48 protein-coding genes and 1 riboswitch (2 of these 49 only partly in view) are annotated in these 57,291 nt (G+C 64.9%); of the genes, 21 read left to right on the top strand and 27 right to left on the bottom strand.

Translation table 11 applies throughout. From position 1 onward, the window contains the following. Both AB3G31_RS21790 and AB3G31_RS21795 read left to right on the top strand, forming a co-directional pair. Positions 1-736 carry the 3' end of a cadherin domain-containing protein gene (locus AB3G31_RS21790; RefSeq protein ID WP_367848130.1) on the top strand. It extends 12,149 nt beyond the left edge of the window, so the window shows 736 of its 12,885 coding nt (coding positions 12,150-12,885); its start codon lies off the left edge, out of view; it ends in the stop codon at positions 734-736. Between the two features lie 17 nt (positions 737-753). Then, a complete protein-coding gene (locus AB3G31_RS21795) occupies positions 754-2,301 on the top strand; it encodes a diguanylate cyclase (RefSeq protein ID WP_367848131.1) in 1,548 nt (515 codons plus the stop codon). 80 nt (positions 2,302-2,381) lie between these two features. On the opposite strand, the gene AB3G31_RS21800 is transcribed toward AB3G31_RS21795, so the two are convergent. The 3 genes from AB3G31_RS21800 to glnK all read right to left on the bottom strand — a co-directional run bounded on the left by AB3G31_RS21800 (position 2,382) and on the right by glnK (position 5,361). Continuing rightward, on the bottom strand, positions 2,382-3,281 hold the full coding sequence (locus AB3G31_RS21800; protein WP_367848132.1) for an SMP-30/gluconolactonase/LRE family protein: 900 nt from the start codon (positions 3,279-3,281) through the stop codon (positions 2,382-2,384). 142 nt (positions 3,282-3,423) lie between these two features. Next, on the bottom strand, positions 3,424-4,989 hold the full coding sequence (locus AB3G31_RS21805; RefSeq protein ID WP_367848133.1) for an ammonium transporter: 1,566 nt from the start codon (positions 4,987-4,989) through the stop codon (positions 3,424-3,426). Positions 4,990-5,022: 33 nt separating this feature from the next. Continuing rightward, on the bottom strand, positions 5,023-5,361 hold the full coding sequence (gene glnK, locus AB3G31_RS21810) for a P-II family nitrogen regulator (RefSeq protein ID WP_315227029.1): 339 nt from the start codon (positions 5,359-5,361) through the stop codon (positions 5,023-5,025). A gap of 277 nt (positions 5,362-5,638) precedes the next feature. On the opposite strand from glnK, the gene AB3G31_RS21815 reads away from it, so the two are divergent. Then, positions 5,639-7,198: a YifB family Mg chelatase-like AAA ATPase gene (locus AB3G31_RS21815; protein ID WP_367848134.1), complete on the top strand. Its 1,560-nt coding sequence runs from the start codon at positions 5,639-5,641 to the stop codon at positions 7,196-7,198. Between the two features lie 144 nt (positions 7,199-7,342). Here the strand turns inward: AB3G31_RS21815 and AB3G31_RS21820 are convergent, their stop codons facing one another. The 12 genes from AB3G31_RS21820 to metH all read right to left on the bottom strand — a co-directional run bounded on the left by AB3G31_RS21820 (position 7,343) and on the right by metH (position 26,902). Beyond that, the gene (locus tag AB3G31_RS21820; RefSeq protein ID WP_367848135.1) at positions 7,343-9,481 is read right to left on the bottom strand and encodes a hypothetical protein; all 2,139 of its coding nucleotides are present in this window, start codon (positions 9,479-9,481) and stop codon (positions 7,343-7,345) included. A gap of 51 nt (positions 9,482-9,532) precedes the next feature. Next, on the bottom strand, positions 9,533-10,753 hold the full coding sequence (locus AB3G31_RS21825) for a hypothetical protein (protein WP_367848136.1): 1,221 nt from the start codon (positions 10,751-10,753) through the stop codon (positions 9,533-9,535). Beyond that, positions 10,740-11,540: a hypothetical protein gene (locus AB3G31_RS21830; protein ID WP_367848137.1), complete on the bottom strand. Its 801-nt coding sequence runs from the start codon at positions 11,538-11,540 to the stop codon at positions 10,740-10,742. Before AB3G31_RS21830 ends, AB3G31_RS21825 begins: the two co-directional genes overlap by 14 nt. Positions 11,541-11,569: 29 nt before the next feature. Continuing rightward, positions 11,570-12,367, bottom strand: a complete 798-nt coding sequence (locus AB3G31_RS21835; protein WP_367848138.1) for a YaiO family outer membrane beta-barrel protein — start codon at positions 12,365-12,367, stop codon at positions 11,570-11,572. Continuing rightward, positions 12,358-13,542 carry a non-hydrolyzing UDP-N-acetylglucosamine 2-epimerase gene (wecB, locus tag AB3G31_RS21840; protein ID WP_367848139.1) on the bottom strand — a complete coding sequence of 395 codons (1,185 nt, stop codon included), beginning with the start codon at positions 13,540-13,542 and terminating at the stop codon, positions 12,358-12,360. The genes AB3G31_RS21835 and wecB overlap by 10 nt, the downstream gene beginning before the upstream one ends. Continuing rightward, entirely contained in the window at positions 13,539-15,455 is a 1,917-nt protein-coding gene (locus tag AB3G31_RS21845; RefSeq protein ID WP_367848140.1) for a hypothetical protein, read from the bottom strand. Before AB3G31_RS21845 ends, wecB begins: the two co-directional genes overlap by 4 nt. Continuing rightward, complete coding sequence (locus AB3G31_RS21850; protein WP_367848141.1) at positions 15,452-16,573, bottom strand: hypothetical protein; 1,122 nt, start codon at positions 16,571-16,573, stop codon at positions 15,452-15,454. Before AB3G31_RS21850 ends, AB3G31_RS21845 begins: the two co-directional genes overlap by 4 nt. Next, the gene (locus AB3G31_RS21855; protein ID WP_367850401.1) at positions 16,570-17,877 is read right to left on the bottom strand and encodes a glycosyltransferase; all 1,308 of its coding nucleotides are present in this window, start codon (positions 17,875-17,877) and stop codon (positions 16,570-16,572) included. The genes AB3G31_RS21850 and AB3G31_RS21855 overlap by 4 nt, the downstream gene beginning before the upstream one ends. 550 nt (positions 17,878-18,427) lie before the next feature. Beyond that, positions 18,428-20,734 (bottom strand): ATP-binding protein, encoded by a 2,307-nt coding sequence (locus tag AB3G31_RS21860; RefSeq protein ID WP_367848142.1) that lies wholly within the window; start codon positions 20,732-20,734, stop codon positions 18,428-18,430. Next, positions 20,731-21,831 carry an ABC transporter substrate-binding protein gene (locus AB3G31_RS21865; protein WP_367848143.1) on the bottom strand — a complete coding sequence of 367 codons (1,101 nt, stop codon included), beginning with the start codon at positions 21,829-21,831 and terminating at the stop codon, positions 20,731-20,733. The genes AB3G31_RS21860 and AB3G31_RS21865 overlap by 4 nt, the downstream gene beginning before the upstream one ends. After that, positions 21,828-24,062 carry an EAL domain-containing protein gene (locus tag AB3G31_RS21870; RefSeq protein ID WP_367848144.1) on the bottom strand — a complete coding sequence of 745 codons (2,235 nt, stop codon included), beginning with the start codon at positions 24,060-24,062 and terminating at the stop codon, positions 21,828-21,830. Before AB3G31_RS21870 ends, AB3G31_RS21865 begins: the two co-directional genes overlap by 4 nt. 125 nt (positions 24,063-24,187) lie before the next feature. Continuing rightward, the gene (gene metH / locus AB3G31_RS21875) at positions 24,188-26,902 is read right to left on the bottom strand and encodes a methionine synthase (RefSeq protein ID WP_367850402.1); all 2,715 of its coding nucleotides are present in this window, start codon (positions 26,900-26,902) and stop codon (positions 24,188-24,190) included. A 58-nt stretch (positions 26,903-26,960) separates the two neighbouring features. Beyond that, a riboswitch (S-adenosyl-L-homocysteine riboswitch) is annotated at positions 26,961-27,030 on the bottom strand. Positions 27,031-27,192: 162 nt separating this feature from the next. On the opposite strand from metH, the gene AB3G31_RS21880 reads away from it, so the two are divergent. Next, a complete protein-coding gene (locus AB3G31_RS21880; protein WP_367848145.1) occupies positions 27,193-27,801 on the top strand; it encodes a cyclic nucleotide-binding domain-containing protein in 609 nt (202 codons plus the stop codon). A 10-nt stretch (positions 27,802-27,811) separates the two neighbouring features. Here the strand turns inward: AB3G31_RS21880 and AB3G31_RS21885 are convergent, their stop codons facing one another. Further along, positions 27,812-28,240 (bottom strand): PACE efflux transporter, encoded by a 429-nt coding sequence (locus AB3G31_RS21885; protein ID WP_367848146.1) that lies wholly within the window; start codon positions 28,238-28,240, stop codon positions 27,812-27,814. A gap of 93 nt (positions 28,241-28,333) precedes the next feature. Here AB3G31_RS21885 and AB3G31_RS21890 point away from each other — a divergent pair, with 93 nt between their 5' ends. Continuing rightward, on the top strand, positions 28,334-29,248 hold the full coding sequence (locus AB3G31_RS21890) for a LysR family transcriptional regulator (protein ID WP_367848147.1): 915 nt from the start codon (positions 28,334-28,336) through the stop codon (positions 29,246-29,248). 57 nt (positions 29,249-29,305) lie between these two features. Here AB3G31_RS21890 and AB3G31_RS21895 read toward each other — a convergent pair whose 3' ends face one another. The 3 genes from AB3G31_RS21895 to AB3G31_RS21905 are packed head-to-tail and all read right to left on the bottom strand — an operon-like array spanning position 29,306 to position 32,318. Next, the gene (locus AB3G31_RS21895) at positions 29,306-30,304 is read right to left on the bottom strand and encodes a Gfo/Idh/MocA family protein (protein ID WP_367848148.1); all 999 of its coding nucleotides are present in this window, start codon (positions 30,302-30,304) and stop codon (positions 29,306-29,308) included. Between the two features lies 1 nt (position 30,305). Continuing rightward, entirely contained in the window at positions 30,306-31,373 is a 1,068-nt protein-coding gene (locus AB3G31_RS21900; RefSeq protein ID WP_367848149.1) for a homocysteine S-methyltransferase family protein, read from the bottom strand. Between the two features lie 36 nt (positions 31,374-31,409). After that, positions 31,410-32,318: an AraC family transcriptional regulator N-terminal domain-containing protein gene (locus AB3G31_RS21905; RefSeq protein ID WP_367848150.1), complete on the bottom strand. Its 909-nt coding sequence runs from the start codon at positions 32,316-32,318 to the stop codon at positions 31,410-31,412. A gap of 91 nt (positions 32,319-32,409) precedes the next feature. Here AB3G31_RS21905 and AB3G31_RS21910 point away from each other — a divergent pair, with 91 nt between their 5' ends. Continuing rightward, positions 32,410-33,255 (top strand): SDR family NAD(P)-dependent oxidoreductase, encoded by an 846-nt coding sequence (locus AB3G31_RS21910; protein WP_367848151.1) that lies wholly within the window; start codon positions 32,410-32,412, stop codon positions 33,253-33,255. Positions 33,256-33,516: 261 nt separating this feature from the next. Further along, positions 33,517-35,388, top strand: coding sequence for a DNA helicase RecQ (gene recQ, locus AB3G31_RS21915; protein WP_367848152.1), 1,872 nt, complete (start codon positions 33,517-33,519; stop codon positions 35,386-35,388). Here the strand turns inward: recQ and AB3G31_RS21920 are convergent. Together AB3G31_RS21920 and AB3G31_RS21925 are read right to left on the bottom strand one after the other, a co-directional pair. After that, positions 35,349-36,722 carry a putative bifunctional diguanylate cyclase/phosphodiesterase gene (locus AB3G31_RS21920; protein ID WP_367848153.1) on the bottom strand — a complete coding sequence of 458 codons (1,374 nt, stop codon included), beginning with the start codon at positions 36,720-36,722 and terminating at the stop codon, positions 35,349-35,351. The two genes, recQ and AB3G31_RS21920, sit on opposite strands and share 40 nt — an antisense overlap. A 9-nt stretch (positions 36,723-36,731) precedes the next feature. Further along, positions 36,732-39,047 carry an ATP-binding protein gene (locus AB3G31_RS21925; RefSeq protein WP_367848154.1) on the bottom strand — a complete coding sequence of 772 codons (2,316 nt, stop codon included), beginning with the start codon at positions 39,045-39,047 and terminating at the stop codon, positions 36,732-36,734. A gap of 168 nt (positions 39,048-39,215) precedes the next feature. Between AB3G31_RS21925 and AB3G31_RS21930 the strand changes: the two genes are divergently transcribed. Beyond that, entirely contained in the window at positions 39,216-39,365 is a 150-nt protein-coding gene (locus AB3G31_RS21930) for a hypothetical protein (protein ID WP_367848155.1), read from the top strand. 148 nt (positions 39,366-39,513) lie between these two features. Here AB3G31_RS21930 and AB3G31_RS21935 read toward each other — a convergent pair whose 3' ends face one another. Further along, positions 39,514-39,786 (bottom strand): hypothetical protein, encoded by a 273-nt coding sequence (locus tag AB3G31_RS21935; protein WP_367848156.1) that lies wholly within the window; start codon positions 39,784-39,786, stop codon positions 39,514-39,516. A 15-nt stretch (positions 39,787-39,801) separates the two neighbouring features. Here AB3G31_RS21935 and AB3G31_RS21940 point away from each other — a divergent pair, with 15 nt between their 5' ends. After that, entirely contained in the window at positions 39,802-41,664 is a 1,863-nt protein-coding gene (locus AB3G31_RS21940; protein ID WP_367848157.1) for a phosphoenolpyruvate carboxykinase (GTP), read from the top strand. Between the two features lie 75 nt (positions 41,665-41,739). On the opposite strand, the gene AB3G31_RS21945 is transcribed toward AB3G31_RS21940, so the two are convergent. Beyond that, positions 41,740-42,291, bottom strand: a complete 552-nt coding sequence (locus tag AB3G31_RS21945; protein WP_367848158.1) for a hypothetical protein — start codon at positions 42,289-42,291, stop codon at positions 41,740-41,742. 407 nt (positions 42,292-42,698) lie between these two features. On the opposite strand from AB3G31_RS21945, the gene AB3G31_RS21950 reads away from it, so the two are divergent. Next, the gene (locus AB3G31_RS21950; protein ID WP_367848159.1) at positions 42,699-43,661 is read left to right on the top strand and encodes a LysR family transcriptional regulator; all 963 of its coding nucleotides are present in this window, start codon (positions 42,699-42,701) and stop codon (positions 43,659-43,661) included. A gap of 1 nt (position 43,662) precedes the next feature. On the opposite strand, the gene AB3G31_RS21955 is transcribed toward AB3G31_RS21950, so the two are convergent. Further along, a complete protein-coding gene (locus tag AB3G31_RS21955) occupies positions 43,663-43,845 on the bottom strand; it encodes a hypothetical protein (RefSeq protein WP_367848160.1) in 183 nt (60 codons plus the stop codon). 151 nt (positions 43,846-43,996) lie between these two features. Between AB3G31_RS21955 and AB3G31_RS21960 the strand changes: the two genes are divergently transcribed. Further along, positions 43,997-44,863, top strand: a complete 867-nt coding sequence (locus tag AB3G31_RS21960; protein ID WP_367848161.1) for a metallophosphoesterase — start codon at positions 43,997-43,999, stop codon at positions 44,861-44,863. 152 nt (positions 44,864-45,015) lie between these two features. Further along, on the top strand, positions 45,016-46,671 hold the full coding sequence (locus AB3G31_RS21965; RefSeq protein WP_367848162.1) for an alpha-amylase family glycosyl hydrolase: 1,656 nt from the start codon (positions 45,016-45,018) through the stop codon (positions 46,669-46,671). A 40-nt stretch (positions 46,672-46,711) separates the two neighbouring features. Here the strand turns inward: AB3G31_RS21965 and AB3G31_RS21970 are convergent, their stop codons facing one another. After that, complete coding sequence (locus AB3G31_RS21970; protein ID WP_367848163.1) at positions 46,712-47,338, bottom strand: TetR/AcrR family transcriptional regulator; 627 nt, start codon at positions 47,336-47,338, stop codon at positions 46,712-46,714. Positions 47,339-47,693: 355 nt separating this feature from the next. Between AB3G31_RS21970 and AB3G31_RS21975 the strand changes: the two genes are divergently transcribed. The 3 genes from AB3G31_RS21975 to AB3G31_RS21985 all read left to right on the top strand — a co-directional run bounded on the left by AB3G31_RS21975 (position 47,694) and on the right by AB3G31_RS21985 (position 49,327). Further along, a complete protein-coding gene (locus AB3G31_RS21975; RefSeq protein ID WP_367848164.1) occupies positions 47,694-48,062 on the top strand; it encodes a hypothetical protein in 369 nt (122 codons plus the stop codon). Between the two features lie 255 nt (positions 48,063-48,317). Further along, complete coding sequence (locus AB3G31_RS21980) at positions 48,318-48,620, top strand: hypothetical protein (protein ID WP_367848165.1); 303 nt, start codon at positions 48,318-48,320, stop codon at positions 48,618-48,620. Between the two features lie 14 nt (positions 48,621-48,634). After that, entirely contained in the window at positions 48,635-49,327 is a 693-nt protein-coding gene (locus AB3G31_RS21985) for a flagellar basal body L-ring protein FlgH (RefSeq protein ID WP_367848166.1), read from the top strand. A 6-nt stretch (positions 49,328-49,333) separates the two neighbouring features. Here the strand turns inward: AB3G31_RS21985 and AB3G31_RS21990 are convergent, their stop codons facing one another. Then, entirely contained in the window at positions 49,334-50,245 is a 912-nt protein-coding gene (locus tag AB3G31_RS21990; RefSeq protein ID WP_367848167.1) for a LysR family transcriptional regulator ArgP, read from the bottom strand. Positions 50,246-50,287: 42 nt separating this feature from the next. Beyond that, positions 50,288-51,571, bottom strand: a complete 1,284-nt coding sequence (locus AB3G31_RS21995; RefSeq protein ID WP_367848168.1) for a D-amino acid dehydrogenase — start codon at positions 51,569-51,571, stop codon at positions 50,288-50,290. A 221-nt stretch (positions 51,572-51,792) separates the two neighbouring features. On the opposite strand from AB3G31_RS21995, the gene AB3G31_RS22000 reads away from it, so the two are divergent. From AB3G31_RS22000 to AB3G31_RS22025, 6 genes are all read left to right on the top strand, one after another. Further along, positions 51,793-53,244, top strand: coding sequence for an aldehyde dehydrogenase (locus AB3G31_RS22000; RefSeq protein ID WP_367848169.1), 1,452 nt, complete (start codon positions 51,793-51,795; stop codon positions 53,242-53,244). Between the two features lie 102 nt (positions 53,245-53,346). Continuing rightward, complete coding sequence (gene murU / locus AB3G31_RS22005; protein WP_367848170.1) at positions 53,347-54,057, top strand: N-acetylmuramate alpha-1-phosphate uridylyltransferase MurU; 711 nt, start codon at positions 53,347-53,349, stop codon at positions 54,055-54,057. Continuing rightward, positions 54,054-55,439, top strand: coding sequence for an aminopeptidase P N-terminal domain-containing protein (locus AB3G31_RS22010; RefSeq protein ID WP_367848171.1), 1,386 nt, complete (start codon positions 54,054-54,056; stop codon positions 55,437-55,439). The genes murU and AB3G31_RS22010 overlap by 4 nt, the downstream gene beginning before the upstream one ends. 301 nt (positions 55,440-55,740) lie before the next feature. Beyond that, on the top strand, positions 55,741-55,977 hold the full coding sequence (locus AB3G31_RS22015) for a hypothetical protein (RefSeq protein WP_295952514.1): 237 nt from the start codon (positions 55,741-55,743) through the stop codon (positions 55,975-55,977). A gap of 43 nt (positions 55,978-56,020) precedes the next feature. Beyond that, positions 56,021-56,272 carry a translation initiation factor IF-1 gene (gene infA, locus AB3G31_RS22020; protein ID WP_092757223.1) on the top strand — a complete coding sequence of 84 codons (252 nt, stop codon included), beginning with the start codon at positions 56,021-56,023 and terminating at the stop codon, positions 56,270-56,272. Positions 56,273-56,392: 120 nt separating this feature from the next. Beyond that, positions 56,393-57,291 carry the 5' portion of an NADP-dependent malic enzyme gene (locus AB3G31_RS22025; protein ID WP_367848172.1) on the top strand. The gene runs 1,435 nt beyond the window's last position, so the window shows 899 of its 2,334 coding nt (coding positions 1-899); it begins with the start codon at positions 56,393-56,395; the stop codon falls past the right edge of the window.

Genomic DNA, 57,291 nt, shown 5'->3' on the forward strand with positions numbered 1-57,291 from the left:
GGGCGAAGCCGACACAGCCGCATTACCACCGGTCGCCCTGCCACCCGCCCAGCCGGGCTCGCCAAACGCCGCGGCAACGGCTGCTGGCAACCCTGGGGCAATAGCCAGGGAGCCCGCGCCCACGCGGGCGACCGTGCTTCCAAACGGCCTGTCGGCGCCGGGTGCGGACGCGGTGGCCACTGCCGCACCGGGTCGCCTTTTGTCTTTTGAAATCAGCCGTCAGAACCTGCTGCTGCCCATGCCCATTACCGGCCTGTCGGAGCGTCGCACCATCGCGTTGTCTCAGGTGGAACTGCTGCTGGAGGAAGAAGAGCGTCTGCGTGCATCTTCATCGACCGGCATACGCCACGCGGCAGAGCCCTCCCTAGAGGTCGGCAGCGGCAAAACCGATACCGATCTGCCCAGCGGCGAACCCGTGATCGACGCTGTCTTGATCGGCGGCACGGCACTGTCGCTCGGCGTAGCCATCTGGGCCACACGCGGTGGCGCACTGCTGACCAGCATGCTGGCCACCACGCCGGCCTGGCAGAACTTCGATCCGGTGCCGGTGCTGAGCCGCCCGAAGCCCAACCGCGGCATTGCCGGTCGCCAGGGCGATGGCGCGCAGAACGGGCAAACGACCGAGGACAGCGTGGCCAGCCCGGACGACGTGGCAGCTACACAGGAAGAGGAACCCGACATAACGCAGCGCAGGGACGATACGGCATCCGGCACCGGTTGGGGGGCATCACCGTGACAGGCTGGCTGCAAAAGATGTTGACCCCCGCGGTGCGCATCGCACTGGGACTGGTGTCGCTGATGGTCACACTGGTGCTGATCGGCGAGGTGTTCACCGGCTATCCGCCCGACCGCGAGGCAAGCGCGCGTCGCCACCGTGGCCAGGTGGCACGCATCGTGGGCGGCGAGGTGGTGGTGGCGCTACGCACGGGCGTGGCCGATCTGCCTGCTCCCGACTCCACCGTGCAGCGCGTACTGAAGGATGCCCAGCTGCGCGAGCCGAAATTGCTGTCGGTGCGGGTTATCGGTGCAAGCGGCCAGCCACTGGCCCAGGTGGGCGAGCATGCGCGTGGCTGGCGGCTGGAGCCCGGGGAGCTGTCGAATGCCGACAACATCCGCGTGCCGCTGATCTCCAACGGCAATGCCTGGGGCGAGGTGCAACTCGTTTTCGAGCCCGCGCTACCGACCACGCTGCGCGGCTGGCTGCACGATCCGCTGGCCCAATGGCTGGTGTTCATCGCGGGTGTGGGCTTCGTGGCGTTCGCGTTGTACCTGCGGCGCGTGTTGCGGCACCTGGACCCGAACGCCGCGGTGCCCGAGCGCGTACGCAATGCCTTCGATACCCTCACCGAGGGCGTGCTGGTGCTCGACCTGACCGGCCGCATCATGCTGGCCAACCAAGCCTTCTGCGAACTATGCAACGAAAATGCGCAGGCGCTGACCGGAGTCGATGCCAACAAGCTGACCTGGATGCTGGCCGCCCTGCCGCCAGACGCCCAGGCCCCACCCTGGCGCCAGGCGGTGCAGCAGAAGAAGGCAGTGCTCGGGGTGCCACTGACGCTGGAGCTTGAAGGGCTGCCGCGCCGCGAACTGGTGATGAACTGCGCCCCCATCACCGAAGGTGCCAACCAGGTGCGCGGTTGCCTGGCCACGTTTTCCGACGTGACCGAACTGCACGAACGCACCGAACGGCTCCAGGTGGCCATGGGCGAGCTCAGCGCCTCGCAGCGCGAGATTGAACGCAAGAATGAAGAGCTCACGCTGCTGGCCACACGCGACGCACTGACCGGCATCTTCAACCGCCGCTCCCTGATGCAACAGGCCGAACAGCGCTTTGCCGAGGCCGGGGCAGCGGCCACACCCATCAGTTGCATCATGTGCGACATCGACCACTTCAAACAGGTCAACGACAAATTCGGCCACGCAGGCGGCGACCAGGTGATCCAGGGTGCGGCAAAAGCCCTGTCGCGCGGACTGCGGCTGGGCGATTTTGTGGGCCGCTATGGCGGCGAAGAGTTTTGCATCATATTGCCCGGTGGCACGGCGGCCCAGGCCGTGGAAATAGCCGAGCGGTTGCGCGAAGACATCGACGCAAACCTGGGTAGCGCGCTGCGCGACCACGTCGGCGTGAAGGTCACGATGAGCTTCGGCGTGGCCGAGATCGGCCCACACGTGCCCGACCCGGCCACACTGATCGACCTGGCCGACCAGGCCCTCTACCACTCCAAAAAGAACGGCCGCAACCGCGTCACCACCTGGTCGCCAACCGCCGTTGTCTCAGCGGAGCCCATTGCAAACGGATGATTTTTATAATGAAAATGGCCCCCAGCGCTTATTCCATAAGCGTAAGAAGCTACTAAAAAAGTAGCAACGCAGGGCAACCCTCAGGCGTGGAAGAAGTTGACGGGCAGGCCCGGCACTTCCACCCGCATGGACAGTACGCAGCCGGATGCGGGCATCGCCTCCAGCTCGGCGGCGGGGCGACCATGGCGGCCGGTGGTGAGGTACAGGGTTTGCAGATCGTCGCCGCCAAAGCAGGGCATGGTGGGGCAGCGCACCGGCAGCGCATAGGCGTTGAGCAGGTCGCCGTCGGGCGAGAACTTGCACAGGCGCTGGCCTTCAAACTGGGCGGAATAGTAGTTACCCTGCACGTCCACCGCCGCGCCATCCGGGCGTCCACCGTAGCCGGGCATGCCGGGTTGCCAGCCCGCGGGCTTGGGCGCCATGTGCAGAAATTCGCGGTAGTGCGACAGCACATTGGGCACGGCATCCCAGTCCCAGGCGTGGACGATGTGGTGCGGCGTGTCCGACCAGTACAGCGTCTTGCCGTCAGGCGACCAGGCCAGGCCGTTGCCGGTGATGGCATTGCCCGCCATGCTGCGCAGCGTGCTGCCTTCCAGGCAGTACAGCTCGGCCTTGCGGGCATCGCGCGGCTCGTAGATGGTGCTGGCCCAGAAACGGCCCTGCGGGTCGCATTTGCCGTCGTTGAAGCGGGTGGTGGCCGGGTCGTAGGGCGCGGCGGCCAGCAGGGCCATCTCGCCGCCCCAGACCGGCGCGCGGTAAATCCCGTCGCGCAGCGCCACCACCAGGCCGCCGCCGGTGGCCGGGGCGATGCAGCCGGGCTCGCTGGGCATGGCCCAGCGCTCCACCACGCCGCTGGCTATGTCCAGCCGCTGCAGCAGCTTGCCGGGCACATCGACCCAGTACAGGCGCTTTTCCTGCGGGTGCCAGAACGGCGATTCGCCCAGGGCGTTGGGTTCGGTGGTAACGGTGGTCCAGGTCATGGGAATTCTGTGAAGGAGGTTGCGATGCCCGTATTGTGAACGGGCCAAAAAAAGGCCCACCGGCATTGCTGCGAGTGGGCCGAATCTCTTTGGAGGATTCTGTCGTAGAGAAGCTGCGGCGCGGAGGCCGCAGAAAATCACATTAGCGGTTGTACGCGGTTTCGCCGTGGGAGCTGATGTCCAGGCCTTCGCGCTCTTCTTCTTCCGTGACACGCAGACCGACGGTCAGGTCCACGATCTTGTAAGAGACGGCTGCCACAACACCGGACCAGCAGATGGTCAGCAACACAGCCTTCAGCTGGATCCAGACCTGTGCACCTACCGAGTAAGCGTCTGCGGGGGTCATGCCTACCGAGACCCAGTCGGCCACGGTGGACGGGCCACCCAGGCTAGGCGAGTTGAACACGCCGGTCAACAGCGCACCCAGGATACCGCCCACGCCGTGCACGCCGAACACGTCCAGTGTGTCGTCTGCGCCCAGGATTTTCTTCAGGCCATGGACACCCCACAGGCAGGCGAAACCAGCCAGGAAACCAATCACCAGGCCACCGCCGATGCCGACGTTACCGGCCGCTGGCGTAATGGCCACCAAACCAGCCACGGCACCGGATGCGGCACCCAGCATCGAAGCCTTGCCCTTCATCAGCGCTTCGCCGACGCACCATGCCAGCACCGCAGCCGCGGTAGCGCCCAGGGTGTTGATGAAGGCCAGGGCGGCAAAGCCGTTGGCTTCCAGAGCGGAACCGGCATTGAAGCCGAACCAGCCCACCCACAGCAGGGAAGCACCAACCATGGTCAGCGTCAGGCTGTGGGGTGCCATGGATTCCTTGCCGTAACCGACGCGCTTGCCGATCATGAATGCACCGACCAGACCGGCCACAGCGGCGTTGATGTGCACCACGGTACCGCCTGCAAAGTCCAGCGCGCCCCATTGCCAGATCAGACCGGCCTTGAGGTTCATCGCATCGACCACTTCCTTGCTGGAGTAAGCGTCAGGGCCCATCCAGAACCACACCATGTGGGCGATCGGGGCGTAGCTGAAGGTGAACCAGAGGGCCGAGAACAGCAGCACGGCGGAGAACTTGATGCGTTCTGCGAAGGCACCGACGATCAGGCAGCAGGTGATACCGGCGAATGTCGCCTGGAAGGCGGCAAACACGATTTCAGGTATGTAGACACCCTTGCTGAACGTGGCGGCGTTGGCGAATGTGCCCGCAGCGTTGTCCCAGATGCCCTTCATGAACAGGCGGTCAAAGCCACCCACATAGGCGTTGCCTTCGGTGAACGCCAGGCTGTAGCCGTAAATGAACCACAGCACGATGATCATCGAGAACGTGACCATCACCTGCATCAGCACCGACAGCATGTTCTTGCTGCGCACCAGGCCGCCGTAGAACAGGGCCAGGCCGGGCACGGTCATCAAGATGACCAACAGCGTGGACAGCATCATCCAGGCGGTGTCGCCCTTGTTGGGTACGGGAGCGGGAGGTGCCGAAGCGGCATCTGCGGGAGCAGACGCGGCGGCTTCGGCAGCTGCCGGTGCAGGCGCAGCAGCAGGTGCTGGGGCCGCATCGGCAGGTTTGGCCTCGGCAGACACCGCCATCGCCGGAGCGCTGGCAGCATCGGCGGCAGGAGCTTGTGCCTGGGCGAAAGATCCGCCCCACATTAACCCCAAGCCGAGAGCCAGGGATGCTAGTAGTTTTTTCATTTTTACTTACTTTCAGAGGAAAGAGGATGCGGCTTACAGCGCTTCTTTGCCGGTTTCACCCGTGCGGATGCGTACAACTTGCTCCAAGTTGTAAACAAAAATCTTGCCGTCGCCGATCTTGCCGGTGCGCGCTGCGCCTTCCACGGCTTCGATCACGCGGTCGACCAGTTCGTCGGCGATGGCGGCTTCAATCTTGACCTTGGGCAAGAAATCGACCACATACTCGGCACCACGGTACAGCTCGGTGTGGCCCTTTTGGCGACCAAAACCTTTGACTTCCGTCACGGTGATACCCTGCACACCAATGCTGGACAGGGCTTCGCGCACTTCGTCCAGCTTGAAGGGTTTGATGATGGCGGTGACTAGTTTCATGGCTGCTCTTTCAGTAGGCTGTCGCAAGATGGGGCGGCAAGGCGGGCGGCCTTGGGCACGGGCTGTGTCATGTGCTTCTCCAAAATGAAAAGGGGAACGGCAAACAGGTTTAAGCAGATAACGTGCCAAATTGTTGTTACTTTGGTAACACCATGGGGCACGCCCTGTTTTCACGGTGCACAGGTTTGGGCACACATTTATCGCACACAAATGGTGCATGCGGGTGGATTCCGCGGTGGAGTCCATTTTCTGCACCGATATGGGGAGTCTTGTTGCTATGGGCTTATGTTTGGTGCAAAGCCGGGCTTTGCTGGGCTTGGATGCCCCCGCGGTCACCGTCGAGGTGCATTTAACCAATGGCCTGCCCAGCTTCACCCTGGTGGGTTTGGCCGATGTCGAGGTCAAAGAGGCCCGCGAACGGGTGCGCTCGGCCATCCAGAACGCCGGACTGGAGTTTCCGCACAACAAACGCATCACCGTCAACCTGGCCCCCGCCGACCTGCCCAAGGACTCGGGCCGGTTTGACCTGCCCATCGCGCTGGGCATCCTGGCCGCCAGCGGCCAGATCGACAGCGAACGCCTGGCCGGGCATGTTTTTGCCGGGGAGTTGTCACTGTCCGGGGCGTTGCGTCCGGTGCGCGGCGCGCTGGCCATGAGCCTGGCCCTGCACACCCAACAGGTGCAAACCCGCCTGGTGCTGCCCCCTGGCAGTGCCGAAGAGGCCGCCTTGGTGCCCGATGCCCAGGTGTTTTGCGCCCACCACCTGCTCGATGTGGTGCAACAGTTCCTCCCGCTTGGCGATGGTGGCGACGGCGAAGCCGCCCCTGGCGACGGTTGGGCGCGCCTGGCCAACACCGCCCTGCCCGACACCGCCCACCTCCAGGGCTATGCCGACCTGGCCGACGTGAAAGGCCAGGCCGGGGCCAAGCGGGCGCTGGAAATCGCGGCTGCTGGGAGCCACAGCCTGCTTTTGGTCGGCCCGCCAGGTTCGGGCAAGTCCATGCTGGCGCAGCGTTTTGCCGGATTGTTACCGCCGATGACGGTCATTGAGGCCCTGCAAAGCGCCGCCATCGCCAGCCTGGGCGGCAGCTTTGCGCTGGAGCGCTGGGCCACCCGGCCCACCTGCAGCCCGCACCACACGGCCAGCGCCGTGGCCCTGGTGGGCGGTGGATCGCCGCCACGCCCGGGCGAAATCTCGCTGGCCCACCATGGCGTGCTGTTCCTGGACGAAATGCCCGAATTCCCCCGCGCCGCGTTGGAGGCCTTGCGTGAGCCTTTGGAAACCGGCCACATCACCATCGCCCGCGCAGCCCGGCGGGCCCAGTTTCCGGCGCGCTTCCAGCTCATCGCGGCGATGAACCCCTGCCCCTGCGGCTATCTGGGCTCGCACCAAAGGGCCTGCCGCTGCAGCCCCGACCAGGTGGCGCGTTACCAGGGCAAGCTCAGCGGCCCGCTGATCGACCGTATCGACCTGCATCTCGAAGTGCCCGCCCTGCCCGCCGAAGACCTGCTGCACGCCCCGCCCGGCGAATCCACCGCCGCCATCCGCGAACGCTGCTCCACAGCCCGCCAGCGCGCCATGGACCGCCAAGGCAGCACCAACCAGGCGCTGCAAGGCAAAGCCATCGACCAGGCCGTGGCCCTGGAGCCCGCCGCCGCCCGCTTCCTGCACGGTGCGGCGGCCAAACTCGGCTGGTCGGCCCGGGGTATCCACCGGGCACTGAAGGTGGCCCGCACGATTGCAGATTTAGAGGGTGCAGCCACGACACAGGTACACCATGTGGCGGAGGCGATGCAGTACCGGCGGGTACTGCGGGGCGGGGGCATCGCGGGCTAGAAACTTGGGCGCGGAACAGGATTTCTCCCCTGCGCGCACTAAATGCTATTGTTTACATAGCTACTCACGCTTACCAAATAAGCACGAAGTGCCGATTTTTTATAAATCCCCCGCCACGGCGGGCGTGGCGGGGGCGTGTTGCGCTTAGCGCTCGTAGGCCTTGAACGACAGGTTGTTGCCCCCGCGGGCAGTAACGATCCAGTTGGTATCGTCATAGGCGTCGACCGTGGCCCAGCCACTGGTCACGTAGGGATAGCCGTAGCGGCTGCGGGGCAGTAGCCAGGTGACATCGGTCAGAGACTGGGGGTTGCTGGCGGTAAACTGGGCATAGCCATAGCTGTTGCTGCTGCTCCAGGTGGTCTGGATACGGCGCTGGGAAAAGTCTGCAATCTGGGCCATGGTGTACCAGTTGAAACGGCCCCAGTTCTTCAGATTTTCAGCCCGATTGACGAAGGTTTTCACCACATTCAAATGGTCGCGGGCACCCGGGGGATGGTTGTAGAACAGGCGGTTGGTGCGGTTGTTGACCACAAAGCTTTGCAAGTCCAGCAACCACTGGGCCGAAGCGCCGTTGGTGATGCCATTTTCTTCAAACTCTTCAAACGTGGCAGATGTCCCCAAGGGGGCTATCGGCATAGCCCACATTTTGTTGGTCACGCGCGCACCGCCGCGCCATTCGCGCGTGGCCGCAGTACCGGTATTGCTGACCGTGTACATGCCGACGATGCCGTAGGTTTCCAGCCATTTGGTGGCCCATAGCGGGTTGTTGCCCTGGGGGGCCGAGTATTCCCGGCTCTTCTTACCCATCACGTTCTGCACCACGCCGACATTGGCCTGTACCCAGGGCAAGTAGGTGTCGGCATTGGTTTCGTTGGCGTTGATGCCAAAGATGTTGTGGATCCAGCCGCCATGGGCACCGACCTCATTGGTGAGGCTGCCGCGGTAGGCCCCTGCCGCCCGCACCACCGCTTGTCCTGCGGGGCTGTTGGCCAGGTTCATGCCCAGGCCGTCGCCAATCACACTCACATCCGGGCCTGCGGTGAACTGCACCGAGAACGGCCCTTTGCCCTGCATGAACCACTGCCCCATGACGTAGCCGTAGTCAGGAATCAGGGCTTGTCCATCGTCGACGTGCCAGTCGTAAATCAGGCCGCCCACGCCCTTGGGCTGCACGGATATCTGTGGCATGACCACTTGGTCACGGGCGAAATGGTTCAAGAAGCCGTGCAACAGCATGCCGTCGGTGCCGATGGCGGTGAAGTAGCCCAACGGGATGTTCACAAACAAGACCTTGCCGTTGCCATAGGTGCGCTCGCCCGCCACCAAACCGTGTTCAGGCGATGACAGGAACACATTGCCGGGGAAGGTGCCGGTGGTCACGTAGTAGTAATAGCTCAGCGCTGGAAAGCCATAGCCGCTGATGGTTTGCAAGGACATATCGTCCGGCGTCAACTGGGTCGAAACCCAGCCAATGGGCTTTTCTTGCCAGTAGCTGCCCGTGCTATCGACCGTGGCACCGACATCGTCGGAGTAGCGGTACGGGTAACTGCTGGGCAGGTACAAAGAGCGGGTGGCCGCCGCCACGCGCTGGTCGTAACGCAGCGGATTGAATGGCTGAGACCAGTTTCTGCGGGTCCGTGCTTCTACCATGGGTCGCATCACGTCTGCACCACCCGGATCCAACCGGCTGGTGGGCACGAAGGCCGTGGTCGCCGGAGCCACCGTCGGGGCGACGTAGGGCAGGTATTTGCCAGGCGGCACCAGCAGATTGGTCAACCGGGCCTTGCTACCGACGACCGGGCCAAAGCCCACCACGCGCTCGCGCAGGGTTTCGTACTGCACGTAGTCCACCCCAACCATGTCGGAAAAGCGGGACTTGCCAGACGCATCGTAGAACCCCAAGTCGTTCAATGCACCCGCATCGTAGGTCAGCATCAGTTTGCCGCCGTTTGACACGTACTGCTTGACCGCGGCCACCAATGCGTTGCTGGCCTGGATATGCGCGCTATCGGGCATGACCAGACCAGCAATCTTGCCAGCAGCCGTGCTACCCAGTGCCAGGAACGCCGAGTCGGTGATGGTCTTGACCTGGATGCCCTCTTCGGCAGCGGCATCGATCCACACCTTGACTTGCCAGCTAGTGAGGGCTGCGTTGTCAGGGATCAGCAGGGTCAGGCTGTCGCGCGACGGCCCCGCCCAGGCAGACACGCTGGCGGCCGACAGGGTCACCAGTGCGAGTGACACGGCAACGAAATGCCGCCGTGCAAGAGAAAACTGTTTCATAAAAACCTCCAAAAATTAAACGACGAAACCAAGAACCAACACAGAAACCACCTAAAAAGCAGGCGCGCCCGGCGGAGGCACCGGTTCGGCCAACCACAACAGCCATTGCAAGTCAGCCACCTGGAACGGCCAGGCAAACAGTGCGTCAGGACGCAGCCAGGCACTACGGGCGCGAGCCACCCAGGCGGCAGCGGCGGTGTCATCGCCCACGCAGCGCGCAGCTACCGCGACGGCGGGCCACCAGAAGCCTTCGGGATCGACATTGCGCTGGGACCAACCGGCACGCCCTTGCCAGTGGGCCGCGGTCTGGCGCCATACGCTTTGCGCCCGTGCCACGGCTGCACTGCCCTCGGCGTGCGCACCGTCCATCCACAGCAGCGGCCAGGCCTGGGCCACGCTATCGGGATACCAATGCGTGAACTGGGGCTGGCCGGCGTCCAGACTCACCCGCCAGGTCTGGCTAGGCGCGTGCCACAGGTTTTTTTGCACCGCAGCATCCGTACGCTGCGCCATCGCAAGGCTGTTTTTGGCGGCCTGTGGAACGCCGTAGACATCGCGCTGGAGCTGGGCCCAGGCACGCCAGCCGGCCGAGACCTCGACCGCATCCATCAGATAGGCCACCTGGTGGTCGGGCTTGGCCCAGGGCAAGCCGTTGGGCTGGGTCAGCCGGACCAAGGTCGCAGCAGCCTCTTCCAGGGCGCGGCGCACGGGCGGTTCACGCAGCACAGTGCTGTCTGCCGTGGCCTGGGCATACGCATAGGCCATCAGCAACAGCGACGCGGCGGTGCTGTCATAGGCATCCACCTGTGGGCAGGCGCGTGCACTCTTGCCGGGCGGACAGGTGGATTCCTGCAAATCACTGGCCCGTACCCAGTGGTCGAACACCACACTCTCGGACGGACCGGTCCGGGTGGTATGCCCTGCCTGCCAGCGCAGCCACTGGGCGGCGGTAGGGGCCCAGTGCGGCGCGACCCGGAGGGCACCCACCAGAGCGAGGTTGACCTGGTAGGCCGAGACGTAATGCCATACGGCTCCTTGCGGGTCCAGATGGCCGGGCGAGTGGTGTACCTTGATGGCACCGTCGGCGCTATGGCCGGGCGCACGCACCACCAGCCGGTCGAGTGCCTGCAAGGCCGCGTCGCGGAACTCGGCATCCACCAGACCACCCGGTCGACAGGCCAGCGGGCCTGCGGCCACGCCTTGTGCGCCCGCAGCGCCGGTCCACAAAGCGATGCTGGTCGCCAGCACGGCGGCAATGTCACTCCTGCGCATGCGCATCTTCCTGCAGGGTCCAGCCCATGGCCCAACCGTACAGGGCCACAAAACCGATGATGTCCAGCATCACGCCAAACAGCAGATGCAACAGCGGCATGACCACCAGCCCCAGATGCTGGATCAGCGCCACATGCAGGGCATATTGCAGCGGGGTCAGCACCAACAGGAACAGCCAGCTCAAGGCCGTCACCAGCGCGCGCTGCCACAGCGCGAACGGAAACAGGTAGTAGGTGGCTAGGTGAATCCACGGTGCCAGCAGCATCAAGTGCCAGGCCTGGCGCAAGCCACTGCCAGTGTGCAAATCCACCGAGTGCGGAAAGCTGGCAGGCCAGAAGATGAAGAACAGAACCGATGCACCGTGGATCAACACCGCAAAGCGCAGCAAATAGGCCACAGGCTTGGCCGCATCGGACATCCGGCCTGCGGCCCACCACAGGCACAAGGCCGCCAGCCCGTGCCATACCGGTGCCCAGCCGTCAGGGGCCCCCATTTGCACGTCGATGAACGGCACGGCCAGCGCCAGCACGCCATCGCCGCCACGGCCCTGCACGTCAAAATGGCCAGGCAGCTCCAGTGCCTGCATCCACCACACGATTTCCAGCGCCCAGGCCTGCGCCACCCAGGGGCGCAGCAGCACCAGCAGCACGGTCAACACCACAGCCAGGGTCAGCCCGACCCAAAGGCGTCGGCGTGGCAGGTGCAGGCGGGATATCGCCCGGTGCGGGGGAATTGCTCCGCCCAGGTGACCACGCAGGCGCAGGCCCAGCATCGATTCCGGGGGCATAGAAGGCTTGGGCCGGGACATGGCGGGTGCTACCACTGCGCAAACAGACCCAGGCCCAGTGTCTGGCGCTGGTAGGTGGGATTGCGGTAGTGTTCGGCCTGGGCGGTGAAACCCCACTGCGGACCGACCCAGCGCCGCCAGGTGGCACCCACGGTGCGGCTGTGGAAGTTGACCAACTGCACGCCCGTGCCCAGCGCCTGGTAGGCCTCGGTGCCATTGGAAACACGCAAGCTGAGGTACTGCTGGCCCTCGCGCCCCAGCGTGAGGGCCACATACGGCATGTCCGAGTTGACGCTGCCGGGCTGGCTCAGGTTGAAGGTCACCCCGGCCTCCAGCACAGCCGGGTCGGCCAGGTACAGGGCGGCCGACAGGCGCAGCCCGGAGTCACTGCGCCCACCGTCAAACACCGCGTGGTATAGCGCGCCCGAGGTCACCAGTTGGCGCTGCTCCAGCCATTTGGCAGAGATTTGCATATCGGTGCGCCATTTGGCCCAATTAGGCCCGCCGTTGCCCACCACCAGTGTGCCCGTGGCAAACCAGTCCGGGTTGAGAACTCGGGTATAGGCCAGTGCCAAGACACCGCCTTTGGCACCGAATTTGCGCTCCTGCATCAGCTCGGCAGTCATGCTGTTGCCTTGCGGCAAAGGCACGCTGGCACGGACCGAGAGGGATTCACCGTCCGGTAGCCCCGCGGACAATTGGCTGTGGTTGGCCTGCACGTCCCAGGTGACCGGCGGCAGGTCTTGCGCCCGCACGGTCCCTGCGGCCACGGCAAGGGCCAAGCCGGTCGCGGCCTGGAGTGTGTGGAGCTTCAGGTTCACGCGCATGGAGAGCTTTCGAGATCACGGGCCAGTACGTCGGCGATACGGGCGGCGGTGCGGCCATCGCCAAACGGGTTCACCGCCTGGCGCATGCACTGCAGCAACCGGCCGTCGTCCAGCAGCTGGGCTACGGTGCGCACAATGCGGTCGGTATCGGTGCCCACAATCATGCCGGCACCGGCCTCGATCAGCTCGGGGCGCTCGGTGGTGTCGCGCAGCACCAGCACCGGGCAGGACAGGGCCGCCCCTTCTTCCTGGATGCCGCCCGAGTCGGTCAGGGCCAGCGCACTGCGCTGCAGGCACCACAGCAGCGCTGGGTAGTCCAGCGGCGGGCACAGCGTGAGCCGCCCGCCCAGACGAGCGGCCAGACCGCCCAGCTCGGCATACACGGTGTCGCGCACCGCTGGGTTGCCATGCACTGGCCAGACCACGGCCAGGTCGGGGTGCTGGGTGAGCAACTGGCCCACGGCGCGGGCGATATGGGTGATGCCCGCACCCCAGTTTTCGCGGCGGTGGGCGGTAACGGTCATGAGCTTGCAGTGCGCCAAGTGTGGCTGCAGGGCTCGCAGCTCAAGGGGCAAGGCCAGCGTGCCATCGGCCAGCAGTTGCTCCAGGCGGGCGGTACCGGACAGTGCGGCGTCCACGGCCGAATTGCCCACGGTATGTACCGCGTGGCCCGGTACACCTTCCTTGTCCAGGTTGGCCGCTGCACCGGCGGTGGGGGCGAAATGCCAGCGGGCCAGCCGGGCGGTAAGTTCGCGGTTCTTTTCTTCGGGAAAAGGCTCGCGGGGGTTGCCGGTGCGCAGGCCGGCTTCCACGTGGCCAATGGGTACATCCAGGTAGAAGGCAGCTTGGGCCGAGGCCAGGGTGCTGGTGGTGTCGCCGTGCACCAGCACCGCCCGGGGCTGCACCCGCTCATACACATCGGCCAGGCCTTCCAGCAGCAAGGCGTTCAGGTGGGCCAGACTGGCGTTGCGCCGCTGCAGCACCACTTCGTGTTCGGGCTGGATGTCAAAGAACGTGTACAGCGTGTCGGCCATTTCTCGGTGCTGGCCGGTGTGGACCCAGGCCACGGGCATGCCGCGGCGGCGCAGTTCGGCGTAGACCGGGGCCATCTTGATGATTTCCGGGCGGGTACCGACCGAGATGAGGATGGGGCGTTGGAGGACGGGGGTATTCATGGTTGTTTCACCGTGGCGGAAGCAGGGAGGGGCTGGGTTGTCAATGCGGGCAGGCGCAGGCGCAAGGTGGCGGACGGGCCCGCCACCACACGCCAGTAGTGGCCGTCGTGGTCGATCTGTGCCGTGCCTTCGAGCACGACGGGCTCGGCGTAGCGCTGCATCGGCAGCAGCCAAGCCATATGGGCCAGCGAATGCGGGTGGCTGGCACTGAGCAGCTGGGCACCCTGGAGCTGGGCATCCGGGACGGTGGTCCATTGCACCTGCAGCCGCTGGTTGGCAAAGTCGGCGTACTGGGCCATGGTGATCCAGCGCAAGGTCTGGTTGCGCAGCAGGTTGGCCGTGTGCTGCATCCAGGCCTTGAAGGCCGCCGGAAACATGGCAATGCCAGGGGGGTGGAAATACACCAGGCGCACCGTGCGGTACTGGGCGCAGTAGTCGGCCACATCTTTGAGCCAGGCGGCAATATCGCGCTCGGACTGGTGCGCGGCCTGGGCATCTTCGAAGGTGCCGTAGGTGCCGTAGCTCAGTACCGGAAAGGCCCAGGTGTCGGCAGGTCCGCGTTTTTCGTCCTGGTAGCTGCGGGTTGGCGCCATGCCGATATCACCGGTGGAGTAATAAGCGTGGATGCCATGGTCGTGCAGCCACTGCGTGACCCACGCCGGGTGGTTGCCCACCGGGGCGGAGTATTCGCGTACCGGCTTGCCGCTAGCGGCCTGTACGCTGGCCAGATTTTTTTCGATCAACGGAATCGACTGCGCAGCAGGCTGTTTGTCGACCACCAGACCAAAAGCGTTGTGGATCCAGCCACCGTGGCTGCCGACTTCGTCGCCACGCCCGACAAAGCGCCGTAACCAGGCCTGCATGCGGGGGTTGTGGTCCAGGTCCATGCCCGCGCCGTCGCCGACGGTGTCCACATCGGGCCCGGCGGTCAGGTCCACGGAGTACGGGCCTTGCTCGAAAATGCCCAGGGCTTGCAGCTTCTCCATCGCGGGTTCGGCTTTGGCCGAGTCGATGTGCCAGTTCATGATGAGCGCGCCCTGCGCTTCGGGCATGGCCGAGAGCTGCGGCAACTGCGCAACATCTTGCGCAAAGTAGCGCAAAAAGCTGTGCAGGAAGAAGCCGTCGGTGCGCAGCTTCAGATAGCCCAGCGGCAAATTGACGAACAGCACCTTGCCCTCGCCCAGCGTACGCACTCCGGCCAGCAGGCCGCCGCCTTCAAAGTGCATCAAGCGCTGGCCGTCATAGCTGCCAGACGTCGCAAACACCGGGTAGCGCAAACGCCCGTAGTTGTAGCTCACCACCGCCAGCTCTTCGTCGGCCTGGGGGGCAGGCTGCGTGCTGACCAAGGGGCTCTCGCCGCCCTCGCGCATCAGCTTGCCCGGGGGCAGGCGCAACCAGGGCACCGCCACGCCATCCACCCACGCGACCTGCTCGCTGAGCATGCCCGGCCCCAGCTTTTCATACAGCGCATACCGGACCCCGGCCAAGGTGGACAGACGCGACTGCACAGGGTGGTAGTTGCCGTCCATGTCGGAGACGCCAGCGTCGTGGACCAGCATGAGCTGCGCACCGGCCCGCACCCGGGCCTCCAGGTGGGCCACCAGGGCGCTGTTCATATGGCGGTGCACGGTGTCGGGCACCACCAGGGCGGCATCCAGCGGATAGCCGCCCGGGCGCAGCAGCGCCGAGGCCCGTACCAGCTCCATGGGGAAGCCGGTTTCTGCGGCCGCATCCAGCCAGGCCTGCACCGTGGGGTCGTCTCTGGCCACGTCATCGGGTACCAGCAGCGCCAGATGCGTCAAAGGCATGGTCTGTGGCCCACCCCAGTACGGCCAGGCCCACAGCGCCAGCCAAGCCAGCAGGCCTGCAACCACGCTACCGCGCACCCAGCGCCACACCTCGGGGGCCGTCATACCACCGCCCCGTATGTGGACAAGTCTGCCCGGGCGATGCCGTCCGCGTCGGCGCCAGCGGGCTGGGTGGTCTCGCCTTTTTCTTCGGCCCAGATGGTGCCGTACACCGTTGTTCCCGCGGAAATCCGGACCCAGGGTGCTGCCACCGTCGCCGATTGGTGCGGCGTGCCGATGGTGCAGCCAGGGCCCACCACGATGGCGGTTTCGGAGACCAACGAGCCATGCACGTTGCATCCTGCACCCAGGTGGATCGCCCCGCCAGCCACCACACTGCCGCTGATATGGCTACCCGCTCCCACGTGCAAGGCACCGCGGGCCTTCAGGCTGCCGGTGGCCTGGCAGTATTCACCCAGCACCAGATCCGCCAGGCAGACGATGTCGGCCCGCCACGATCGGTAGGCATCCACTCGCAGGGCAAGGCGGGCAAAGGCCCTGCGCACCAAGCCATCCCACACCACACCGGTGGGCCACTCGGTGATGGCAAGGCATAGGGCAGCACCCACCTGGGGCCGACCAGGGAAACGCCCGTCATGCCCGACAAACAGCACCTGGGGCGCATGCAACAGCATGAAGTCCACACCCTGCGCAACGGTGACGGTCTTTTCGGCCGTCACCCGCCCCGTGGCGTGACAACCGTTGCCGATGTGCACCTCCTGCCCATGGGCCCAGCGCAACACGGTCGTGCCGGGCTCCAACGTGGCCGTGGCACCCGCCCACAAGGCGCGGTAGACACCGTCGGCGGCGGTGCGCAGCCCACCCGAGGCAGACACTTCCGCGTAGAAATGGATGTTCTCCGGCAGCTGGACACCACCGTCGATATGCCAGAGCCGGTCGCTGCGTCCCGACTGGATCTCTGCAGGCCGCAAAGGCAAGCCGACACTGCCTTCGCCCAGGACCAGATAGGTAATTGAAGAGCCCCCCAGGTGGGTAGCACCTGTGCCAACCGCATCGGCCAGCAGGGCCGAAAAACTATGCGCCAGGTGTGGCGGATCGAGGGCATCGGCCTCGTCAATCGGCAGCGGCACCACATCCCTAGGCCGCCGCCACTCGCGCAACGCAGGCAACAGCGGCACGACCAGGACCGACACCGTGAGCAGGAGCAACACCGCCAGCATCATGGGCGTATCTCTGCGGTTACCGTGGTACGGGCAGCCCCGGACAGGGCGCCAGACGCAGCGGCGACCGGCACCGCCGCACGGCGGTAACGCACTGTCTTGTCCCAGTGAAAGCCCTTGCCAGGCAGCCGATCCCAGAGCAACTGCTCCAGCACCGACTGGGCAATCGCCACCGCACTGACAATGAAGCCCATGAAGGTAAACGCCAGCAGGTGGATGCGCTGGCGCGATCGGTCCAGGTGCACCGCCGTGGCGATCTCGAAAAACGCCGCAAAGTTGCCCAGCGCGCTGTGCGCCATGAAGGCGATCAGCAGCAATGCCGGGGCCAGCACCTGCATCGACACCGTAAAGTACATCAGCAAACTCAGCACCCAGCCAAACAGCAGGATGGGCGACATCATGTAGACGCCCAGCAGCAAAAATCCGTCCACCCGCTCGATCAGGCTGAGTGCCGGGTTGCGCAGCAAGGCGCCGCTGTGGCGCACCAGCGCCTGGTTGTGGCCTTTGGACCAGCGCTTGATCTGGCGCATGCGCACGGCCCAGTTCTGCGGCACTTCTTCGTAGCATTCGGCCCGGTTGTGGTAGACCGTGAGCCAGCCCCCCAGCAGCAGGCGGTAGGTGAGGTCGGTGTCTTCGGCCAGCACGTCGTCGTGCCAGCCACCCACCGATTCCAGCGCGCTGATGCGGATGCCGCCCACCGTCCCGCCGTATTGCGGCACCAGGCCCAGGTTCATGCGGGCTTGCTGGTCCACCTGGTAGCCACCGGAGCGCTCCAGATCCAACAGCCGGGTCAACAGGTTGGCGCCAACGTTGTGCGGCACCACGCGGCCCATCACCGCACCCACCTCGGGGTCGAAGAACGGGGCCATCAGCCGCCGGATGAGGCCGCGCGAGGGCATGTAGTCGGCATCAAAGACGATGATGAAGTCGGTGTCGATCAGCGCCGTGGCATCTTTCAGGGCAGCCGCCTTGCCAGGCTTGCCGCTGACCCGGTGGAACGGCGTGATGCGGCCCGGAAAGCGCGCCACCACGGCATCAACGATCTCGCGGGTGCGGTCGCTGGAACGGTCGTTCACCGGCATGACGACCAAGCGGTCTGCCGGATAGTCCACCCGCATCAGGTTCTCCAGGCAATCCTGGATCACGTCTTCTTCGTTATGGGCGGCCACAAAGATCGTCACCCGTGGCCAGTCGGCGCTGACGATGCTGGCGTATGGGTGGCGTTGCTTGCCAAACAGCCGGTTCAGAGAAAACACGTAGTGCCGCAGGGTGTAGACCGTCAGCAGCAGCATCACCACACCCATCATGCCCACCAAGGCCCAGGCCCACCTGGCTCCCAACGGACTGGCCAGCGCATAGCCCACCGCGGTACCCGGTGCGGTCTGCGCGCCGAACAGGGCTGGCACTGCGCAGAGCGCCAACGCGCCGACTGCAAAGCGCCACAAGCACGTCATGGAAAGAGGGGTCATACAAAAAAGAAGTGGTTAAAACAGCGCTGCAACCCTGCCAGGACAGGCGGGTCTGCCATGCAACGCGGATCGCATGGCCATGACATCCGGCATGCCCGCCATCCGCTCTTAAATCAAGCTAATTGACTAAATGACAAAAGTCACAAAAGTAAGAAAAAGTTTTTTTCTTACACAGTTCACAGGAAGTTTACTGTCTGGTAGCTCAAATGTGCACAATATTTTGTAATAAAAATATTGTGCATGCAAAAATCTTTAATAAATCATCAAATACAGTGTATGCAATACATTGTAAGAATTGTATGAAATATAAATTCGACGTGGCAATTAGCTATCTTTTACATAGCTAAAAACACAGTTTGGATAGGCGTGAGCGGCCTATTCCAAGAAATCAGTCCAGCGAAGAAGGCCCACTGGTGCGCGGTGCCATATCTGGTAGGCGCATTTCAAAGCAGGTTCCAGTACCCAACGCGCTGTGAACACTGAGCCCACCACCGAGCACATTGGTCACCATGTTGTAGGTGATGTGCAGGCCCAGGCCGGTGCCGCCGCGGCCCATTTTGGTGGTGAAGAAGGGGTCGAAGATGCGGTCCAGCAGATCGGGAGATATGCCGCAACCATCGTCTTCCACCCGCAGCACGACCACACCCTGGTCGCGCCCGCCGCTGATGTGCACAGTGCCGTGGTCCCGGCCCTCGAAGCCGTGCAGCACGGCGTTATGGATCAGGTTGCCGATCGCCTGGCCCAAGGCACCGGGGTAGCTGTCGAGCCGCAAGCCGGTAGGCACATCCACCCGGATCTTGTAGGGTGTGCGGGCGAAAGTGGGGCGCAGGCTGACCACCATTTCATCCACCACCTCGCGCAACTCGAAAAGACGGCGTTGCGCGCTGGTTTGGTCCACCGCCACCTGCTTGAAGCTGGTGACCAGGTCGGCCGCGCGGTGCAGGTTGCGGGCGGCGATGTCGGTGGCCTGGTCCACGCTGTCGAGCAGGCTGTCCAACGCGCTGCGGCGCAGGCCTGCGTGCATGGCCGTGCGGAACTGGCGCACCTCGTCCGTGAGCGCGCTGACCGCCATCAGGCTATTGCCCAGCGGGGTGTTGAGTTCGTGGGCGACACCGGCCACCAGCGCGCCCAGGGCGGCCATTTTTTCGGCCCGCACCAACTCGCCCTGGGTATCGCGCAAATGGGCCACCGCACCCGACAGATCTTCGTTGGCGGCAGCCAGGGCCTGGGTACGGCGCTGCACCCGGGCTTCGAGTTCGGTGTTGAGTTCGCGCAGTTCATTGCTGATGCGGCGGATATCGGTCATCTCCACCGCCGCCCAGACCATCAGGAACGAAGACCCCACCTGCACCTGCCGCCGGGACAGCTGGAACAGCACCGCCACCCCGTCGCCCCGCACCATCCAGGCCTCCACCACCGTCTGGCCCTGCTGGAGGCCGGCCAGCATTGCAGCACGCTCCTCTTGCGACCGCCACATGCCGATCTCGGTCGCAGTACGGCCCAACACCGCCTCGCGCGTGCGCCCAAAGCCCCGGCACCAGGCTTCGTTCACATCTTGCAGCGCATACGGAGACTGGGTACTGGTGACCGACATGGGCACGGGTGAGGCGTTGAAGATCGCTTGCGACTTTAGCTCACGCTCCTGCAGGGTTAGCGCCATTTTTTCCAGGTCGGCCGACAGGTAGTTGAACTCCAGGATGGCCCCCCGTGGCCAGGAGCCGCCTGCAGCCCCCTGGGTGATCTGCCCGGCGCGCGCGACGATGCGGCGCAATGGCCGGGTCAGCCACGAGGCCCAGAACGGGGCCAACACAAAACCCACCAGCAAGGCACCCGCAAAACCGGCCACCACCAACACCACCAGCCCCCGGATGTCCTCGTTCTCCAGTCCGGCGGGCATGCCACCCACAAAATACCAGTCCAGAGCCGTGGAATGCGCGACTGCCGGGTGAAAGGTGTGGCCCTCGAAGCGGAACACCTCGGGCAGGGTTTGAAAACTCAGCGCGGCCTGCATCAAGGGCCAGTTCAGCACATTCACCGTGCCCACATGCTGCCCGCCGTCGGTGTCGGCCACGATTTCACCGCTGCGGTCCACCAGCCAGATGGACGCGGTGCGCTGGCCTGCCGCAAGCTGGAACGTGTCCAGTAAATACGATAGCGGCACCTCGGCCAGCAGCAAGCGGTCACGCCCCACCGGATAAGCCAGACCCACCGTAACGGCCCCCGAAAGCGCCGACAAGAATTTATCGCCCCAGACCATCTGGCGCGATTCCAGCACGGCGCGGAACAGCGGGCTGGCCGACAGGTCGCTGCCCAGCACATCGGTGCGCCGCACCCGCAGCGCAGGCACCAGGCCAGCAGCCTCCACCAGGCCATCGTTGGACACCAGATAAATGGCGCGGATGGCCTTGCCATCCCAGGCAGCACGCTCCAACATGGCCGTCGCCTGCACCAGATCCATGCCTTCCAACGCCTCGCTCAGCAGCGCCATGCGGGCCTCCAGCGAGCCCAGCAAAATTTCTACCCGGTCAGCGATTTCTTGGGTGTCGCGTTCCACCTCCACCTTGTTGTCGGCCTCGATCTTCGGAATCCGCAGCAGCAGGATGCCGGAACCGACGATGGCAAAGGTGACCAGAATCGTGACCACCAGCAGTCCAGCCAGATAGCTGCGCAGGCGCCAGATCCGCAGAATCGTCATTTCAGCAGCACAAATTGGCCACCATGCACCTCGGTGAAATACACCTTGCGCGGGGTGTCGCCATAGCGGTCGAACTGGATGCTTTGCTGCAAGCCCTGAAACGGCCCATATTTCAGGATCGCCTGCTGGACCGACTCGCCACGCTCCTGACGCTCCATGGCCTGCAGCAGCACGGTGGTAGCGTCATAGGCGGCAATCGTGCTGAAGCCCGGCTCGCGCGCGAACCGGGCCAGATAGGCCTTGTGGAAGCCCAGGTAGCGCGCCGAGGTGTCGTCCCGGTTATACGACTGGGCAATCAGCAGGTCTTCCACCGCCTGGCCGCCCAGTTCGATCAGCGACTCGCTGGCGGCCCACTCCGAGGCGCTGGCGGGCATATGGGGGGCGCGTTTTTCGGCCTGCTGGGCCAGGCGGCCCACGTCGATGGCGCTGGCAATGAACAGCAGACCGTCGGGCTGGGCCGCCAGCATCTTTTCCACGATGTCGCCGAAGCCGGTGTCGGCCTGCGAAGCAAACGCCACCTCGGCCACCAATTGCCCGCCCTGGGCCGTAAAGGCGGCCCGAAACTCCTTGCGCCACGAGTCAGAGTAGCTGGCATTGCGTGCGTCATAGGCCGCGGCCACCCGGCGCTGGCCGCGCTGGTACAGCAAACGGGCGTAGTCGATGGCGTTGTCGCGGGTGGTGCGGTTCACGCGTATGAAGTAGTCATCCTGGCCTACAAAATCACCGGAAGTGACGGTGGGGCTGATGGTGGTGAGGCGTGCCTGGTTGAGCACGGGCACCACCACGGCGGCCACCGAACTGGTGAACGGCCCCACCACCGCGTCCACCTGGGCAGCCACCAGGGCGTGGATGGCAGCCAGGGCTTTGGCGGGGTCCTGGGCGTCGTCCTGCACCACGATCTCGATGCGGCGGCCATGGATGCCACCGGCCTGGTTGCGCTGCTCCACGGCCAGGGCCATGCCGTTGCGTCCGGCCTCTCCGGTGTCGGAGGCCCGGTCCGACAGGCCGCCAATGAAGCCGATGCGGATGGGCTTGTCGGGCGTACATCCCAGCAGCAGGCTAACCAGCAGCGCGCCCCACCAAGGGCGCAGCGTCATGGCGGGGCTCCGAGGCGCTGGGCCAGCCAGGGCCCCAGGTCTCCGATCACCATGGGCTTTGCATACAGGTAGCCCTGCGCCTCGTCGCAACCCAGCGCCCGCAAGATATCCGCCTGGGCCTCGGTTTCCACCCCCTCGGCCAACACCTGCATGCCCAGTTGGTGGCCCAGCGGAACAATCATTTCGGCGATGCGCGCGCCCAGGCGGCCCGAGTCCAGCGACATCACAAAGGCCCGGTCGATCTTCAGGCGGTCGGCGGGCAGGCGGTCCAGGTAGGAGAGCGATGAAAACCCGGTGCCAAAGTCGTCGATCGCCACCGCGATGCCACGCGCCTTGATCTGGCGCAGCAGGGCCGCCACGCGCTCCATGCCCATCACCGCCACCGACTCGGTGATCTCCAGCTCCAGACATTCGGGCGGCACGCCAGAGTCGCGCAGGGCCTCGTCCACCAACTCTAGAAACTGGGGCTGGGCAAACTGCACCGACGACACGTTGACCGCCACCCGGATGCCCAACGCACCCCCTTGGGGGCCCACGCTGCGCAGCGCGGCCAGTGCGTGCAGGGCCGAACGCAGCACCCAGGCTCCCATGGTGACGATCAGCCCGGACTGCTCGGCCACGGGGATGAAACGGTCGGGCGGCACAAACTTGCCATCGTCGGTACGCCAGCGCAGCAGGGCCTCCACACCAATGGGACGGCCATCGGCCAGGTTCACCTGGGGCTGGTACACCACGAACAGGTGCTCGTGGTCAAACGCGCGCTGCAAGCCATGCAGCATGCGGGTGCGCTCGCGGGTGACGGTGCCGACCTCGGCCGAGTAGTAGGCGCTGCGGCCCTGGCCCAGCTCCTTGGCGCGCTTGAGGGCGATGGAGGCGTCTTTCAGCAGCTCCAGGCCGCTGCCGTTGGTGTCGTCGCAGCGCACAAAGCCCATGCAGACCGACACCGGGCGCAGCACGTTCTCGATCTCGAACGGCTGCTCGAACACGCTGCGCAGCCGCTCGGGGTTGACGCTGGACTCCAGGCCAAACAGGCCAAAGGTATCGCCCGCCACCCGGGCCAGAAAGCCCGCTCCGTCCTGTACCGCGCCCAGCCGTTGGGCGATGGCGGCCAGCAACTGGTCGCCATAGCCATGGCCAAACATGTCGTTGGTTTCGGCAAATTGGTCCACATCCATCAGGCCAATGGCATGTCCGGCCGCACCCCCCGCGGCAACCGCGTCGTCCAGGTGCTGGAGGAAGGCGGTGCGGTTGGGTAGGCCCAGCATGCGGTCCACAAACGCATGGTTGCGCAGCCGGGTCACCAGCTCCACATTGGCCGCGCACAGGGCAATATTGGTGCAAAACACTTCCAGCAAATGCGCGTCCACATCGCGCAACGGGGCCGAAGCGTAGACAAATGCCACGAAATCCCCGCCCTCGCGGCCCGCAAAAAACAGGGTCACGCTGCGCTCGGCCAGCAGGTTGCGGCGCTCAGCCAGGCACTGGGTCAGGCTGGCCACGATGTACGGGTCGTCGATATCGGTAATGCGGTGCTGCATCAGGTGGGCCAACCGCCCGGCGGCAGCGACCACCACGCAATGCGATCCGGCCTCGGTCCTGGGCGTGCATGCACACACCACCCCTTCGGGCTCCACCCCCACTAAACCGGCAATCTGCGTGATCACCCCTTCGGCAAAGCTTTGCAGGCCCGGCTCGGCAATGAACTGGTTGCTGGCCGCCACAATTTTCTCCAGCCCCCGGCGGCTGGCATCGATGCGGCGCAGTTGGTCATAAGAACGGATGGCCGCGGTCAGCGTGGTGTAGAGCTTGGTGCGGGTGAGCTCGCTTTTGGTCTTGTAGTCGTTGATGTCATAGCGGCGGATGGTGTCGATCTCCGGGGCCTGGCCCGGCTGGCCGGTGCGCAAAATGATGCGCACATGGGCCAAACCCAGCTCGTTGCGGATGGCCACCACCGTGACCAGCCCCGCGTTGTCGGTTTCCATCACCACGTCCAGCAGCACCACGGCCACATCGCGCTCACGCCGCAACACTCCCAAGGCCTCGGCGGCAGAGTTCGCGTGGAGGAGTTGCAGGCTGCGGCCTTCGATTTCCAGGCCGCGCAGGCCGTAGGCGGTGCTCTCGTGCACATCGGGATCGTCGTCCACCACCAGAATCCGCCACGGCTCTCGCAGGCTGGCCGTGGTCGCAGGCACAGCCCCGTCTATGAACTCAAGCAGATCTTCGTCATCCATGGCCTATAGGGCGGCAAGCGCACCTTGAAAAGTAGAGGCCCAGTCTCTTACAAAATGTAGCAAACAACAAGTGCATAGCCCCACGAGCCACTGCAATAGGGAAAACCCCGGTCTGCAACGTGTTCTTACAAATTGGGTGCCAGAAAACGCCGCAAATCCGCCTCGGGTACACCCCGGCGCTGGGCCAGGTCTTTGAGCTGGTCTTCGCCGATCTTGCCGACGTTGAAGTACACACTGTCCGGGTGGCCCAGCTGGAAGCCGCTGACGCTGGCCGCGGGCATCATGGCCAGGCTTTCCGTCAGTTCCATGCCGATCTCATGGCATTGCAGCAGCGCAAACATGTCTTTCTTGACGCTGTGGTCCGGGCAGGCCGGGTAGCCGGGCGCGGGGCGGATGCCGGTGTACTTTTCGCCAATCATCTCGTCGATGCTCAGCGACTCCTGCGGCGCGTAACCCCACAGGTCGGTACGCACTCGGTGGTGCAGGCATTCGGCAAAGGCTTCGGCCAGGCGGTCGGCGATGGCTTTGAGCATGATGCTGGAGTAGTCGTCCAGCTCGGCCTGGAACTGCGCCTCTTTCTTCTCGGCACCCAACCCGGCGGTCACGGCAAACAGGCCCGCGTAGTCTTTGACACCGCTGCTGCGCGGGGCCACAAAGTCGGCCAGGCAGCGGCTGGGGCGCATCACCCCATCGATGGCCTGCTTCTCGGCTTGCTGGCGCAGGCCGTGCCAGGTCAAGGCCACCTCGGTGCGGGATTCGTCGGTGTAGAAGGCGATGTCGTCGTCGTCCACGCTGTTGGCCGGGTACAGGGCGACCACGCCGTTGGCGGTGAGCCAGCGGCCCTCGATGGCCCGCTTGAGCATGGCCTGCGCGTCCTTGAACACGCGGCTGGCCTCCACGCCCACCACTTCGTCGGTCAGGATGGCGGGGTACGGCCCGGCCAGGTCCCAGGTCTGGAAGAACGGGCCCCAGTCGATGTAGCGGGCCAGCTCGGTCAAATCAAAGTTCTTGAACACCCGGCGCCCAATGAATTTGGGCACCTTGGGGGTGTAGCCGCTCCAGTCCATCGGCGTTTTGTTGGCCCGGCACTTGGCCAGCGGCCACAGCGGGGTTTGCTTCTTGTTGGCGTGCTGCAGGCGAACCTTGTCGTAGTCGGCATTCAGTTCGTCGATGAACGCGCCCGCGCCGTCGCCCAGCAGGCTTTGCGCCACGCCCACGCTGCGCGAGGCGTCGGGCACGTAGACCACCGGGCCGTCGTAGTGGTGGGCGATCTTGACAGCGGTGTGCACGCGGCTGGTGGTGGCGCCGCCAATCATCAGCGGGATCTTCTTGATGCGGAAGTGGTCGTCCTTCTGCATCTCGCCCGCCACGTACTGCATTTCTTCCAGGCTGGGGGTGATCAGGCCGCTCAGGCCCACGATGTCGGCGCCTTCCACCTTGGCGCGGGCCAAAATCTCGTGGCAGGGCACCATCACGCCCATGTTGATGACCTCGAAGTTGTTGCACTGCAAGACCACGGTGACGATGTTCTTGCCGATGTCGTGCACGTCGCCCTTCACCGTGGCGATGATGATCTTGCCCTTGGTGCGCACGTCGCGGCCGGCGGCTTCGTCCAGGCGCTTTTCTTCCTCGATGTAGGGGATCAGGTGCGCCACGGCGGACTTCATCACCCGCGCCGACTTGACCACCTGCGGCAGGAACATCTTGCCCTGGCCAAACAGGTCGCCGACGATGTTCATACCGGCCATCAGCGGGCCTTCGATCACGTGCAGCGGGCGGCCACCCTTGGCCAGGATGGCCTGGTAGGCCTCTTCGGTGTCGGGCACGATGAAGTCGGTGATGCCGTGCACCATGGCGTGACTCAGGCGCTGCTCCACCGTCACAAAATGGCCCGGCGTGCCGCGCCAGTCCAGGCGCTTGCTCTCGTCCTTGGCGCCGCTCTTGGCGGTTTCGGCAATCTCCACCAGCCGCTCGCCCGCATCCTCGCGGCGGTTCAGCACCACGTCTTCCACGCGCTCGCGCAGCACCGGCTCCAGGTCGTCGTACACGCCGACCATGCCCGCGTTGACGATGCCCATGTCCATGCCCGCCTGGATGGCGTGGTACAGAAACACGGTGTGGATGGCCTCGCGCACCGGGTCGTTGCCGCGGAAGCTGAAACTCACGTTGCTCACCCCGCCCGAGACCTTGGCCCCCGGCAGGTTCTGCTTGATCCAGCGCGTGGCCTCGATGAAGTCCACCGCGTAGTTGTTGTGCTCTTCGATGCCCGTGGCCACGGCGAAGATGTTGGGGTCGAAGATGATGTCTTCGGGCGGAAAGCCCACCTCGTCCACCAGGATGCGGTAGGCGCGCTCGCAAATCTCGATCTTGCGGGCGTAGGTGTCGGCCTGGCCCTTCTCATCAAACGCCATCACCACCGCCGCCGCACCGTAGCGCCGCACCAGCCGGGCGTGGTGCTTGAAGGCGTCCACGCCCTCTTTCATGCTGATGGAGTTGACGATGGGCTTGCCCTGGATGCAGCGCAGCCCGGCCTCGATCACTTCCCACTTGGAGCTGTCCACCATGATCGGCACGCGGGCGATGTCGGGCTCGGAGGCAATCAGGTTCAAAAAGCGCACCATGGCAGCCTTGCTGTCGAGCATGGCCTCGTCCATGTTGATGTCGATCACCTGCGCGCCGTTTTCCACCTGCTGGCGGGCCACCGACAAGGCCTGGTCGAACTCGCCGTTCAGGATCATCCGGGCGAAGGCCTTGGAGCCGGTGACGTTGGTGCGCTCGCCGATGTTGACGAAAAGCGTGCCCGGCCCGATGAGCACGGGCTCCAGGCCAGACAACAGCATGGGGGGAACGGAAGGAACGACGGACTCAAGCATGCGACTCACCTGTGGAGGGAAAGGGTTCAGGTGAGCGTCGTTGGCACAACCCAAGCCTGACGGGGAACAAACCCGCTGCAACGCTCCTTGGGAGGCTGCAATTTTAAGGGCGGGCGAATATTTATAAGAAATACGGCCCTTGCGCTGATGGAATGAGCGTGACAAGCTATTTATTTTGTAGCATTCACATACCGCACCATGCCTGCGCGCCAAGGGGATGTGCTACAAGCGGAACAGGCTTCACCACGGACCCAACCATGTTCAAAAACCTGATGGATGGCATCAAGACCCAGTTGTCGCGTGCGCCAGAAATGCGCAAACCCCGGGCACGCATGCGTTCGGTCCAGCACTCGGATTCGGCCAGCCGCGCCGCCGAGCTGCTGATTGCGCCCACCGCGCTGATGCAGCTCAGCCCCACCGAGGCGCTGACGGTGGTGAGCTACATGACCCCGCGCCGCATTCCCATGGACACCACCTTCATCCACGAAGGCGACAAGACCGAAACCGGCTACATGCTGCTACTGCTGGAGGGCGAGGTCACGGTGGAGAACATCGTGGTGAGCCGGCGCAACCCGGTCACGGTCAGCGTGCTCGGCCCGGGCAGCCTGATTGGCGAAATGGGCCTGATCGACGGCCAGGCCCGGCTGGCCTCGTGCACCGCCACCACCGCCGTCACCGCCGCCATCCTGTCGCGCGCCGCGCTGGAAAAGCTCAGCCAGGACGACCCGCACACCGCCGCCAAGCTGCTGCTGGCGGTGTCGCTGCGCATTGCCGAACGGCTGCGCGACACCACCGAAAAGGTCAAGCGCTACAGCCAGCTGGTGCAGGCGATGCAGCAGGAAATCGACCACCTGATGCCGACCTGAACGACCGCCCTCAGGCCGCTTGCAGGGCCGACGCGGGCAGGCCAAACACCCGGTCAAACGCCCAGTTGAAGGCAAAGGTGTAGACCAGAAAGAACAGCAGCAGCCCCAGGTCCATGGCCAGGGCCTGCCACCAGGTGGTGTCCAGCCACCAGGCCATCAGCGGCACAAAAATCACCGTCAAGCCGCCCTCAAAACCCACAGCATGCGCCACCCGGCGCGCCAGGCTGCGGCCGCGCACGGCCTGGCGCGCCTCCCAGCGCTCGAACAGGGTGTTGAACACCAGGTTCCAGACAATCGCAATCGCCGAGGTCGCCACCGCCAGAATGCCCGCCGCGTGCATGCCCTGGCCCGACATCCCGGCCAGCCCCAGCGTGGCGGCCACGATGGCAAAGCCCTCGTAGAGGCTGACGTAGACGAATTTTCGTTTCATTCCTTGCATGGCGCGGGTCCTGGCGGGTGGGGATGCGGCGACTGTATGTCTTAAACTCTGATACATAAAGTCAGCTTATATCAACCTTACTGATAGACAACCATGGCATTTACCTCCGAGAACGTGCAGGTGTTTCTGGCCGTGCTGGACCGGGGCTCGTTCTCGGCCGCCGCGCGGGCACTGGGGCGGGTGCCCTCGGCGGTGAGCATGGCCATCGCCCACCTGGAGGCCGAGCTGAACCTGCCGCTGTTCGACCGCCGTGGCCGCGAGCCCCAGCCCACGGCGGCGGCCCGCTCCCTGGAGCCGCAGGCCCGGCTGCTGGCCGCCCAGCTGCAGCAACTGAAAGCCCAGGCGCTGGCCCTGACCCAGGGGCTGGAGAGCCGCCTGACCCTGGCCATCGCCCCCGAGCTGCTGGCCGCCGAGTGGCGCAGCCCGCTGGCCACGCTGGCACAGGAACACCCCTTGCTCGAAGTGGAGGTGCTGGCCGCGCCGCAGACCGATGCACTGGCCCTGCTGCACGCGGGCCGGGCCAATCTGGCGCTGGTGTTCGAGCGGCCCAGCCTGGATGGGCGCGAGGGCTTCCAGGAAGTAAGCAGCGAAATCTTGGTCGCCGTGATGGCCCCCACCCTGCTAGCCCAAACCCTGCAGGCGGGTGCGGGCCTGCGCGAGGAGCAGCTCACCAACACCCGCCAGATCGTGGTGGCCAGCCGCGACCTGGCCGCCATTGACACCCGCTTTGCCTACGCCCGCCACTGCTGGCGCACCGACAACCACATCGCCGCGCTGGGCCTGATCGAGGCCGGCATCGGCTGGGGCTGGCTGCCGCAGTCGTTTGTGCGCAGCCAGATCGCCGCGGGCACGCTGGTGCAGATGCCGTTCGACAACCTGACCAACCGGCTGGAGCTGTGGGTGGACGTGGTCTGGTCCAAAGAAAGGCCGCTGGGCCTGGCCGCGCAGCGCTTCATCGCCCTGGTGAGCGCCGGGCGCGCGGCCCGCAAGGCGGCAGAGAATTTATAAGAAATCGGCCTCTAGCGCTTATTCCATCAGCATGATAAGCTACTAATTAAATAGCAACTAGAGCGCTACCCACTGGCCGCTGCGCTGCGAGGCAAACAGCGCGTCGATGATCAACATGTTCTGGATCGCGTCTTCCACGCCGTACTGCAGCGGGGCTTGGCCGCGGATGGCCAGCGAGAAGGCGTCGCCTTCCAGGCTGTACTGGTCGCAGGGCGCAAAGGTTTCCACCGTGGCGCTGGCACCGCCCAGGGCCTTGCCGTTGTCGATGAAGATGCGGGTGGCTTCCCCTTGCGGCGCGTTGAACGGGATCTCGATCTCTACCCGCTGCTGCGTGCCCACCACCTGCACGCGCTGGTAGGGCGTGGACTGGGTGGACACGGTGAAATTGAGCTGGCGGCCACCGCCAAAGTCCAGCAGCGCGCTGAACATGCGGTCTACGCCAAACTCGGGGTCCATATCGGCCAGCGCCATCACGCGCAGCGGCTCGGCACCGAACAGAAAGCGCCCGGCCACGATGGGGTAGCAGCCAATGTCAAACAGTGCGCCGCCGCCCTTGCTGGCATCGTTGCGGATGTTGTCGGGGTTGCGGTTGAAGTACGAGAACCAGGCCTGCACCGTGCAGCGCTCGCCCAAGGCACCGCTTTGCACCAGCTCCCGGGTGCGCAGCCACTGCGGGTGGAAACGCACCATGAAGGCTTCCATGATGTGGACTTTGCCCGCCACTTCGCGCAGCTGCGCCGCTTCATTGGCGTTCAGGGCGATCGGCTTTTCGCACAGCACATGCTTGCCCGCACGCGCCGCCGCCAGGGTCATGGGCACGTGCAGGTCGTTGGGCAGGGGGTTGTAGATGGCCTCGATGTTCGGGTCGGCCAGCAGCTCTTCGTAGGAGCCGTAGGCGGTGGGAATGCCCAACTTGTCCGCCGCGGCGCGGGCGGACGGCAGGGCGCGCGAGGCAATCGCCTGCACATCGCACCACTGGCTGCGCATCAGCGCCGGGGTGACTTTTTCCATGCCAATCTTGGCGGTACTCAACACACCCCAGCGTACTTTTTGCATGTCAGGCAGCCTCTTGTTCGGTTTCGGTGGATTCGTCGCGGTGGAAATACGGGCGCAGCACGCGGCCCGGCAGGGGTGTCACCGCACCGTGGATGGCGGCAATGTGCTCCGGCGTGGTGCCGCAGCAGCCGCCCACGATGTTGACCAGCCCCTCGGCGGCGAACTCGCGCACCAGGGCCGAGGTGACATCCGGGGTTTCGTCGAAACCGGTGTCGCTCATCGGGTTGGGCAGACCGGCGTTGGGGTAGCAGCTGATGAAGGTGTCCGGGGCCACGCGGTGCAGCTCCTGGATGTAGGGGCGCATCAGCGCCGCGCCCAGGGCGCAGTTCAGGCCCACGGCCAGCGGCTGGGCGTGGCGTACGCTGTGCCAGAAGGCGGTGACGGTCTGGCCGCTGAGGATGCGGCCCGAGGCGTCGGTCACCGTGCCGCTGATGATCAGCGGCAGGCGCTGGCCCGAGTCGGCAAAGTACTCGTCCACCGCAAACAGCGCGGCCTTGGCATTCAGGGTGTCGAAGATGGTTTCCACCAGGATCACGTCGCTGCCGCCCTCCGCCAGCGCCTTGGTCTGGTCGTAGTAGGCGGCGCGCAGCTCTTCAAAGGTCACATTGCGCGCGCCGGGGTCGTTCACGTCGGGGCTGATGCTGGCGGTCTTGGGCGTGGGGCCGAGCGCGCCGCAGACAAAGCGCGGCTTGTCGGGCGTGCTGTACTTGTCGCAGGCGGCGCGGGCGATGCGGGCCGACGCCAGGTTCATCTCGATGGCGAGGTCGGCCATGTCGTAGTCGGCCTGGGCCACGGTGGTCGCGCCAAAGGTGTTGGTCTCGATCAGGTCGGCCCCGGCGGCCAGGTAGCCCTCGTGGATGTCGCGGATCACGTCCGGGCGCGTCAGGCTGAGCAGCTCGTTGTTGCCCTTCACGTCCTTGTGGAAGTCCTTGAAGCGCTCACCGCGGTATTGTTCTTCGGTCAGCTTGAAGCGCTGGATCATGGTGCCCATCGCGCCGTCGAGGATGGCGATGCGTTGCGCCAGAATGGCGGGGAGTTGCTGGGCGCGGGTGTAGGTAGGCGTTTTCATGAGGGGTCGATTGTAGGAAACCTGGCCGTACACCGTTCATGCCTCCTGCAACGGCCCCAGGCTGCGCAGGCGTACAGCATCGCGCAGCGGCGGCTGGCCGAACAGGCGGGCGTATTCGCGGCTGAACTGGGACGGGCTCTCGTAGCCCACGGCAAAGCCGATGCTGGCCGCGTCGGCCTGGCCCGCCAGCAGCAGGCGGCGGGCTTCCTGCAGGCGGATCTGCTTTTGGTACTGCAGCGGGCTCATGGCGGTGACGGCCTTGAAATGGCGGTGGAAGGTAGAGGCCGTCATGTGCACTTGCTGTGCCACCGTATCAATGCGCAGCGGCTCGGCGAAATGGCCACGGATCCAGGCTATCGCGCGGCCGATGTGCGCCAGCTGGCTGTGGGCCAGGGCGATCTGGCGCAGCATGGGGGCCTGTGCGCCGGTGAGCAGGCGGTACAGGATTTCCCTTTCAATCAGCGGTGCCAGCATGGGGATGTGGGCCGGGGTGTCCAGCAGCCGCAGCAGGCGCAGGGCGGCATCCAGCAGGTCGGGCGTGGCCGGGCTGACGGCCAGGCCGGGCGACGGGGTGCCCGTGGGCTGGCTCGGCAAGGCCAGCAGCATGTCGGCCAGCACCGCCGTGTCCAGGGCCAGGGCAAAGGCCAGGTAGGGCTGCTCCGGCCTGGCCTGCACCACCGCCCCGGTCACCGGCAGGTCCACCGACACCAGCAGGCACTGTCCGGCGCGGTATTCCACCACCGACCCGCCCAGCAGCAGCCGCTTGGCCCCCTGCGCCACGATGTACAGAATGGGCTGGTAGACCACCGCCACCGGCAAGGTGGGTGCGTCCGCCCGCACCAGCCGCACGCGCGGCAGGGCCGTGGCGACTTGGTTACCCTGCCAGTGCCGTGCAATCACATCGCAAAGTTCCTTGGAGGGTTCGATGGGCGTGGATGGCAACATGCGAGGATTATGCAAGAGCCCGGCAGCATCGCGCTACCGCCGCAGGGGCCAGCACGGGGATAGTCAAGCTCTTTCAACCCAAGGAGCCCCCATGACTTTCCAACCCACCACCTGGTTCATCACCGGTGCCGCGCGCGGCATTGGCGCGCACACCGTGCAAGCCGCCCTGGCCGCAGGCCACAACGTGGTGGCCACCGCCCGCAGCCGCCACAGCATCGCCACTGTCCACGACCGTCTGCTGGCGCTGGACCTGGACGTGACCATCGAAGCCCAGGCCCACGCCGCCGTGCAGGCCGCCGTGGCCCGCTTTGGCCGCATCGACGTGCTGGTCAACAACGCGGGCTACGGCCAGCTCGGCCTGTTCGAAGAAAGCACCGCGGCGGATGCCCAGGCGCAGTTCGACACCAATGTGTTCGGCCTGTTCCATGTGACCCGCGCGGTACTGCCGGTGATGCGCCAGCAGCGCGCAGGCCGGGTGCTGAACCTCTCGTCCATCGCCGGGATGCGGGGCCGCACCGGCACCGCCCTGTACAGCGCCAGCAAGTTTGCGGTGGAAGGCTTCTCCGAGGCCCTGGCGCAGGAGGTGGCCGCCTTCGGCATCTTTGTCACCATCGTGCAGCCCGGCGCGTTTCGCACCGACTTTCTGGACGGCCAGTCGATGCGCACCGGCAGCCAGTCCCTGGCCGCCCCCTTTGCTGATTACACCGCGCAATCCGCCCAGGTGGCCGAAGGCCTTAGCGCCCGCAACCACCAGCAGCCAGGCGACCCGGCGCGGCTGGCTGCCGTGCTGCTGCAACTGGCGGCCCACCCCGCGCCGCCGCTGCGCCTGGCGGCGGGGAGTGATGCGGTGGAGATCATTGGGGCGAAGATCGACGCGCTGCGGGGGGAGCTGGAGGCTTGGCGGGGGGTGTCGGTGGCGACGGATGGGAAGTTTTAAGGAAAATCGGTTGCCTGCGCTTATCTGGTGGGCGTTGGCAGCTATCAATTGCAGAGCAATTGCAGTTTTACCAAAGAACTTGGCGATATTCCGTCCCGCCTTGGCTTGATCGGGCACGGACCAACGCAGGACTGGATGGGACACCCCAGGAGCCGGGCACAATACCCACCTCCGACCAGCCCAACGTTGGTTTACATACAAAATCAGCTCCTAGTGCCCATTCCATCAGCGCAAGCAGCTATAAATTGCAGAGCAACCGCATTGTCTTCGACTCCCCTCGCCATCCTGCGTGAAACCTTTGGCTACGAGCAGTTTCGTGGGCCGCAACAAGCCATCGTGGAGCATGTGGTGGCCGGGGGCGATGCGCTGGTGCTGATGCCCACGGGCGGCGGCAAGTCGCTGTGTTACCAGATTCCGGCGATTGCGCGCCAAATGGCGGGGCAGGGGGTGACCATCGTGATTTCGCCGCTGATTGCGCTGATGCACGACCAGGTGGGGGCGCTGCACGAGGCGGGGGTGTCGGCGGCGTTTTTGAACTCCACGCTGAGCTTTGCCGAGGCGCTGGACGTGGAGCGCCGCCTGATGCGGGGCGACATCACCATGCTGTACGCCGCGCCCGAGCGCATCACCACGCCGCGCTTTCTGGACCAGCTGGACGAACTGATGGCGCGCGGCCAGCTGAGTCTGTTTGCGATTGACGAAGTGCACTGCGTGAGCCAGTGGGGCCACGACTTCCGGCCCGAATACCGGGCGCTGACGGTGCTGCACCAGCGCTACGCCAGCGTGCCGCGGATTGCGCTCACGGCCACGGCCGACGCGCTGACGCGGGCCGACATCGTGGAGCGGCTGCAGCTGGAAGATGCCCAGCATTTCGTCAGCAGCTTTGACCGGCCCAACATCCGCTACACCATCGTGGAGAAGAAGGATGCCACCCAGCAGCTGCTGCGCTTCATCCAGCGCGAGCATGCGGGGGCGGATTTTCAAGATGCCGGGGTGGTGTACTGCCAGTCGCGCAAGCGGGTGGAAGAGGTGGCGCAGACGCTGTGCGAACACGGCATCAACGCCCTGCCGTACCACGCCGGGCTGGACACCAAGCTGCGCCAGACGCACCAGGACCGCTTTCTGCGCGAAGAGGGCATTGTGATGGTGGCCACCATCGCCTTCGGCATGGGCATCGACAAGCCGGATGTGCGTTTTGTGGCCCACCTGGACATGCCGAAAAACATCGAAGGCTACTACCAGGAGACGGGCCGCGCCGGGCGCGACGGCCTGCCCGCCGAAGCGTGGATGGTCTACGGCCTGCAGGACGTGGTGAACCAGCGCCGCATGATCGATGAAAGCCCGGCAAGCGAAGAGTTCAAGCAGGTCATGCGCGGCAAGCTGGACGCGCTGCTGGGCCTGGCCGAGGCGACCGACTGCCGCCGGGTGCGGCTGCTGGCGTACTTTGGTGAAAAGTCCGCCCCCTGCGGGAATTGCGACAACTGCCTGGAGCCGCCGCAGGTGTGGGACGGCACCGAGGCGGCGCGCAAGCTGCTGTCCACCATCTACCGCATCCAGCAGATGAGCGGCATCACCTTTGGTGCGGGCCACATCATGGACATTTTGCGGGGCAAAACCACCGACAAGGTGAACCAGTTCAACCACAGCAGCCTCAGCACCTTTGGCCTGGGCACGGACTACAGCGAGTTGCAATTGCGCGGCGTGCTGCGCCAGCTGATCGCCATCGGCGCGGTGGCCGTGCAAGGCGAATACAACACCCTGGGCCTGACCGAGGGCTCGCGCGCGGTGCTCAAGGGCGAGGTGCCGCTGATGCTGCGCGCGTCTGTCTCCGGCCCGGCGCAGGGCAAACCCAAACGCGAGAAATCCACCGCCAGGTCCGCCGCCAAATCGGCCGTGGTGGCGGCGCTGGACGACAGCGCCCAAACCCGCTTCACCGCCCTGAAAGCCTGGCGCGCCGAAGTGGCCCGCGAGCACAACCTGCCCGCCTACGTGATCTTCCACGACGCCACCCTGGCCGCGATTGCCGCCATCGACCCGCGCAGCCTGGGCGACCTGGAGGGCGTGAGCGGCATTGGCGCGAAGAAGCTGGAGGCCTATGGCGAGGCGGTGCTGGGGGTGTGCGTGGCGGCGTAGGCGGCTAAAAACGCTGCAAACTCGCCAATCGGTATGGGCCGACTGACCAGGTAGCCCTGGATGGCCGCGCAGCCAATGTCGGCCAGAAACTGGCGCTGGCCCTCGGTTTCCACGCCCTCGGCAATCACCTGCAAGCCCATGTTGTGCGCCAGCGTGACCACGGTGCGGGCGATGGCGGCGTCGTTGGGGTCGGTGAGCACATCGCGCACAAACGACTTGTCGATCTTGATCTGGTCCAGTGGCAGCTTTTTCAGGTAGCTCAGCGACGAGTAGCCGGTGCCAAAGTCGTCCAGCGACAGGCGCACGCCATGGGCGCGCAAGGCCGTCATCTTGGCGATGATGTCGTCCACATCGTTGACCAGCATGCTCTCGGTCAGCTCCAGCTTCAGCCGCGAAGCGTCTGCCCCCGAGCGCGCCAGCACCGACAGCACCTGCTGCACGTAGTCGGGCTGCTTGAACTGCTGGGCACTGACATTCACGGCGATCGACAGCTCTGCCGTGGCCGGGTCCTGCGACCAGCGCACCAGCTGGGCGCAGGCCGTGCCCAGCACCCAGTGGCCCAGGGGCAGGATCAAACCGGTTTCCTCCGCCACGGGAATGAACTCTGCCGGGGACACCATGCCGTTGACCGGATGGATCCAGCGCACCAGCGCCTCCACGCCCGCGATGTGGCCCTGCTCGTCCGTCTGGGGCTGGTAGTACAGCGCAAACTGGTTGCCAGGCAGGGCTTTGCGCAGGTCGGAAGCCATGGCGTTGTAGGCCGTTATTTCCGACTGCATCACGTGCAGCAGGGCGTACAGCCCCAGCAGGGCCAATGCGTTGTTGAACCAGGTGCCAGGAATGCGCACCGCATCGGGCAACACATAGGGCGTATCGAAGCCCCACTGGGTGCTGGCAAACACAAAAAACGTGGCAAAACAGGCCAGTGAGATGCCATGCCGCAGCCAGGGTCGTTCGCGCTTGAAGACCAAAAAAGTGCCCATGCCCATGACCAAAAAGAAGTGGTGGGCAGAGCGGGGTGCCTGGGCATTGGGAATGTCTTGCACCAGGCAGAGCAGGCACAGCGCGACGTACAGGCTGCCCACCATCAACAAGGTGGCGCTACGGGTGTGGCCCCGTTGGGTGAGGACCGCACTCATGGCCGCAATGGCGGCCAGCAGGATGTTGCACACCGCAATAGACCATGTTCCGCGCAGGCCGAAATACACGCCCCAGCACAGCATGCCCAGGGCCATCACCGCACTCCAGACCAGCAGCGCGCGCCGCATGCGCATGCCGTGCTTGCTTTCCGCGCCTGGCGGATGAACCCACACCTTGTAGTCGAATGTGGGCATGCGGGGTGGCTAGAGCATGAATCCCATGCCCCGCGCCTCACGCACCTCGGGTTTGATGCGGTGCTCGGCTTCCAGCTGCTCCATGAACTCGATGGCGCTCAGGGCGGCATCCAGAATCTCGGCTTGGCGCTTCACCGCCGCAAAATCGCCAGGGCAGAGTTGCTCCAGCTTGCCCAAACGGGTGCCCAGCGCGTCGGTGAGCAGAGCCGCGTCGCCACCCAGCGCTTCCTGCACAAACATGGCCTCGCGCTGGCCGCGCAGCAGGGGCTTGAACTGGATCTTGAAGGTGAAGCGGCGCAGCGCCGCCTGGTCGATGCGGTCCAGCAGGTTGGTGGTGCACACAAAGATGCCGCGGTAACGCTCCATGCCCTGCAGCATTTCGTTCACCTCGGTAACCTCGTAGGTGCGCTGCGCGCCGCGCCGGTCTTGCAGAAAGCTGTCGGCCTCGTCCAGCAGCAGCACGGCTTTTTCGGCCTCGGCCTCTTTGAACATGGCGGCCATCTTCTGCTCGGTTTCGCCGACGTATTTGCTCATCAGGTCGCTGGCCTGCTTGATCAGCAGCGGCTTGTCCAGCGCCTTGGCGATGTGCTCGGCCAGTGCGGTTTTTCCGGTGCCGGGGGCGCCAAAAAAGCACAGGGTGCCGTGGCCACGCGCCTTCAGGGCCTGCACGATGCGGGGGATCTCGAAGCGGCTTTCCACGTTGAGCATGTCCAGGCTGTAGGTGGTGGCGCTGGGGCGACGGGCGTGGTCGCTGGCGCTGTTGCCCAGGGCCCGGTCGGCGTTCTGGAGCTGGCGGTCGATCAGGTTTTCAAAGCTGCTGTCGGTGGCCGGGGTGACCAGACCGGCAAAGCGCACCGCGGTGCGGATTTGCGCCGGGGTCAGGCCCTTGCGCTCGGTGAGTTTGGCCACAAAGGCATCGCTCACCGCCACGCCCTCCAGCGTCTTGCGCACCAGGCCCTCGCGGGCACCGGGCGGGGGCGACTTCAGCTCCAGGTGGTAGGCAAAGCGGCGGCGGAAGGCCGGGTCGATCTGCTCGATGCGGTTGGTCACCCACAGGGTGGGCACGCTGTTGGACTCCAGAATCTGGTTCACCCAGGCCTTGCCGCTGACCGATGCGCTGCTGGGCGCCGCCACCTGCTCGGCGCGGGCCATGAGCTGGGCGGCCTCGGTGCTGATGGGCGGAAACACGTCTTCCACCTCGTCAAACAGCAGCGCGGCCTGCACGCTGCCCTTGAGGAACACCTGGGCGATCTGCAGCGAGCGGTAGCGGTCGCGGCCACTGAGGGAGTTGCCGTCGCGGTCGGCGTATTCCACCTCGAACAAGTCCAGCCCGGCGGCCTGGGCCACCACGCGGGCCAGTTCGGTCTTGCCGGTGCCGGGCGGGCCGTAGAGCAGTACGTTCACGCCCGGCTCCTTGCGCGCCACCGCGTTGCGCAGCAGGGACACCAGCACCTGCGCGTCGTCCAGCACGTAGGTGAAGTCGTTCAGGGCGAGGGTGCTCTTGGTGGCCGGGCGGGTGAACACGGCCATCAGCTCGCTCTGGTCGCGGTATTCGCGCATCAGCACCGGGGGCAGCTTTTCGCTGACCTTCATCAGGTCGGCCAGGTCGGTGATGTTGTGCTCGGAGATCAGGTTTTCCACCAGGCCGATGCGTTCCAGCCGCGACCCGGCGCGCAGAGCCTCGCCCACTTCGGACGGGCTGACCCCGGCGACCTCGGCAATCGCGGCATAGGCCTCGGGCGCGTTGTTCACCTTGACCTCGACCAGGATGGTGCGCAGGTCGCGCTGGTAGCGGGCCAGCGTGCCGTACAGCAGCAGGGCGCGCTCGGCCTTGTTGAGCTGCAGCAGGCCCGACAGCGCGTCGATGTTCTTTTCCACCAGGGTGGACTGCTTTTTTAGCGCGTGGGTCAGCCATTCACCGGTGACGGCCAGAGCGGAGAGCAAATCCTTGGGCTGGTCCTTGGCGTACTCGTCCAGGTAAAAGAAGAGCGTGCCTTCTTCGTAGGGGCCGCGCCACACGCCGTGGCGCTCCAGAAATTCGGTGGTGCCCAGGGTGGCGTGGCCGCGCCAGAATTCGTTGTCCTTGCAGCGCCGGGTGAGGAACTCGCGCAGCCGCAGCAGCACCGGCTGGGGCCACACCAGGTGCCGCCCGGCCATGGCCAGCAGGCTGTTGAGGTCGCGGCGCACATTGAACTTGGGGCCTTGGCGGGCCACCAGGGTGAGTACGAAATGCGAGCACATCAGATCCAGCACGGGCGCGGTTTTCAGGCCGGGTGAGGCCACCAGCTGCGGATTCGCAGGATCAAAAACCAGACGCTTCACCATAAAACAGGCTCCTCGCAACGGGATTCGTTGCCGCACCATAACGCAGCGGCCAGGGCATGGGAAGACCCGGGCACCTAATATTCCCAGAACACACATAGCCCCTGTCTGCATGGGATATGCACGGGTCTCCGCTTAGAATCGGCGAGAACCGAAATCCAAGGAAACCCCATGTCCCAGCCCACCGACGACCACAGCACCCCCGCACACGTCCCAGCCGATGCCGTGGAAGCCATCGTGCCCCTGATCCCCATGGTGCTGCCAATCGTGGGCGGTGTACTGATTTTCTTGCTGGCATTTATCGCCGTTTCCATGGCCTGATCAGCCCCTGGCGCCGGTCCGGCATGGACTGGCAGCTATTGATCCAATAGCACCAAGCCCCTTTGCAGGGCGGGTGCCCAGGTTCTGCGCAACGCAGAGCCGACGTTCTTATCAGCCCCCCTTCCCCCTTCGTCTCCTAATTCGCTAGCTATGCTTTAGATAGCTTGTCACGCCCTATCCACGGGCGCTGGCGGCTATTTTTATTGGTTTTTCCGGCCAGGAGCGGGAATCGGTTGGCCCCAATACCAACGCACATAACCTCATGCAACGTTTGCATATCATTTCCCTGTAATCGCTCTGTAACTTGGCTGGGTGTCTCTAAAATCGGCTTCCCAGCCCCCGAGGTTGTAAAGCCGTTTTCTGAAAAGGCCGCTCGCAGTGCCCAGCGCACGAAGCCCTCTTTTGAAAAAACGATTTTCAACTTAGGAGCTTCCCAATGAACGCACGCACTTTGCAAGGCCTGGCCCAGACCGCGCCCGCCTATGTCAAAAACACCCGGCTGCTGGCCTGGGTGGCCGACATGGCCGCACTCACCCAGCCCGACTCCATCTATTGGTGTGACGGCAGCCAGGAGGAATACGCCCTACTGTGCCAACAACTGGTGGCGGCAGGCACGTTCAAGCAGCTCAACCCGGCCAAGCGCCCCAACTCCTTCCTGGCCTGCAGCGACCCGAGCGACGTGGCCCGCGTGGAAGACCGCACCTACATCTGCTCCGACAAAAAAGAAGACGCCGGCCCCACCAACAACTGGATGGAACCCGCCGAGATGCGCGCCACGCTGAACCCGCTGTTCGCCGGTTGCATGCGCGGCCGCACCATGTATGTGGTGCCGTTCAGCATGGGCCCGCTGGGTTCGCCCATCGCCCACATCGGTGTCGAGTTGTCCGACAGCCCCTACGTGGCCGTCAACATGCGCACCATGACCCGCATGGGCCGGGCCGTGGTGGAGTTGCTGGACATTGACGGCCCCTTCGTGCCCTGCGTGCACACCGTGGGCATGCCGCTGACAGAAGGCCAGGCCGACGTGAAATGGCCGTGCAACAAGACCAAGTACATCGTGCACTTCCCCAAGACCCGCGAAATCTGGTCTTACGGCTCCGGCTACGGCGGCAACGCGCTGCTGGGCAAGAAGTGCTTTGCGCTGCGCATCGCCTCCAATATGGGCCGCGACGAGGGCTGGCTGGCCGAGCACATGCTGATCCTGGGCGTGACCAACCCGCAAGGCAAAAAATACCACGTGGCCGCCGCCTTCCCCAGCGCCTGTGGCAAGACCAACTTCTCCATGCTGGTGCCGCCCGCGGGCTTCCACGGCTGGAAGGTCACCACCATCGGTGACGACATCGCCTGGATCAAGCCCGGTGCCGATGGCCGCCTGTACGCCATCAACCCCGAGGCCGGATACTTTGGCGTAGCCCCCGGCACCAACTACCACACCAACCCCAACTGCATGGCCAGCCTGGACAAGGACGTGATCTTCACCAACGTCGCGCTGACCGACGACGGCGACGTGTGGTGGGAAGGCATGGAAAAAGACACCGGCAAGCTGCCCGACCACCTGATCGACTGGCAAGGCAACGACTGGACCCCGGCCATTGCCAAGGCCACCGGTGCCAAGGCCGCCCACCCCAATTCCCGCTTCACCGTGGCCGCCACCAACAACCCGGCGCTGGACGACGCCTGGGACGACGCCGCCGGTGTGCCGATCGACGCCTTCATCTTCGGCGGCCGCCGCTCCACCACCGTGCCCCTGGTCACCGAAGCCCGTAACTGGACCGAAGGCGTGTACATGGCCGCCACCATGGGCAGCGAAACCACCGCTGCCGCTGCGGGCCAGATGGGCGTGGTGCGCCGCGACCCGTTCGCCATGCTGCCCTTCATGGGCTACAACATGAGCGACTACTTCCAGCACTGGCTCGACATGGGCCAGAAAATGGCCCATGCGGGCACCCGCCCACCCGCCATCTTCTGCACCAACTGGTTCCGCAAGGGTGCCGACGGCCAGTTCGTCTGGCCCGGCTACGGCGAAAACATGCGCGTGCTGAAGTGGATGATCGACCGCCTGGAAGGCGAAGCCGCTGGCCAGGAAAACATCTTCGGCATCAGCCCCACCTACGGCGAGCTGAACTGGACCGGGCTGGACTTCACGCCTGCGCAGTTCGACACCGTCACCCACATCGACACCGCCGCCTGGCGCCAAGAGCTGGTGCTGCACACCGAGCTGTTCACCCAACTGGCCCACCACCTGCCCCAGGCCCTGGTGGATACCAAGAACGCCCTCGAAAAGCGCCTAGCGACCTAAGCCACCTGCACGCCCATTGAAAAAGCCCCGCCCGTCGGCAAGACGGGCGGGGCTTTTGCTTGGCGGGTGCCGGAGTTAGATGTGCGAGCTCACGCGGTAGTTGGCGGCGTTGTAAGCCTGGGCATCCAGCAGGTCAAAGGCCCGCAGCATGGCGCGGCCAATGCGGTTGGACTTTGGCTTTTCGGCCACGGCGGCCGCAGCGATGTCGGCCTGCTCGGCGCGGCCCATGGCGACTTGCAGGTCGGCCATGATGCGCGGGTCGCTCAGGGCGGTGGCCCACAGGCGTTTGTCGGCACGGGCACGGGCTTCGCGCAGCGACCAGGCATCGAGTGCCTTGACGACGCGGCCAGCCAGGTTGCGGGCGCTGCCGGCAAACAAGGCCATGGCGGCAAAACCTACGGCCCAGATGACCACCCAGGCCATCAGCAAGTGGCCTTCGGCCCAGCTGTCGACCAATTGGTCGGCGGCGACCACCAGGGCGGAGACCACGGCGGCGAGCAACACGGCTGCCAGGCCACGGGAAGAGTCAAAATTCTGGTACAGCCCCCGTGCGGCTGCGGCAACCGATTCAGCGCGTGCTACGCCGGGGTGTTCGGTACGGAAGCTGGGGTTGATAAAGCTGGTCATGGTGTGTTCCTTTTACAAAGCGTTCTGGACTGGATCGCCTTGAACGCAAACGAATCTTAGGGTTTGCACTAGTATTTTCTAAATTTATCTTTGTGATGATCTACATTCAGATGCGTGATGCGGCGAGTCCCATGGGTGCTTGAAATAGCACGACCGTGCAGTCCATAAAAAGCTATTTTTTGCCCAAATAAAAGCGGAAAATCAGCACCTACCGCCCTGTAGACAAGCGCAAGCAGCTATTTAAAATATAGCGGAACTAGTTGGCAAATTAACTAAACCGATTTGATCCATATAGGCATCGGGTTTACCCTTGGTATTGCCCATGGGCCGGTTTAGAGTGTTGGCTCTACGTATCTTTTTTGCAACAGATTGGGTTTTAGATCTGCAAATGACTTGCCCACCCCGCCATGAACCCACCTAACTTTCGCACTTTCGACCTGAATCTGCTGCGCGTGTTTGACGAAGTCATGGCCGAGCGCAGCCTGACCCGGGCCGCGCAAAATCTGTCCATCACCCAGCCCGCCGTCAGCAACGCCCTGCGCCGCCTGCGCGACAGCCTGGGTGACGAGCTGGTGCGGCGCAACGGGGCCCACATGGAACCCACACCCCGCGCGCTGGCCCTGTGGCCCACGGTGCGCGAGTCGTTACGGCAGCTGCAGGGCTCGCTAGCCCCCAGCACCTTTGCCCCGGCCGAAGCCGACGACAGTTTTGTGCTGGCCATGGCCGACGCCACCGCCGCCGAGCTGCTGCCGGGCCTGATGCGCATTCTGGAAGCCGAAGCCCCCCACGTGTCGCTGCACGTGCTGCCGCTGGCCTCACGCGACCCGCGCAAGCTGCTGGAAGACGAAACGCTGGACCTGGCGGTGGGATTTTTCCCGGCCGTGCTGGCCGACCTGGCTGCCCGCGCCCAGGTGGGCAAGGGCATACCGTATGCGCACCTGCGGCTGTACGACGGCCACTATGTATGCGCCATGCGGCGCGGCCATCCACTGGCCGAAGGCACGCTGACGCTGGACCAGTTCTGTGCGGCGCGGCACCTGCTGGTCAGCTTTTCAGGACGTTCTTTTGGATTTATCGACGAGGCGCTGGCCCTGATCCAGCGCAAACGCCAGGTGGCCTTGACCGTGAACCAGTTTTTCACTGCAGGCCATATCGCCGCCCAGACCGATCTGCTGACCGTTCTGCCGCAGCATTTTGCCAAGGCCATCGGTAGCACCCATGTCCTGGAGCAGCGCCCGCTGCCGTTTGAAGTGCCTGCGGTGCTGGTCGACGCGCTGTGGCACCGCCGCATGGAATCCAGCCCGGCCCACCTGTGGCTGCGGCAGGCCGTGGCGCGCGTGGCCGTGAAGGCCTATGCGCCGCCGCTGTAGGTCAGCGGGTGGTGCGCAGGGCCGCCAGGGCGGCGTAGCGCAATTCGGCGGCATGCCGCGGATCGCGCCCGGCCTGGGCATCGGCGGATTCCATCAAACCCTGGGCGACACTGCCCTTTTCGGGGGCCGGGGCGGCAGGTTTGGAGGAGGGGAACAGGATATATTGGGTCAACAAGCTGAACATGGTGGCACCACCGTCTACACGGTGAAAAGTTGCAATAGGGTTAGCATAAGGGTTTTCCCTAGGTCTTCAAGCCCAAAACCATGCACGTACTGCATAAAGTCGTGCACTCCTGCCCAAAATGGGGCGTTTTAGATCTTTCACTGTGCGCACCATGCGAATCCAACTCCTGTCTGACCTGCACCTGGAAGTGCACCCCCACTTCGTACCCACCCCCGCGCCCGGGGCCGACGTGCTGGTGCTGGCGGGCGATATCGGCTCCTACCAGGCGGGGTCGCAGTTGGTCGATGCCGACTTTGGCCTGGCCCGCTTCTCGCCCCTGCCGCCCTCCGCAGGGGGTGCGGGCTGGCCCACGCCGGTGCTGTTTGTGCCCGGCAACCATGAATACGACGGGCAGGATTTCGAGGAAGCTCACCATCGCCTGCGCGCCACCTGCGCGCGCCTGGGCCTCATCTGGCTGGAGCGCGAGGTGGTGGAACTGGGTGGCACACGCTTCATCGGCACCACGCTGTGGAGCGACTTCGATGCCCTTGGCCCACCGGCCGACGACAGCGCCGCCACCCTGGGCCAACAGCTCAAGGCGCGCGACAAGGCCTTTCGCGCCGCCAACTACTACCTCCAAAAGAACAGCGCCACCCGCCAGGGCCTGCCCATGCTGGCCGACGGCATCCGCGAACAGGCCCTGGTCTGCCAAGAGTGGCTGCGCAAGGCCCTGGCCGTGCCGTTTAGTGGTAACACCGTGGTGGTGACCCACTTCGCCCCCAGCCTGCACAGCGCCGACCCGCGCTATGGCCGCACCCCCGGCACCGCCGGGTTCTGCAACGCGCTGGACGACCTGCTGCCCCACGCCCAGCTCTGGCTGCACGGCCACCTGCACGCCCCCAGCGACTACACCCACCAGGGCTGCCGGGTGGTGGCCAACCCGCTGGGCTATGCGCGCAAAAACGAGCAGGTGGGCTTTTTCGCCAACCAGTGCATCACGCTGGCAGAAACCCGAGATTTAGGCCAAATCACCCTCTAGCGCTTACTGCATCAGCACAAGCAGCTATCAAATCAGGACCAATCCCTGCATTTGCGCTGGATCAAATTCCGCGCGCTGTAACCGTCCTGTACCCGCTGGCAGGTGGCAAAATTTGCAACAGTCGCCCAGCTTTGCACAACAGGAGTCCGCCCATGTCACCCCCCCGTACCCCCTACCCATGGTGGCGCAGCGCCGTGGTCTACCAGGTTTATCCGCGCAGCTTTGCCGATGGCAATGGCGACGGGATTGGCGATATTGCCGGGCTGCGTGCACGCCTGCCCTACCTGGCAGACCTGGGCATCGACGCGGTGTGGATCAACCCCTGGTACCCCTCGCCCATGAAGGACGCGGGCTATGACGTGGCCGACTACCGCGACATCGAGCCGCTGTTTGGCACCCTGGCCGAAGCCGAGGCGCTGCTGCAGGAAGCCCACGCCCTGGGGCTGCGGGTGCTGCTGGACATCGTGCCCAACCACTGCTCCGACCAGCATGTGTGGTTCCAGCAGGCCCTGAAAGCCGCGCCCGGCTCGCCCGAGCGCGACCGCTTCATCTTCCGCCCCGGCAAGGGTGCGAACGGCGACAGCCCGCCCAACGACTGGGTCAGCGAGTTCGGCGGCCCGGCCTGGAGCCGCACCACCAGCCCCGACGGCCAACCTGGCGACTGGTATTTGCGCATCTTTGCCCCCGAGCAGCCCGATTTCAACTGGGACAACCCGGAAGTGCTGGCCGAATTTGAAAAGACCCTGCGCTTCTGGTTCGACCGGGGTGTGGACGGCTTCCGCATCGACGTGGCCCACGGCCTGGTCAAAGCCGCTGGCTTGCCGGACGTAGGCCAGCGCAGCCTGCCCGCCCACGAAGACGCCAACCACCCGCACTGGGACCTGCCCGGCGTGCACGCCATCTACCGCGCCTGGCGCAAGGTGGCCGACAGCTACGACGACCCGCGCATCTTCGTGGCCGAGGCCTGGGTGCACCCCGGCGACCGGCTGGCCCGCTATGTGCGCAGCGACGAGCTGCACACCGCCTTCAATTTCGACTACCTGGTGGCCCCGTGGCGGGCCGAGCAGCTGCGCGCCAGCATCGTCGGCACGCTGGCCGCGCATGCCGAGGTGGGCGCGCCACCCACCTGGGTGCTGAGCAACCACGACGTGGCCCGCGAGGTATCGCGCTACGCCCGGCCCCAAACCAGCGCCCCGCTGCGCTGGCTGGACGACCTGCTGGCCCAGCCCGCCGACTTTGCCCTGGGCCTGCAGCGCGCCCGCGCCGCCGCCCTGCTGATGCTGGCGCTGCCCGGCGGGGCCTACATGTACCAGGGCGAAGAACTCGGCCTGCCCGAGGTGGAAGACCTGCCCGATGCCGTGCTGCAAGACCCGATGTTCGAGCAAACGGGCCGCAAAAGCCGCGGCCGCGACGGCTGCCGCGTGCCGATTCCGTGGGAGGGCGCGCAGCCGCACTTCGGCTTCAGCCCACCCACCAGCGCGCCGCCGTGGCTGCCGCAGCCGACTTCCTGGGCGGCCTTGAGTGTGTCGGCGCAAAGCCGTGTCAAGGGCTCGACCCTGGACCTGTACCGCAAGGCCCTGCAACTGCGGCGCAGCGACATCGGCCTGGGCGGCTTCGGCCTGCAGTGGCTGCCGTCGCCCGAGGGCGCGCTGGTGTTCACCCGCGGCTCGGGCTTTGTCTGCATGGTGAATGTGTCGGCCGAACCGCTGGCGCTGCCTGCGGGGGCCAAACTGCTACTCAACAGCGGCACGCTGGACGCGCAGGGCCGGGTGCCTGCCGACACGGCGGTCTGGCTGCATACCTCTTAAGCTATATTATTAATAGCTTCTCACGCTTATAGAATAAGCGCTAGCGGGCATTTAAGCCCTCAAAACAGGTACCCAGCACCCAGTCGATCACCTGGGCATCGCTGTACTGGCCGCTGGCCTGCAAAAAGCCCAGCACCGGGTCGCAGGCGCGGGCAAACAGGGTGTAGAGCACGGCAATCGCCGGGATCTGCGGGTTGATCTGCCCGGCCTTTTGCGCCGCCTGGATCCAGCCGCCCAGCTGGTCGCTCACGCCCACCAGTGCATCCAGGTAGGCCCCGTTGGCCATCAGATTGGCCCGCAGGGTGGAGTTCTGGCTGGGCAGCGAGGGCATTTCGCCCGCCAGTTGCACCTCCATCGCCCAGCGCACCATGGCTTTGAGGTTGTCCAGCGGCGGGGCCTCGGCGGGCAGGGTGTCCAGGTAGGCCTGGGTGCGGTGCAGCACGCGCACCATGGCGGCGGCGGCCAGGTCTTCCTTGCTGGGAAAGTGCTTGTACAGGCTGGCCTTGGCAATGCCCACACCCTGGGCGACTTCGTCCACCGTCATGGCCTCAAAGCCTTTTTCGGCCAGCAGGCGGTTGACGGTCTGCACGATGGCCTCTTCGCGCGCGGCCAGCATCTGCTGCTTGAAGGAGACCTTGGGGGCTTTGGCGGGGGCGGGGGATTTCATGCGGTCGATTTTAGCCCCCATCGTTTTCCAAAAACAGTACCCGACTATTTTGCTACCAGTAAGTCACAAAATACAGGCCGGGTATACCCCTCGCTTCGCACGCCTTTGCCTGCCGCCACGGCACTGCGAAGATATCGGTTCAACGGGTTATTAATCGTACGCCCTCTATTCACCCATTCCGGGATAAATCGGCTCTTTATATGTTGATATATATCGGCGGTGTAGCGTCCGGTTGTGCAATGTCAAGCATTGTAAACAGCCGGGTATTCATGGTGTTTATTCAAAATAAACCGTTTATTTACATGGCAGAATTTATCCATCGCCTTATTTACCTCTTTACCCTGAAAGGATTTTCATGAAAATCAACAGTGCTTCTTCCAGCGCATTGGCGGCACAACAGGCCGCTGCGGCGGCTAAACAAACCACGCTGGGCAGCTTTGAAAAGAACGCCAAAGAGTTTGGCCCGGTGGCCGCATCGGCGATGGGTTTGGCCAGTGGCGCAGTCCAAGCCAGCAGCAGCCTGGCCAAGGTGGTAGACGGGGTGGAAAACGAAATAAAAGACGTTGCCACCCACACCGTGGCCCTGGCCACCACGGGTGCCAACGGGCTGAAAGCCGCCTACAACAGCGTTGCCAACGGCGTGGGCACGGCGGCCTCGGCGGCGGCCAACTACGCGTCGACCGGCGTGTCTGCCGCCGCCCAGGCGATCAACGCCCTGGTTTAAAAATAATCCCACCATATGGAAAACTATTACCGGATACTGGCAATCACCACGCTGTGCAGTCTGCAAACGGCGTGCTCCCTGTTCTCCCCGGTGCCGATATTGGAACTGGTCAAGGCTTCGGGAATTGCGGCCAGCTCGGTCATTGCGGTGGGGCCCAGCAAATCCCGCGATACGGTCTACCATATCCACCCGACTTTCCACAAAGTCTGTATTGCATTGAATCCGGAATCCCAGGCCCAAGAAATACTGCCGGCCATGCAATCTGAATTGCGGCTGCACCAGATTGAAAGCCGTATTTACGAACCTGGCACCGGTTTGAATACCTGCGATGTGTGGCTGCATTATGTGGCGGGTATTGAATGGGCCATTCCGCCCTTCACCAACGAATACAAAACCTACCTCACCACCGCCACCCTGACCCTGCGCACCGCCACCGGGCAGGTGCTGTCGCGCAGCAGCTACGCGCTGGACCCGGTCTACGGCATGGGCAAGTGGTCGTCGACCCGCAGCAAGATCGCCCCGGTGGTGACCGCCATCGTCACGGGTTTTGAAAACTGAACATGAAAGTACCTATGGCATCCCCCTTTGTACGCGGCCTGTGGCTGCTGCTGTTGGCCACCCTGGCGGCTTGCGCCAGCGACAGCATCATCCCGCCCCCCGTGCGGGCCAACCCGCTGACCCCGCCCACCGACATCGAGCCCGTGGCCACCGGCGCGATCTTCCGGCAGAACATGACCACCGGCTCGCTGTTTTCCGACCGCCGCAAGCCGCGCAAGATCGGCGATGCCCTGAAGGTCGATATAGCAGAGAGCATGAACGCCAGCAGCGTGACCAACAGCGACCTCAGCCGCGCCAGCACCCTGGCCTCCAAGGGGCCGGGCTCGGAATCCAACTCGCTGGGCAGCATTTTGAAAGGCATCATGAACGTGGATGCCAGCGCTTCGGGCAGCGACACCTACAAGGGAAAGGGCAGCACCGACAGCAGCAACAAGTTCCAGGGCCGCCTGGCGGCGTCGGTGATCAATGTGCTGTCCAACGGCTACCTGGTGGTGGCGGGCGAGCGCAGCATGGCCTTCAACAACGGCATCAGCACCCTGCGCTTCTCGGGTGTGGTGAACCCGATCGACATCACCTCGGGCAATGTGGTGGCCTCGGGCGACGTGGTGGACGCGCGGCTGGAGCTGGTGGGCAAGGGCGATATGAGCGACACGGCCTCGCGCTCGTGGATCCAGCGCATCCTGGCCAAGAGCCTGAGTTTTTGGTGATCGGCGCTATTCGCTCAGCGCGGCCATGGCGGCCTGGGTGAGGGCGGCGCTCAGGGTGTCTAGCACCTCGGACTGCAGGTTCCAGCAGTGCCAGAACAGCTGGATGTGCAGCGCCTGGCTGGGTGCCAGCTGCACCAGGGCGCCGCTGTCGATCAGGCTGCGGGCCAGCAGCTCGGGCACCACGCTGACCCCCCAACCGGCCAGCACGGCGCGCACCTGGCCTTCGGAGCTGGGCACAAACAGCTGGCGCAGCGACACCCGCTTCAGGCCAAAGGCCTGGCTGACGAATTCGCGCTGCATGTCGTCCTTGCGGTTGAAGGCCACAAACGGCACGCTGCGAAAGTTGTGCGCCGTCAGGCCCTGGGGCAGGTGCTGGCGGGCGTAGGCGGCCTGGGCCACGGCCACGTAGCGCATCGCGCCCAGCGGCACCACCTTGCAGCCGCGCAGGGCCTGCTTCAGGGTGGTGACGCAGCCCATCACCTGGCCTTCGCGCAGCCATTCCTGGGTGAAGTCCTGGTCGTCGGTGATGATCTCCAGCGGCAGGCCCTGGGCCACCACGGCCTGCAGTGCGCCCATGGCCCAGGTGGCGATGCTGTCGGCGTTGATGGCAATCGACACCCGCTCTTCGTCGCGTGCGCCGCCCATGGCGCTGGGGGCCAGCTCCTGCATGTCGCGTTCCAGGTCGGCGCGCAGCAGGCGCAGCTGCTTGGTGTGCTTGATCAGCAAATGCCCCGCCGCCGTGGGCTTGAGCGGGCGGCTGCGCACCACCAGCACCGTGCCGGCCTGCGCCTCCAGCGAGCGCAGCCGCTGCGACACCGCCGACTGGGTGATGTTGAGCCGCTGCGCGGCCCTCTCGAAGCCGCCCTCTTCAACGATGGCGGCCAGGCATTCGAGGGCGTCGGGATCAAAGGTGCTCATGGCCCGAATTTAACCCACACCCCGGTGGCCGCCCCCCGCGCCTCAGCCGGTATTCTTGAGTCCGCTGAATCCGTTGCCATAACGGGCCAGCGTGAGCCCTTCCATGCTGATCTCCGGCGTGCGTTTGGACAGCACGTCGGCCATCACCCGGCCGGTCCCGGCGGCCATGGTCCAGCCCAGCGTGCCGTGGCCGGTGGACAGGTGCAGGTTGGGGTAGGGCGTGCCACCCAGCACGGGAGTGCCGTCGGGGGTCATGGGGCGCAGGCCGGTCCAGAACGTGGCTTGGGAGGTGTCGCCGCCCTGGGGGAACAGGTCGGTGACCACGTGGTTGAGGGTGTTGCGGCGCTCCTCATGCAATTCCATGCTGTAGCCCGCCAGCTCGGCCGTGCCACCCACGCGGATGCGGTCGCCCAGGCGCGTGACGGCCACCTTGTGGGTTTCGTCCATCACGGTGGATTCGGGCGCACCGGCGGCGTTGGTAATGGGCACGGTGATCGAATAGCCCTTGACCGGGTACACCGGCAGGTGCACGCCCAGCGGCTTGAGCAGGATGGGCGAATAGCTGCCCAGCGCGACCAGGTAGGTGTCGGCAGTCAGCAGGCCCGCGCTGGTGTGCACGCCGGTGATCTGTTTGCCGTTGGCGGCAATACGGTCGATCTGCACGCCGTAGCGGAACTCCACGCCCAGCGCCTCGGCCATTTTGGCCAGGGCGTTGGTGAACTTGAAGCAGTCGCCGGTTTCATCGCCCGGCAGGCGCAACGCACCCACAAACTTCTCTTTCACCAGCGCCAGCGCGGGCTCGTACTGCAGGTAGGCCTCGCGGTCGAGCAACTGGAACGGCACCTTGTATTGCTTGAGGATGTCGATGTCTTTGGCCGTGCCGTCCAGCTGCTTCTGGGTGCGGAACAGCTGCAACGTGCCCTGGCTGCGGTCGTCGTAGGCAATGCCGGTGTCGGCGCGCAACTGCACCAGGCAGTCGCGGCTGTATTCGGCCAGCCGCACCATGCGGCCCTTGTTGGTTTGGTAGCGCGCCTCGGTGCAGTTGCGCAGCATCTGCGCGCCCCAGCGCCACATGGCGGGATCGAGCAGCGGGCGGATCACCAGCGGGCTGTGGTGCATCATCATCCACTGGATGGCCTTGAGGGGCACGCCCGGCCCGGCCCAGGGCGACGAGTAGCCGGGCGACACCTCGCCCGCATTGCCAAAGCTGGTTTCCAGCGCGGGGCCGGGTTGGCGGTCGATGACCGTCACCTGGTGGCCCGCCTTGGCCAGGTAATACGCCGTGCAGGTGCCAATCACCCCGCTGCCCAAGATCAATACTTTCATGCGCCACTCCCTGACTCAAAAACCGTAACAGGCTGCAATATAAGTTGCCCTAATTTATTAAGCTATTGGTTATTAGAAAATCTAATTCAGAATTAGGGTGGGTTGTCTGGTGCGGCGGCTGCCACCGCCAGCGGGCATTTAAGCAAAATAGCCCCCTTACGCTGATAGGACAAGCGTGAGCAGCTACGCTATGCATAGCAAAAAAAACCAGGAGACACACCATGCCCACCATTTCCCTGCTCATCCACGGCCAGGCCACCGCCGCATCCAATGGCGCCACCTTCGAGCGCCGCAACCCGCTGGACGGCACCGTCGCCACCACAGCCCCCGCCGCCACGGTGCAGGATGCCATTGCCGCCGTGGAAGCCGCTGCGGCCGCCTTCCCCGCCTGGTCGGCCACCGGGCCGGGCCAGCGCCGCGCCCTGCTGACCAAGGCCGCCCACGCGCTGGAGGCCAAAGCCCCCGCCTTCATCGCCGCCATGGCCGCCGAGACCGGCGCCTCGGCGATGTGGGCCGGGTTCAACGTGCACCTGGCCGCGGGCACGCTGCTGGAGGCCGCGTCACTGACCACGCAGATCAACGGCGAGGTGATTCCGTCCGACGTGCCCGGCAACCTGTCCATGGGCGTGCGGCAGGCGGCGGGCGTGGTGCTGGGCATGGCCCCGTGGAACGCGCCCATCATCCTGGGCGTACGCGCCATCGCCGTGCCGCTGGCCTGCGGCAACACCGTGGTGCTCAAGGGCTCGGAGCTGTGCCCCGCCACCCACGGCCTAATCATCGAAGCCCTGCAAGAGGCCGGGCTGCCGCCGGGCGTGGTCAACTTCATCACCAACGCCCCGGCCGATGCCGCTACGGTGGTCGAGGCCATGGTGGCCCACCCGGCGGTGCGCCGCGTCAACTTCACCGGCTCCACCCACGTGGGCAAGATCATGGCCGCCACCTGCGCCAGGTACCTCAAGCCGGTGCTGCTGGAGCTGGGCGGCAAGGCCCCGCTGCTGGTGCTGGACGACGCCGATCTGGAAGCCGCCGTCAACGCCGCCGCCTTCGGCGCCTTTGCCAATTCGGGGCAGATCTGCATGTCCACCGAGCGCATCATCGTGGACGCCAGCGTGGCCGATGCCTTCGTGGCCCTGCTCGCCACCAAGGCCGCCAGCCTGGCCCTGGGCGACCCGCGCCAGGGACCGGTGGTACTGGGCTCGGTGGTGGATATGGCCACGGTGCACCGCTGCAACGCGCTGATCGACGACGCGCTGGAAAAGGGCGCAACCTTGCTGTGCGGCGGCAAGGCCGACAGCACGCTGATGCCCGCCACCCTGCTGGACCACGTCACGCCCGCCATGCGCATCTACAGCGACGAATCCTTTGGCCCGGTCAAAGGCATCGTGCGGGTCCACGGTGTGGAAGAGGCCGTAGCCTGCGCCAATGACAACGCCTACGGCCTGTCGAGCGCCGTGTTTGGCCGCGACATCGCCCGCGCGTTGCAGGTGGCCGGGCGCATCCAGTCCGGCATCTGCCACGTCAACGGCCCCACGGTGCACGACGAGCCCCAGATGCCGTTTGGCGGGGTCAAAGGCAGTGGCATTGGCAGCTTCGGCGGCCGGGCGGGGATCGAGGCGTTTACCGACCTGCGCTGGATCACCGTGCAAACCACGCCCCGCCACTACCCGTTTTAGAGAATGTGGTCTTTTAGGCCTCTAGCGCTTACACCATGAGCGTGAGCAGCTATTTATTCAGTAGCACGCATGCGGGAACGGTGCACGCCGATAATCAAAGACATGCCTGCCCATCCACCGATTGAACACGCCCTGATCCTCGCCGCCGGCCGCGGCGAGCGCATGCGCCCGCTGACCGACCACACCCCCAAGCCGCTGCTGCCAGTCCACGGCAAACCGCTGATCGTCTGGCACCTGGAAGCCCTGGCGGCGGCCGGGGTGCGCCAGGTGGTCATCAACACCGCCTGGCTGGAAGAAAAAATCCCCGCCGCCCTGGGCGACGGCGCCCGCTGGGGCCTGCAAATCCGCTATTCGATGGAAGGCCGCGACCACGGCGGCGCACTGGAAACCGCGGGCGGCGTCAAAAAAGCCCTGCCGTTGCTGGGCGATACCTTCTGGCTGGTGGCGGGCGACATCTACGCCCCCAGCTTTGGCTTCGATGCCAGCGCCGCCGCCGACTTTGCGCGCAGCGATGCCCTGGCCCACCTGTGGATGGTGCCCAACCCGCCCTACCACCCGCAGGGCGACTTCGGCATTGCGGCCAACGGCCTGGCGCTGGACAGCCCCGGCCCGGACGGCCAGCGCCACACCTACAGCAGCCTGGCCCTGGTGCGCGCCGAGCTGTGCCATCACCTGCCCCTGGGCCAAAAGGCCGCGCTGGGCCCGCTGCTGTTTGACGGCATCCGCCAGCAACGCATCACCGCATCCCGTTTTGACGGCCCCTGGCACAACGTGGGCACCCCCGAACAACTCGCCGAACTGAATACACCATGACCACCACGATCTACGCCCAACGCCGCGCCCAACTCGCCCAAAAGATCGGCCCTGGCGGCATCGCCATCGTCCCCACCGCACCCGAGCAGCAGCGCAACCGCGACAGCGACTTCCAATTCCGCGCCGACAGCTACTTCTACTACCTGACCGGCTTCACCGAGCCCAACGCCTGGCTGGTGGTGACCGGCGAAGGCCAATCCACGCTGTTTTGCGCGCCCAAGGACCTCGAGCGCGAAATCTGGGACGGTTTCCGGCTCGGCCCGGACGCAGCGCCCGCCGCGCTTGCGCTGGATGCTGCATATTCCGTAGCAGATCTGGACACCCAACTGCCCCGCCTGCTGGAAAACCGCAGCGCTGTCTGGACCCCGTTTGCCACCCACAAAGGGCTGGAGGGCCGGGTCGATGGCTGGCTGAACAAGGTGCGTGCCCGCGTACGCTTTGGCGCGCTGTGCCCCGACACCCAGCGCGACTTGTGCAGCGTGCTCGACGAGATGCGCCTGTTCAAGGATGCAAGCGAGCAGGCCACCATGCGCCGTGCCGCGCAGATCAGCGCCGGGGCCCACATCCGCGCCATGCAGCTCTCGGCCCGCATGCTGCGCAACGGTGAAGAGGTATTTGAGTACCACCTGGATGCCGAGCTGCTGCACGAATTTCGCCGCCACGGCTCGCAGTACCCGGCCTACGGCAGCATCGTGGCCGCCGGGGCCAATGCCTGCGTGCTGCATTACCGCGCCGACAAGGCCCCGGTGCGTAATGGCGAGCTGGTGCTGATCGACGCGGGCTGCGAGCTCGACGGTTATGCCAGCGACATCACCCGCACCTTCCCGGCCAACGGCACATTCAGCGGCCCGCAACGCACCCTGTACGAGCTGGTGCTGGCCAGCCAGGTGGCCGCCATCGCCGCCACGAAACCCGGCGCACGCTTCACCGACCCGCACGAGGCCACCGTGAAGGTGCTGGCGCAGGGCATGCTGGACGTGGGCCTGCTGGACAAGAACAAGGTGGGCACCGTGGACGACGTGATCGCCAGCCGGGCCTACTTCGCCTACTACATGCACCGCACCGGCCACTGGCTGGGCATGGACGTGCACGACTGCGGCAGCTACGTGGAGGCCAGCGAGATCGGCAACAGCAGCCAGCGCAGCGACCCGCTCAGCGGCGAGACCATCACCAACCGCCCCAGCCGCATCCTGCAGCCGGGCATGGTGCTGACCATCGAGCCCGGCATCTACGTGCGCCCCGGCCCAGACGTGCCCGTGGCCTTCCACAACATCGGCATCCGCATCGAAGACGATGCCATCGTGACCGCCAGCGGCTGCGAACTGATCAGCCGGGGCGTGCCGGTCGACCCCGACGAAATCGAGGCACTGATGCGGGCCTGAGCCCGTTTTGCGTGCCTGGGTTATAATAAGTGGCTTGGTCAGAACAGTTTCGCCATGAAACTTGTGCGGTGTATCCCAACACACCGTACCACTGACCACACCCAAGTACCCCGAGTTTGCCCGCACCTTTGTCACGCTGTGCGGGCCAGAGATTCAAAGTACTTGGTCCGCAGATACCCCAAACGGGTGCTGCGCACGACCCGCCTCCTGTGCAATTTCATCGGAAGTGCGTCATAAAAATAACGCAGTGTGACAACACGCATTTTGGCTACCCATAAGTAAGGGAGCCTGGTTTCCCATCATGAACAAAAACAACAATTCCATTGCCGCTGGCAAGTATCTTCTGTCGCCGCTCACCCGTGAATGTGCCGATGGCCGCTTTGGCGCCTCGGTTTCTATCCAAAATGGCTCACATGACCGTGTGATGCGTTTCATAGGTCTGTTCGACGATGCTGCAACCGCGACACAATACGCGGTTGAGCAAGGTTTGCAGTGGGTGCGTGCGCGCCACTCCAATCCGAGCGCTGCACACGCTTAAAAGTTAGTAATTTACATACCGTCTACTCTCAAGGAATTAACGAATGGCAAAAGAAGAACTGATCGAAATGAAGGGCCTTGTGTCCGAAGTCCTGCCCGACTCGCGTTTTCGCGTGACGCTGGAAAACGGCCACGTCCTCATCGCCTATACCGCAGGCAAGATGCGCAAAAACCACATCCGCATTCTGGCGGGTGACCATGTGTCTTTGGAACTGTCGCCTTACGACCTGTCCAAGGGACGCATCACTTTCCGCCACATTGCAGGCCGGGCGCCAACGTCTACCCGTTTCGCGTAATCGACGCGTCAGCAAAACCCCGTACGGAAATCGCCCTCGGGCGGACCCTACAATCGCAGTCCCTTTGACACAGTGACTGCCCGGCGCATTTAGGTCGGCGGCCATGGCAGGAGACGCCAGATGAGCAACCCTACGGCTAACACCGACGAAAAACGCGCCGAACTGCGCCAAGCCGCCCTCGAATACCACGAGTTCCCCACGCCCGGCAAGATTGCTATCGCGGCGACCAAACAGCTGGTCAACCAGCACGACCTGGCCCTGGCGTACTCGCCGGGTGTGGCCGCGCCGTGCGAAGAAATCGTCAAAGACCCGAACAACGCCTTCAAATACACCAGCCGGGGCAACCTGGTCGCGGTGATCACCAACGGCACGGCCGTGCTGGGCCTGGGCGACATCGGCCCGCTGGCCTCCAAGCCGGTCATGGAAGGCAAGGGCGTGCTGTTCAAGAAGTTTGCAGGCATCGACGTGTTCGACCTGGAAATCGACGAAAAGCACGACCTCGACAAGCTGGTGGACATCATCGCCTCGCTGGAGCCGACCTTTGGCGGCATCAACCTGGAAGACATCAAGGCCCCCGACTGCTTCTACGTCGAGCGCAAGCTGCGTGAACGCATGAAGATCCCGGTCTTCCACGACGACCAGCACGGCACCGCGATCTGCGTGGGCGCAGCGATTCTGAACGGCCTGAAAGTCGTCGGCAAAGACCCCAAGACCGTCAAGCTGGTCACCTCCGGTGCCGGCGCAGCCGCCCTGGCCTGCCTGGGCCTCTTGGTCAAGCTGGGAATACCGCGCGAAAACATCTACGTCACCGATCTGGCCGGCGTGGTCTATGAAGGCCGTACCGAGCTGATGGACGCCGACAAGATCGTCTACGCCCAGAACACCACCGCCCGTACGCTCAGCGAGGTCATCGAGGGTGCGGACGTGTTCCTGGGCCTGTCGGCTGGCGGCGTGCTGAAAAAAGAGATGGTGGCCAAAATGGCCGCCAAGCCCTTGATCATGGCGCTGGCCAATCCCAA

Source organism: Rhodoferax sp. WC2427, assembly GCF_040822085.1.
Lineage (GTDB): Bacteria > Pseudomonadota > Gammaproteobacteria > Burkholderiales > Burkholderiaceae_C > Rhodoferax_B.

Bases quoted from the DNA above. Each gene is read 5' to 3' on its own strand.
- AB3G31_RS21900 (WP_367848149.1), bottom strand. From the start codon at position 31,373: ATGAAAACGCCTACCTACACCCGCGCCCAGCAACTCCCCGCCATTCTG.
- AB3G31_RS21860 (WP_367848142.1), bottom strand. From the start codon at position 20,734: ATGACGATTCTGCGGATCTGGCGCCTGCGCAGCTATCTGGCTGGACTG.
- AB3G31_RS21845 (WP_367848140.1), bottom strand. From the start codon at position 15,455: ATGACGGCCCCCGAGGTGTGGCGCTGGGTGCGCGGTAGCGTGGTTGCA.
- AB3G31_RS21880 (WP_367848145.1), top strand. From the start codon at position 27,193: ATGTTCAAAAACCTGATGGATGGCATCAAGACCCAGTTGTCGCGTGCG.
- AB3G31_RS21805 (WP_367848133.1), bottom strand. From the start codon at position 4,989: ATGAAAAAACTACTAGCATCCCTGGCTCTCGGCTTGGGGTTAATGTGG.
- AB3G31_RS21890 (WP_367848147.1), top strand. From the start codon at position 28,334: ATGGCATTTACCTCCGAGAACGTGCAGGTGTTTCTGGCCGTGCTGGAC.
- AB3G31_RS21920 (WP_367848153.1), bottom strand. From the start codon at position 36,722: ATGCCCACATTCGACTACAAGGTGTGGGTTCATCCGCCAGGCGCGGAA.
- AB3G31_RS21865 (WP_367848143.1), bottom strand. From the start codon at position 21,831: ATGACGCTGCGCCCTTGGTGGGGCGCGCTGCTGGTTAGCCTGCTGCTG.
- AB3G31_RS21825 (WP_367848136.1), bottom strand. From the start codon at position 10,753: ATGCGCAGGAGTGACATTGCCGCCGTGCTGGCGACCAGCATCGCTTTG.
- AB3G31_RS22010 (WP_367848171.1), top strand. From the start codon at position 54,054: ATGACCACCACGATCTACGCCCAACGCCGCGCCCAACTCGCCCAAAAG.
- metH (WP_367850402.1), bottom strand. From the start codon at position 26,902: ATGCTGTTGTCTGGCCTGGAGCCCGTGCTCATCGGGCCGGGCACGCTT.
- AB3G31_RS21940 (WP_367848157.1), top strand. From the start codon at position 39,802: ATGAACGCACGCACTTTGCAAGGCCTGGCCCAGACCGCGCCCGCCTAT.
- AB3G31_RS21835 (WP_367848138.1), bottom strand. From the start codon at position 12,367: ATGCGCGTGAACCTGAAGCTCCACACACTCCAGGCCGCGACCGGCTTG.
- AB3G31_RS21895 (WP_367848148.1), bottom strand. From the start codon at position 30,304: ATGCAAAAAGTACGCTGGGGTGTGTTGAGTACCGCCAAGATTGGCATG.
- wecB (WP_367848139.1), bottom strand. From the start codon at position 13,542: ATGAATACCCCCGTCCTCCAACGCCCCATCCTCATCTCGGTCGGTACC.
- AB3G31_RS21820 (WP_367848135.1), bottom strand. From the start codon at position 9,481: ATGAAACAGTTTTCTCTTGCACGGCGGCATTTCGTTGCCGTGTCACTC.
- AB3G31_RS21925 (WP_367848154.1), bottom strand. From the start codon at position 39,047: ATGGTGAAGCGTCTGGTTTTTGATCCTGCGAATCCGCAGCTGGTGGCC.
- AB3G31_RS21905 (WP_367848150.1), bottom strand. From the start codon at position 32,318: ATGTTGCCATCCACGCCCATCGAACCCTCCAAGGAACTTTGCGATGTG.
- AB3G31_RS21795 (WP_367848131.1), top strand. From the start codon at position 754: ATGTTGACCCCCGCGGTGCGCATCGCACTGGGACTGGTGTCGCTGATG.
- AB3G31_RS21995 (WP_367848168.1), bottom strand. From the start codon at position 51,571: ATGAAAGTATTGATCTTGGGCAGCGGGGTGATTGGCACCTGCACGGCG.
- AB3G31_RS21850 (WP_367848141.1), bottom strand. From the start codon at position 16,573: ATGATGCTGGCGGTGTTGCTCCTGCTCACGGTGTCGGTCCTGGTCGTG.
- AB3G31_RS21885 (WP_367848146.1), bottom strand. From the start codon at position 28,240: ATGCAAGGAATGAAACGAAAATTCGTCTACGTCAGCCTCTACGAGGGC.
- AB3G31_RS22000 (WP_367848169.1), top strand. From the start codon at position 51,793: ATGCCCACCATTTCCCTGCTCATCCACGGCCAGGCCACCGCCGCATCC.
- infA (WP_092757223.1), top strand. From the start codon at position 56,021: ATGGCAAAAGAAGAACTGATCGAAATGAAGGGCCTTGTGTCCGAAGTC.
- AB3G31_RS21800 (WP_367848132.1), bottom strand. From the start codon at position 3,281: ATGACCTGGACCACCGTTACCACCGAACCCAACGCCCTGGGCGAATCG.
- AB3G31_RS21830 (WP_367848137.1), bottom strand. From the start codon at position 11,540: ATGCCCCCGGAATCGATGCTGGGCCTGCGCCTGCGTGGTCACCTGGGC.
- AB3G31_RS21870 (WP_367848144.1), bottom strand. From the start codon at position 24,062: ATGGATGACGAAGATCTGCTTGAGTTCATAGACGGGGCTGTGCCTGCG.
- AB3G31_RS21970 (WP_367848163.1), bottom strand. From the start codon at position 47,338: ATGAAATCCCCCGCCCCCGCCAAAGCCCCCAAGGTCTCCTTCAAGCAG.
- AB3G31_RS21950 (WP_367848159.1), top strand. From the start codon at position 42,699: ATGAACCCACCTAACTTTCGCACTTTCGACCTGAATCTGCTGCGCGTG.
- AB3G31_RS21855 (WP_367850401.1), bottom strand. From the start codon at position 17,877: ATGATGGGTGTGGTGATGCTGCTGCTGACGGTCTACACCCTGCGGCAC.
- AB3G31_RS21965 (WP_367848162.1), top strand. From the start codon at position 45,016: ATGTCACCCCCCCGTACCCCCTACCCATGGTGGCGCAGCGCCGTGGTC.
- AB3G31_RS22015 (WP_295952514.1), top strand. From the start codon at position 55,741: ATGAACAAAAACAACAATTCCATTGCCGCTGGCAAGTATCTTCTGTCG.
- AB3G31_RS21980 (WP_367848165.1), top strand. From the start codon at position 48,318: ATGCAATCTGAATTGCGGCTGCACCAGATTGAAAGCCGTATTTACGAA.
- AB3G31_RS21985 (WP_367848166.1), top strand. From the start codon at position 48,635: ATGGCATCCCCCTTTGTACGCGGCCTGTGGCTGCTGCTGTTGGCCACC.
- glnK (WP_315227029.1), bottom strand. From the start codon at position 5,361: ATGAAACTAGTCACCGCCATCATCAAACCCTTCAAGCTGGACGAAGTG.
- AB3G31_RS21930 (WP_367848155.1), top strand. From the start codon at position 39,216: ATGTCCCAGCCCACCGACGACCACAGCACCCCCGCACACGTCCCAGCC.
- AB3G31_RS21815 (WP_367848134.1), top strand. From the start codon at position 5,639: ATGGGCTTATGTTTGGTGCAAAGCCGGGCTTTGCTGGGCTTGGATGCC.
- AB3G31_RS21990 (WP_367848167.1), bottom strand. From the start codon at position 50,245: ATGAGCACCTTTGATCCCGACGCCCTCGAATGCCTGGCCGCCATCGTT.
- AB3G31_RS21955 (WP_367848160.1), bottom strand. From the start codon at position 43,845: ATGTTCAGCTTGTTGACCCAATATATCCTGTTCCCCTCCTCCAAACCT.
- AB3G31_RS21960 (WP_367848161.1), top strand. From the start codon at position 43,997: ATGCGAATCCAACTCCTGTCTGACCTGCACCTGGAAGTGCACCCCCAC.
- murU (WP_367848170.1), top strand. From the start codon at position 53,347: ATGCCTGCCCATCCACCGATTGAACACGCCCTGATCCTCGCCGCCGGC.
- AB3G31_RS21975 (WP_367848164.1), top strand. From the start codon at position 47,694: ATGAAAATCAACAGTGCTTCTTCCAGCGCATTGGCGGCACAACAGGCC.
- AB3G31_RS21910 (WP_367848151.1), top strand. From the start codon at position 32,410: ATGACTTTCCAACCCACCACCTGGTTCATCACCGGTGCCGCGCGCGGC.
- AB3G31_RS21945 (WP_367848158.1), bottom strand. From the start codon at position 42,291: ATGACCAGCTTTATCAACCCCAGCTTCCGTACCGAACACCCCGGCGTA.